Here is a 47,130-nt window from a genome sequence, read left to right as displayed (position 1 = left end):
GTCAGGCACCCGTGTTCCAGCCGGCGCCCCAGCCCGCCCCGTACGAGCCCACGCCCCAGCCCGCGGCACCGCAGCCGGCGCCCATGCCCACGGTCTTCGACACGGGCTCCATGCCCGGGGCGTACGAGGCGGCGCCCCCGACCGGCGAGTACAAGTCGGTCCTCCTGCCCCTCGGGTACGAGCCGCCGCCCCCGCCCTCCGAGTACAAGTCGGTGCTCCTGCCCCTCGCGTACGAGACGGCGACCCGTCCCAGCTCGTACCAGCCGGCTCCGATGCCCCCGGTGAGCGAGCCGGTGCCTCAGCCTCCGGTGTACGAGCCGGCACCGGGTTCCGCCGCGTATCAGCCGGCCCCCGTGCCTCCGGCGAACCAGCCGGCGCCCCCGCCGGCCGACGACGCCTGGCGGCAGTCGCTGCGGGCGGCCGGCAAGCAGCAGGCCTGGTCCGCCGCTCCCGGAGCCGTCGACACGAACCCCGGCTTCAGTATCGACAGTCTCGTCGCGCCCGCCGCTCCGCCGGTCGTCGGGCCCGACAGCAGAGCCGCGGAGGCGGTCGCCTTCGCCCGCGCACAGGTGGGCAGGCCGTGTGTGTGGGGAGCGTCGGGACCCGGTTCCTACGACCCCTCCGGCCTCACCCAGGCGGCCTGGAAGAGTGCCGGGGTCATGCTCCCGCGCGCGACGCACGACCAGGCGCGGGTCGGCCCGGCGGTCGCCCTCACCGGCATCCAGCCGGGTGACCTGGTCTTCTTCCACGCCAACGTGAGCCACGTCGGTCTCTATGTCGGTGACGGCATGATGATCCATGCCCCGAGTCCCGGAGCGCGGATCGCCGAGGAATCGATCAATTACGTCGGACAGGCGGCCATCCACAGCGTCGTACGACCGGTCTGAGACCCGGCCCGGCCGTTCAAGGGCGCGCTTGTCCGAGCCGGGGCCGCGGTCGTCCGGGGAGTGCGGGTGTCCCCGGGGACGCCGTGGCGGCGCGCCGTCAGAACTCCCGGTCGATCCCCGTGACGGCGGCCGGTCCCAGCGGGGCGTCGTCCTCGGAGAGGCCGCTGTCGCGCAGCGCGCCGGAGACGAGCCGCACGGCCTCGGCTTCGGCGCTTCTCCGGTCCGCCGCCTCGACTTCGAGCCGGACGGAGAACGTCTTGTTCTCGTCGACGGTCAGCAGGCTCAGTTCCTCGCTCTCGCCCAGGTCCGTGTTCTGCGGGTCCTGAGGGCGAAGCCTGCGTTCAACGTCGGCACGGGAGACGTCCGAGAGGCCGTGGACGAACGTCCCGGGAACGGTGATGACGAAGGTGGTCACAGGAACTCCTAGTGCGGGTGCCCGGCGGGCCTGAAGTGCGGTCGGCTGTGTGATCGCCCGTATACCCCGCATTGTGCCGGGCACCCCGATCTTCTTCGCGTCGGGCGGAGCCTGCCGTGCGGTGACCGGGTCCGACCGTGCCTGCCGCCCGGTGATCGCGTGGCGATACGGTCGCCCCATGGCTGACGCTCGGTTGACCACCGCCTCGTACCTCGTCCTCGGCATCATCGACAAGCTGGGCGAGGCCAGCGCGTACGACGTCAAAGGGGAGGCGGCGCGTACGGTCGCGCCCTTCTGGTCGGTTCCGCACGCGCAGGTGTACGCGCAGTGCGACCGTCTCCTCGACGCCGGGCTGCTGGCGCAGGTGCGGCAGGAGAGCGGCCGTAACCGCAGGGTGCTGACGCTGACGGACCAGGGCAGAGCGGCCCTGCGGGGCTGGCTCGAGGACCCCGGGTTCGTCCCGGTGGAGGCGCGGGAACGCGGCATCCTCAAGCTGTGGTTCGGTGGCCGGCCCGAACTGCTCGGTCCCGTGCAGCTCGACGAGCACCGCCGGACCCTGGGCGACTACGAGGAACTCGACGAGAGCGTCGGGGAGTTGCTGACACGCGGACAGCGGGACGCACTGGAGTTCGGCATCCGGTACGAGCGGATGATGATCGATTTCTGGCAGTGGGTGCAGCGCCGGGACGAGGACACGACAGACCGTTGACCCAGGCGGTGGACGGCCTCTACCGTCTCGATAGTCCAAACCAGACTATCGATGGTCGGGTCGCGACCACGAGCGGGGAGTCGTCGTGCGTCGTCCGACGGGGAACACCTGGCGCCGCGTCGCCGTCATCGCCGTATCGGCTGTATGCGTGGGCTACGCGCCGATCGCGATGACCGAGCTGTGGCCGTACGCGCGTCCCGGCGCGCCGGCGTTCGGGGAGTGGATCCTGGCGCACGTGGTCTCGCCGCGCTATGTGGCCGACGCGCTGGCCACCCGGATCGGGCCGTACCGCCACAGCCTCGTGCCGATGATCGTGCACTCCGTGCTCGGCGGTGTGCTGATGCTGCTGGGCCCCGCGCAGGTGCTCACCGCCGTACGGCGCCGCACGCGGCTGCACCGGGTCCTCGGGGTGGTCTTCGCGGTCACCGTGTACGCCTCGATGGCGGGCGCCGCGCTGTACCTCGCGCGCACGGCTCCCGAGGACGCCTTCAGCGGCGCCGCCTTCTGGATCGTGCTCGCGACCATCCTGGTGGGCACCGTGATGAGCGTGACGTTCGGTGTGCTCGCCGCCGTCGGTGGGCTCCCCGACCTTCACCAGCGCTGGATGCTGCTGTGCTACGGGTTCCTGCTGACCGCCCCGCTGCTCAGGTTCGAGTGGGGCGGCCTGCCGCTGGTCCTGCCCGGCCTGTCCATGGCCGAGATCAACCAGGTGGCCACCATGCACCTGGGCTCGGTCGTCGCGTTCGGAGCGCTGATCGCCTCGCGTTCCCTCGACCGGCGTACGACGGTCACCGGGGTGTCGCGGTCGTGGGCCCCGGTGCCCGTCCTGGCCGTCGCGCACCTGGCCGGAGCCGCCGCGCTGACCTGGATCGTGCGCGCCTCGCTGGACTACGGCACGCGCGGGCGACGGCTCCTGCTCGCCTATCTCCTGCCGTACGCCGTCACCTACGCCGTGATGGCCCTGTGCGCTCGGCGTGCCGGGCGGGAAGGCCGCCTCTGGGCGCGGGAGGAGTGGCGTCTGCACTGGGCGGCCCTGTGCCTGGCGCCGGTGCTGTCGGCCGGGGCCGCTCCGGTCTTCGAACGATCGCTGGGGCTCGACGGGCTCACGGCGCTGGCCGCCGGGGCGGCGATCGGCTGCGGCGCCCTGGCGGTCACGGCGACCCTGATGGTGAGCGTGCGCGTCATGTACGCACGGGAGGTCCTCAAGAGGGCCGTACCCGCTCCAGGTTCGGCTCCCCGCCTCTCGACGCCGGTCTCTTGACCGCCTCGTCCCTCACGTCCCTCACGTCTCCCTCATTTCCCTCAACCACCTCGTCGTGGTCCCCGTCCGGAAACGGAGTCCCCATGCCGAACGCATCAGACCTGCCCCGGCACGACGACCCCACGGGACACCCGCAACAGCCTCCGCCGAGCGCCGCCGGACGCGCCGCGGCGCCCCTCGCCGTCGGCGGGCGGCCGCTGACTCCGGGGGTGGCGATGCTGGCCACCGCCGTCGCCGTGGTCAGCGTTCTCGTCGGCGGCCTGCTGGCGGCCGTGGCCCTCACGGGGCACGTCTTCGGCGCGTGGCGCTCCCCCGAGCCGCTGACTCCGGGGCTGATCGGGGCGGCCATGCTCGGCACCGCGCCGGGCCTGTTCGCGGTGAGCCGGACCCGCGCGTGGCACGAGGCCCGCACGCTCGTCCTCCCGCTGGCCGTCGTCCTGGTCGGCCTCTTCACGGTGAGCCTGCTCAACGCCGGGCACCTGTACATCGCTCGGGGCGGCCCCGTCGTCCCGGTGCTGTTCAGCCTCGGCTGGCTGTTCACGCTCGGTGTGCTGTGCGTGTGCGCCCTGATCTCGCTGGCCTGGCAGTACCGCACCCCCGCCGAGGGGCTCGGCCCGCGCGGCGCGCCTCTTCCCGGCTGGTCGAAACCGGCGCTGGCCGTGCTCGGTTCCGCGTGGCTCGGTATCGGCACGGGGCTGCTGGCCCGGCCCGGCTTCTGGGACGACTTCGTGCCGTGGAGCGTCAACCGTCCGGACGCGCAGGGGCTCGGCGTGTGGGCACTCGCCCTCGGCGTCGGGGTCCTCGGCGCGCTCGCCGAGGACGACCTCGGCCGCACCGGCCCGGCCCTGATCGCCCTGCCCGGTACCGCCGTCACCGTGACCGTCGTGCTGGCCTGTCGCGCCTCGGCCGTCAACTGGTCCTCGGGCCCCGCCCTCTGCCTCGTCTCCATGGTGGCCGGGCTCCTGAGCGCCGGCGCGAGCGGACGCCTGCTGCTGGCGAAGTCCTTGGCGCCACAACCTGGGAAATGAGGCGCGCGACGCCAACACCGTTCTCAGTCAAGACATTTGACGTACCGGCATCCCGATGTGCCGGTGGTGACCGGCTCTCGGAGGGTGCGGACGTGAGGCCTCGCTGCCGACTCCCGGAAACGTTGCCCACGCCTTCTGTTCCGGACGGAGGCAGTGCCGCGGTCCGCGCGCGAGCGGCAGGATACGAGGCGCTGACCGACGGGGAACGACGCTGGGGGTGGGACAGGTATGCGCGGGTGGCTTCGTCCTCCGCTCGCCCCGGAGCCGGACCTGACGGCGTACCTGCGGAGCACGGTGTGGGGGCCCGCCGAGTTCGTCGGGTGGCCGCCCCGGTGTCTGGTGGGGGAGGGGGTCCTCGCCGGGGTTCTGGGGGCCGGGTCGATCGTCGGTGTCGGGGTCGTCGGCGACCGGACCGGGGTGCCCGTACTGGCCAGTGGTGAGGCGGGGCTCGTGTGCGCCGGGGCTCTGGTCCTCCACCTCGTTCGCGTGCGGGCGGGGCGGGCACTGGTCGGCGTCGTCGCGGTGCTCGGCGTGTGTCTCGCCCTCCAGGCTCCACAGGCCGCGGCGGGCCTGGTGTCGGCGGACGGGGAACGAGTGGCGCCCATGGTGGTCACCTCCGTCGAGGGCGGCGGACAGGCGGGCGGGGGCAGCACGCGCTATCTGTGCTCGGTGGTCGCCCGGGACGGCGTACCGCTCAAGGTCCGCGTCCGGCGGGGCTGCGGGCGGACCACTCGCCCGGGTGACGTGCTCGCCGTCGTCTACGACCCCGAGGGGCGCGTGCCCCCACGCGCCCTGGCCGCCGGACCGGCGGCGACCGTGCCGCCGCGTGGTCTGGCCGCACTGGCAGCCGCGCTCCTCGCCGGGTGCGTGCTCGCGGTGGTCCGCTCCCACCGCCTCACCCGTGCGGCCCCCGCCACGTGAGGCCGTTCGACCGCCACCGACCACCGACAGCCACCGACCTGCTGCCAACGACCGCGGTCCGTCGGCAGCCACCGCCGTTCGCCGCCGGTCCCGCTCAGAGCGGGAGGATCACCAGGGCCGTGTCGTCGGTGGCGCCACCGGGCGGGGCCAGCTCCGACAGGAGAGCGTCGGCGAGCGCCTCGGGTTCGGCCTCCCGGTGATGGGTCAGGGCGGCGGCGAGGCGGCCGAGGCCGACGTCGATGTCCTCGACGCGGCGTTCGACCAGACCGTCGGTGTACAGGACCAGGGTGTCGCCCGCCGCGAAGTCCGTGGTGGCCTCGGGGCGCGCCACGTGCTCCGGCCGGGCTCCGAGCGGCGGGTCGGTCGCCCGGTCCAGGAAATCCACCCTCCCGTCGCCGCGCAGGAGGGCCGGCGGGAGGTGCCCGGCACTGCTGTACGTGATGGCGTGGGCCTCCCAGTCGATCCAGGCCGTCACCGCCGTGGTGGACTCGGCACCGTCGACGGAACGCGCGTACAACCCGAGCACCTCAAGTGCTCGGGCGGGGCCGCTGGATGCGCGGGACGCGGCGCTGAGGGCACTGCGCAACTGGCCCATGACACAGGCGGCGGACAGCCCGTGGCCCACGACATCGCCCACCGCGACCGCCATACGGTCACCGGTCAGCGCCACCAGGTCGTACCAGTCGCCGCACACGTTCAGCGCACTCGTGGCCGGCCGGTAGCGCACGGCCGCATGGTGGGGCCCCACCTGGTGCGGTGAGGGCAGCAGCGCGTCCTGGAGGGCGACGGCGACCTCCCGTTCTCGGGCGTGGGCCCGGCGCAGGCGGTCGTTCACCTCTTGGAGCTCCCGGGCCCTGGTGTACAACTCGGCCTGCATGACGGGTGTCCGGTCGCCGGTCCCCGGCCCGCCGCGGGCACGGATGAGTTCGGTGACCTCCTCCACCCGGTGGACCACCAGCACCACGGTGCCGTCCTCGTCGAGAACGGGAGCGTTGACCGGGCTCCAGTACCGCTCGTGCCAGACTCCCGGCCGGTCCAGGGACTCCACGTCATAGCGCTGCAGGGCCATGGCGTCGCGCTCCCCGGATTCCACCACCCGGCGCAGGGACGCCTCCAGGTTGCGCATTCCGGTGGCGGCCCGATCGTCGGGACGGTCGGGGAAGACGTCGAACAGATACCGGCCGACCAACTGCTCCCGGGACCGCCCGGAGTTGCTCAGGTAGTCCTCGTTCGCGTCCACGAAGACCAGCCGCGGGGTGAGCAGCGCGACCATCCCGGGCAGGGCCTGGAAGACGCCGCTGTAGTCGATCCCTGCTCCCGCCACCTGTTCACCCGTCTCGCGCCGCGGCCCTGGCCGTGCCCACGGTGGAAGCGGCGGAGCACCTGACCCCGCCCCACCTGCCCGGGTCATGGCCGGGGCCGACGTCCAGGGCGTACGTGTGGTGCAGTGTTCTCCATCAGGCCACCGCTCCGCGTCCGGTGCAACCGCGGAGGGTGCCGCGGGCCGCCCTCGCCGTGCCTGGTCCGCCCGTGACGGCCCGGCCTCCCGACACCCGCCGAACTGTCCTCGGGCCGCTGCTCCATACGGGGTTGATGTGAATTCGAGAGACGGTTGAACACAACGAAATCCGCGCGCGTATAAGGCTGGGGGATTTCCATGCCGAGCCGACCACGACGCGTAGGAGCACCACCTTGGGACGCAACACGCGCAGACGCCCCACGGGCGCAAGACGCGCGACCTCTGCAGCTTTCGCACTGATACTGGGCGGAGGCGGACTGGTAGCAGTCAACGTCTACGCATCGGCGACCGAGACCGGGGCGGGCGGCGACCCGTTGGGCGTGCACGTCCTGGCCGCCGGATCCGCCACCATCGACTGCCCTGACGTCGGCGACCAGTTGAAGATGGTCCCGGACGCCGCGAAGGGGGATGTCGACAAGGAACTCGCGGTCATGGACCAGCAGATCGCCGAGGCCTACCAGCAACTCCAGGCAAAAGCGGATCAGATGCAGCAGAACGGCGACAGTGGCGCCGATGCCATCATGAATCCGCTCAAGGAGAAGCGGGCCGAGGCGATCGGCCGCATCGTGGCGGCCATCGACGCCGCGGGGGATCCGCCGAGCGGACTCGACGGGCTCGCGGCCTGCATACTGCGTCCTTCCGGCATTCAGCCCGGCAGCGGGGAGAGCGCCGCCGCGAGCAGTGCGCCGCCGGACCAGAGCGGCGCGCCGCAGGGCCAGAGCAGCCCGCCCCAGAACCAGGGCGGCGGTGCGGCTCCGGTGGGCAACGGCCCCGTGGTCGCCGACTTCGCGGACATCAAGTCCGTCCAGCCCGACGCGGGGGCCCCGCAGCCCCAGGGCGACGCCTCCCAGGGCGAGTTCGTCACCAGTTGCGGAGTGAACGCCAATGGGCTGTTCAACTCCGACAACGTGATCGTCGCTCCCGGTGTCTCCAACGGCGCCCACCACTTCCACGATTACGTCGGCAACCAGTCGAACACCGCCTTCGCCAGTGACGACGACCTGGCCAAGGCCGACACGTCCTGCCAGGACAAGGGCGACAAGTCCTCGTACTACTGGCCCGTGGTGCGTCTCCAGAACGGGACCGCGGAACGGGACGCGGGCGCGCCCGGAGGCGGGACCGAGGGCAACGCCGGTAAGATCGTCACGCCCAAGCAGGTCACGCTGACCTTCGTCGGCAACCCGCGCAGCAAGGTCACGGCCATGCCGCGTCTGCTGCGCATCATCACCGGCGACGCCAAGGCGTTCGTCAACGGCACCAAGAACGCCAACGCCTCCTGGAGCTGCACAGGTTTCGAGGACCGGCAGTTGAAGGACAAGTACCCGGTCTGCCCGCAGGGCAGCGACGTGGTCCGCACCTTCAAGTTCCAGAGCTGCTGGGACGGCGCGAACATCGACAGCGCCAACCACCGCACCCATGTGGCCTTCGCGGACGCCGAGGGCAACTGCCCCGGCGGTTTCAAGGCCATTCCGCAGCTGGTCCAGCGCATCGTCTACGCCATCGGCGCGCCGAGTCTGCAGGACGGTGGCCGTACGTCACCGCTGTTCGCGGTGGACTCCTTCCCCGAGCAGCTGCACAAGCCGGTCACGGACCACGGCGACTTCATCAACGTCTTCGACGAAGGCCTCATGAAGGACATGGTCGACTGCATCAACAGCGGCCGGAAGTGCGGCGCGGGTGCGGGAGCCGAGCAGCCGCAGGACCCCCCGGGCACCGGAAAGCCGCAGCCGTCACAGAGCGCCGAGCCGAACCCTTCGGAGGCGGCTCCGAACCCGTCCGAGCCCGATCCGAACCCCTCACAGGCGGCTCCGAACCCCTCGGAGGCGGCTCCGAACCCGTCCGAGCCCGATCCGAACCCCTCCCGGACCTCGGCGCAGCCGGCGCCCACGGCGTACAACCCGCCTAATACGGGAGGATCGGCCCCCAGTGGCAACGGCGGCGGGCAGACCGAGGAGCCCACGGCCGGAGCGCCGGGCACCGAGCCGGCTGGCGACAACGCGCCTCCCGTCAACGTGGAGCCCAAGTCCGATGTGACGACCCCGGGCAACGATCAGGGCGCCGAGGTGGGTACGCCCGCGCAGACCGCGCCCGCGGTCGGATCGTATCCGTCGGCCGTCTCGGGGGCCGAGCCGCAGGCGGTCGGTAGCGGCGGGCTCGCCGAAACCGGGGCGAACCTGTGGCCGGCCGCGATCGGCGGGATCTGCGTGATCGGGGGCCTCGTGGTGCTCCTCCGTATCCGCCGCATCTATGGGTGACACGGACCGGCCGGGACGGACGAGTCCCGACGGATGAGTTCTGAGGGGGCTCGTGGCCTGTGCTGACAGGGCACGAGCCCCCTCGGCCGCGTCCGGGGCGGCAATCTCGACCGGCGGTGTGCGCCGATTCACAGCATGCTGGTGGGAGACGCGATCATGTCGTCCACATTGGGGAAGGCGAAGCTCCATGGACGCATCAGAGCAGGCACCGGATGACCGGCCCCTCGACCTGTACCTCGAAATGCTCCGCCTGCGTATGGATCCGGCGGACTACGCGCTCTTGCTGCGCATGGTCGAGCCCGTACTCGAGGCGATCAGGGAACAGCGGGCGGGAGCGATCGAACTGTGTTTGGACGGCGCGGAACCCGACAGTGTCCCGCAGGAGGTCCGTGACGAGGCGTCCCTCGTGGTCGCCGTAGCCGTCACGGGACGGCTGGACAACCGGATCGTCGAGCTGGAGACCGAGGAGATCGGTGTCGTCCGGGTCGTCACGGATTCGGGTACCGCCGATGATCCGGAGCGGTGCAGGGAGATCGCCGACTTCATCGGGGAGCGCCACCGTCAGGACGAGGAACTGCGCGGAATCGCCGAGGCCAGCGGTCTGCCCACCGACGTGTGACACCCCTCGGAGTGCTCCGCCCCGTTCCGCGCAACAGTAAGTCAGCCGGCCGGGGCGGACGCGAGCTGCCGTGGGCCGGCGCGGTCCGACGCGGGCCGCCCGCACCAGGTGGGCCTGGTCCCGCGATGTCTTGTCGGCCCCGCGCGGGGCCGACCGGCCCTGTCGGGGGCCAGGGCCGGCCGGTCGCCGTGCGCCGCAGACGCCCTCCGCCGCCCGTGCGCGGGCGATCATGGTCTTCGGACCCGAAAAGATGACGTAGAGTTGAGTTCAACGACGCGGGGTGGAGCAGCTCGGTAGCTCGCTGGGCTCATAACCCAGAGGTCGCAGGTTCAAATCCTGTCCCCGCTACTCGAAGATCGAGGGGCCGACATCACGATGTCGGCCCCTCGGTCGTTTTGCGCGGTACACGGCTTCGGACCTCAGGCCAGAGCCGAGCCCGGCCGGTGGGGTGACCAGGCGCTGCCGGGACGGGCCCGCCCGCCCGTGGCGCGTATGTGGGGGAGCCGGAGCCTGGGGAGCAGGCCGGTGCGCAGCGGGTCGGTGTCGGCGAGGCCGAGCCGGTCGGCGATGGTCAGAGCCCGTGCCCACGCGCCGTGGGCGGCGCGGGGGGCGGAGCAGGCGTGGTGGATGTCGCCGAGGCAGACGAGACTCGCGGCCTCGCTGTGGAACTCGCCGGTCCGGTGGAACAGGGCGACGGCCTGTTGGTAGCAGGCGACGGCCTGGGCGTACTGGGCGAGACGGTGGTGGATGTAGCCGAGGCTGTCCCAGGTGTGCGCCTGGCCGTTCAGGTCGCCCGTTTCCTCGGCCAGGGTCAGTGCCTGCCGGCAGTGGACAAGTGCCTTCTCCTGGTAGCCGAGTTGGGCGTGCAGCCACCCGATGTGGTTGAGGGCGGCGGACTGGCCGGCCCGGTCGTCGGCCGCCCGGTAGTGCGTGAGGCTGTGATGGGCGTGCGAGAGGGCCTCCTGGTGGAGTTGCTGCGCGGCGCTCATCCGGGCGAGGTGCTGATGGGTACGGGCCTGTCCGGCGTGGTGGCCGAGCGCGCCGAACAGCTGGAGGGCGAGCAGGTAGTGGGTGCGCGCCTCGTCGCGCCGGGTCAGCCGGTCGTGCGCCAGGCCGAGTCCGCGGTGCGCGTCCGCCTGGCCCGCCGTGTCCCCCCGCCGGCGCGCGGCGTCCAGGGCGGCGGTCTGCGCGGCGGCCAGCGCCCGCCAGTGTCCGTGCCGGTCGAGGAAGGTCGTGAGGGCCGAGGCGAGTCTGCAGGTGTGCGCGTCGAACCCCTCGGCCGCGGCCCGGTGCACCGCGGCGAGGAGTACCGGAAGCTCGCTGCCGAACCATTCCTGGGCCTGCTGATGATCCGTCAACTCCAGAGGTCCGGCTCCTGGTTGAGGTGCCGGGAGCGGCACCGGACGGGGCTGGGGGGTCAGCAGTACGTCCGCTCTGTGCGCCGTGTGCGTGTAGTGGTCCAGCATCCGGAGCGTGGCGTCGTGCCGGACGTCCGCGCTGTCGTGCGTGGCGACCAGCTCGGCGGCGTAGGCGCGCAGCAGGTCGTGCGAGGAGTACCGGCCTGCGGAGGTCTCCGTCAGAAGGTGCCCGCGCACCAGTTCCGTGAGCAGCGGACGTGTCTCCGCCGGTCGCGCCCCGGCCAGCGCGGCGGCCACGGGGAGTGCCGTGTCGGGCCCGGGATGCAGCCCGATGAGCCGGAACACCCGGGCGGCCTCGGGGCTCAGGGCGTGATACGACCAGGAGAACACGGCCCGTATCTGACTGGCCGGCTCCCCGCCGTCGAGGGCGTCGAGCCGGCTGTCGGCCAGGCGCAGTTCCTGGGCGAGCCGGGCGAGCGGCAGCCGGGGATCAGCGGCGGCCCGCGCGGCCACGACGGCGAGGGCGAGAGGAAGTCCGGCACACCGGTCGACGATCTGCCGCACGGCTGACGGTTCGGCCTCGGTGCGGTCGGCGCCGAGCCGGGTGGCCAACAGGTCCAGTGCCTCGTCCGGGGTGAGCAGTCCCAGGGCGAGGAGGTGGGCGCCCTCGGCGGCGGCCAGTCCGGTGAGCAGGTTGCGGCTGGTCACGAGTGCCATGCAGCCGGGTGAGCCGGGCAGCAGGGGGCGGATCTGCTCGGCGTCGCGGGCGTTGTCGAGCACGACGAGGACACGCCGCCCGGTGAGCAGGCTGCGGTAGAGGCCGGCCTGCGCGTCGAGGCCGACCGGAATGCGGCTCGGCGGCACACCGAACGCGTCGAGGAAACCCCGCACGGCCTCCGCCGGGCCCATGACCGGCCCGCCCGGGGCGAATCCGCGCAGGTTCACGTACAACTGCCCGTCGGGGAAGGCCCCTTGCGCGGTGCGCGCCCAGTGCACGGCCAGAGCCGTCTTCCCCACGCCCGCGGTGCCGGACACGGCGCAGATGACCACGGCCCGTGGCCGGCCGGCCGTCGCCGCGAGGAGTCCGTCGAGTTGCGCGAGTTCGGACTGGCGGCCGGTGAAGCCTCGTACGCCCATGGGCAGTTGTGTCGGCAACTCGCCCAACCGCCCTGTCGCGGCGGGCGGCGGTGGGAGCGCCGGAGGTTTCGGTGGTTCGGGGGGCGTCGCGAGGGCGGTGTCGTCCGCGGGGCCGGTGGCTGTCGGCCAGGCCGGGGGCGGGGACAGAGTGCCGCGCAGGATGGCCTGGTGGACGTCCCTGAGGCCGGGCGAGGGGTCGGAACCGAGCTCCTCGGTGAGCCGTCGGCGCAGAGCGGCGTAGCAGTCGAGGGCCTCCGCGCCGCGTCCCGCCGCGTGCAGTGCCCGCATCAGGGCCTCGCTGAGCGGTTCCACCAGCGGGTACTCGCCGAGCAGGTCGCCGAGAGGGCCGATCACGGTGACCGGGTCACCGGCCCGCAGCGTCAGCCGGGCCCATCCGACGGCGGCGTCCACATGCTGCCGTCGCCATGCCTCGCGCACCCGTGCCGCCCACTGGCCGCTCAGCCCGGCGAGCGGTTCACCGCGCCAGAGTCCGAGGGCCGCCCGCAGCAGGGATGCCCGGGACTCGTCGGACCGCCTCGCCTCCCGGGCCCGGCCGACGAGCTGCCTGAAGCGCAGGATGTCCACCTGGTCGGGGCCCGCCTCCAGGACGTATCCGCCGGAGCGCCGCACCAGCCGGAACCCTACGTCGTCCCCCTCCCCGAGCTGCTCGCAGAGCCGGCGGATCCGGGCGATGTGCGCGTGCAGGGCACGCCGCGCGCCGTCGGGGGGTTCCGTGCCCCAGACCCTTGTGATCAGTACGTCGGTCGCCACGGGCAGCGCGGTGTCGACGGCCAGCGCCGCCAGCACGGCACGTCGTTGCGGTGGACCCACTTCCCTCGCGTGGCCGTGCTCCGCGAATTCCACCGGGCCCAGCAGCCGTAATTCCAACACGATGTCCGCACCCCCGTGCAGATCGCCTTTCACCGTCGGGCATCCGCAAGTGCTGGGCGACAAGCTATCGACAACGTCGCGACCAACGCTCGCAGGCCACGCTGTTGGCGCGGCGGAATCGCATATGCCCGCGCCCGCCGTGGTGCGAAGAGGCGCGATCGGGAGTGAAGCGCCGCGCGGGACGGGAGAGTCGGTCGAGTGTCCACGAGCCCGGTCATGCCCGGACCGTCGGACGGGCCGCTCCGGGCATGACCGGCCCGGGGCGGCCGGGTGCGCGTGTCGCACGGACGGCCGGCCTCCGGACCGCACACGGGGAAGTGATCGGGGGAGTGTGACGAGGCGATGGACACGCATGAGAGGCGACGCACGGAGACCGCCGGCACGAGGGGTACGGAGACCGCCGGCACGAGGGGTTCGGACAGGTACCCGCCACGGCCCGCGGACCGGGTGGCCGTACCGGTCGCCGTGCCCGCCGCGGACACCGGCGGACGGAGCGTGCTGGAGGGCGCCTTCGCTTTGCTGGGAGCCCTGGAGCGGGCTCGGGTCGCGGGTCTGACCCGGCTGGCGGCGGACTGCGGCCTGCCCAAGACCACCGCCTACCGGCTGCTGGAACAGCTGGTGGACCTGGGAGCGGTGGAGCGGTGTGCCGGCGGCTACCGGATGGGGCCGAGGCTGTTCCGGCTCGGCCAGGGGTGGCAGCCGCATCCCGGACTGAGGGCGGCCACCTGGGAATCGGCCCGCCGTCTGGCGCAGACGACCGGTGCGATGGTCGGGGTCAACGTGCTGCGGGAGGGACAGACGCTGGTCCTGGACTGGACCGCCGGCGCCCCTGACGCCGTACGTGATCAGCTGCGCCTCGACGTGGTGTGGCCGTGGTTCACCGCGGCGGGCAAGGTTCTGGTCGCCGGGGCCCCTCCCCGGCTGCCGCTGGGACCGCAGCCCGCCTCCTGGCAGCGGGAGGCGGCCGTCATCCGGGAGGAGGGCGTCGCCTTCGACCGCGAGGAGTTGGTGACGGGCGTGTGCTGTGTGGCCGTGCCGCTGAAGGGTCCGGGCGGTGCCACGGTGGCGGCGTTGTCCGTCGTCACCGACGCCGGGCACCGGCTGGACCGCCTCGCCGATGTCGTTCAGCGCGCGGGACGGACGATCAGCGCCGGGTTGCGGGGCCGCTGACGGTGAACTCCCGGCTTTCGGTCCACACAGCCCACACAAAAAAGCACCGCCTCCGGTATGACCGGAGGCGGTGCGTGTGGAGCGCCGGGCAGGCCTTGCACCTGCATTTCTCCGCAGGAAGCGGAGCGTCTTTCCTTGGACCACCAACGCCGGGCTCGGCACCGAGTGATCGGTGCGGGCTCAAGAAGAAGCTTATCAGCTCCTCTGAGGGTCCTACGCCGGCCCCGCCGGGCCGAAACGCGCGTGGTGAAGCGGAGTGATTGATTGCTGTTTGCGGAGACATGGCGTGCATTGTCGGCCAATAACCGCGGCGGATCGTGCCCTCCTGCGCGTGGCGTCCTCGTGTTCCCGGTGGCCGGAAGGTGACGGTCGCGGGGTCGTCCTCGGGTGTCCTGGCGGGGCGCCGGGTTACTTGGTGCAATCGACACCGGTGGTTCGTCACGCCGGACGACGCCGACCCGTGGTGCGGATGTGTGCGCAGGTGACGTGCGTCGAAGGAGGTGTGCTGCGAGGACTCCGCCCCTGCCGGTGGCTGCGCGGCAGTGAACGAGGACGGGGGCCGGTCGCCCCCGCGAGGGACCCGTGGGGCGTCGGCCGGGCCCGGCGCGGCCCGGGTGGGCCCGGCCCGTCGCCCTCCGGCCAAAACGTCCGGCACCGGCTCGGGCTCCCGGTCCGTAGGGCCCTTGTCGCTGTCGGTGGCCGGTGATTAGGCTCCGGCTCACTTTCGCAGTTCGTACACATTTTCCGCACTTGCGGATCGGCCGGACGGGCCGTTCCGGCGGTTCCTGGCGCGTTGCGCGACCTTCCGGCCCGGGAGTGTCGCCGGTCGGCACGGGGAGCACGGGGGAGGTGGAGATGGCCGACGAGTGTGCGGCAGCGCAGCCGTCCGCGGGGTCCGCGGGCTCCCACGGCCGGCGCGGGAGGCGCACCACCGCCGGGGCCCGGAGACCCACTGGCCGGGGCCGACGCGATGTACGGCTGCTGTGGCTGACCAACGCGGTCGACGGTCTCGGTACTCAGACCTCCGGAGTCGTGTTCCCTCTGCTGCTCCTTCACCTGGGTCACAGTCCCGCCGTGGCCGGTGCGTTCGCCAGCGCCGCCGCGCTCACGGGCGTGGCCCTCGGACCGCTCGTCGCGGTGCCCGCCGACCGGGGCCACCGGCGGCGGATCATGATCGCCTCGGCGCTGCTGGCCGCCGCGGCCATGGCGGGCCTCGCGGTCGCCGCCGCCCAGGGGCGCACCTCGTTACGGATCCTCGTGTCGCTCGCCCTCGCCGAACGGCTCTGCGCGGTGGCCTACGAGGCGGCCGGGCGCGGCGCGCTCGCCCATCTCGCCGCCACCCCGGACGAGTTGCCGCGCGTCGCGGCCGGGATCCAGACGGGCGATCAGGTCGCCCTGGTGGCAGGCCCCGCCCTCGGCGGTGTGCTCTTCCAACTGGCCAGGCCCCTGCCCTTCCTGGCCGACACCCTCTCGTACGCGGCCACGGCGCTGGGCGTCCGCGCGATCCGTACCCCTGTCGACACGCCGCACGAGAGGCGGGGTCCGCGTCCCGGCGTGCTGCGGACACTGCGCGAGTTGCCGGGCGACGCCGGAGCCGGGCTCGCCCTCGTGGCCCGCTCCGCCGTACTGAGACTCGTCGTGACCTGGACCTCGGTGGCGAGCGGTGTGGTGACACTGCTGTCCTTCACCGTGCTGTTCGTGCTCGGCGCGCACGGCGGTACGGCCGCGACCGGGCTGGTCCTGGCGGTCGCGGGAGCGGCGGGGCTGCTCGGCTCGCTGCTGTCGGTGCGGATCGTGCGGCGGTTCGGACCGCGCCGGGCGCTCGTGACGGCGACCTGGCTGCTGATCGTCCCGCCGGCCGCGCTCACCGCGGCCCACGGTCCCTGGGCCTTCGGAGCGGCCTTCGCCGGGCTGTGTGTGCTCGTGCCGGTGATCACCGTCGTGCTCTCCAGCGCCGCCGTCGCCGCCACGCCCCGGGAGGCGCAGTCGCGGGCCGGCGCCGTCATCGGGTCGGCGGCCGCGCTCGCCGCAGCCGGCGCTCCGGCCGCCGCCGCGGCCCTGGTGACCGAAGTGGGCCCGCGGGCACCGGCGTTGCTGTGTGCCGCGGCCGTGGCCGTGCTCGCCGGATACACCCACAGTGCCGCCCGCAGGACACTCGCCCCGGTCACGGCCGACGTGGACGGGCGACCCGATCGCGTGACCGGGCCCTCGGCCGGGACGGAGCGGCGGCCATGACCGAGCCGTACCAGGTGTTTCGCGGCGCACTGCCGGACGTCTGCTCGAACGACCCGAGCCGCATGGTGTTCGCCGGCGACGCCGAGGGGCGCTGCGAGGTGTTCACCTGGGACGCGGACACCCGTACGGCCCGTCAGGTCACCGACCGCGTCGGCGGGACGGCGCACTGCGCGATCGACGCCGACGCCCACGTGTGGTGGTTCGAGGACGACGCGGAGGGCGACGGCCGCTGGTGGTTCCGGGCGTTCGACGGCGGACCGCGGCTGCCCGGCCTGCCCGGAGCGCCCGCCGGCCAGCCGCGCGGCCTGGCCGTCGCGCCGGACGGAACGGTCGCGGCGGCGGTCGCCGACGCGGACACCACGACCCTCCTGGTCGGACGACGTGGGCGCGCCCCGCGCACCCTGCTGCGTACGCCCGCCCCGTTCCGGCTCGCCGGGATCAGCGCGGACGGCGACCTGCTGGTCCTCGCGGCAGCACCCGGGGACGACGCGGCGGTCACGGTCCTGACCACGCGGGGCGAGACGGTGGCCGTGCTCCCGGGGAGGGGAGAGGCGCCCGGACCCTCCCGGCTGTGGTGCCTGGGCTTCTCCCCGAGGCCCGGAGACCGCGACCTGCTGCTCGTACGCGAGAGCGGGCACCGCTACGTCCTGGCCACCTGGACGCCCACGACCGGAACGACCACCCACCCGTGGTGCTCCTTCGACACCGAGGTCACCGCCCGCTGGTACCCCGACGGCCGTGCGGTCCTGGTCCGTCAGGAACGGCACGGACGCTCGCTGCTGCACCGCGTCGAGCCGCGAACGCGTCGCCGCACCATCGTCCCCACACCCGTGGGCAGCCTGCTGGACGCGGCACCCCGACCCTGCGGGGCCGTGCACTACGTATGGACCGACACCGGGCATCCGCCCGAGGCACGCGCCACCGACGCGACCCCGCTGCCACCGGCCGGCCCCCAGGCCGTCGTGCCCGGCCACCACACCGACCTGTGGACACCGGTTCCGGGCGGCCGGGCGCATGCCCTGCTCAGCCTGCCGGAGCGGTACGCGGTCGTACCGCCACCGGCCGTCTTCCTCGTCCACGGCGGACCCGCCGACCACGACCGGGACGCCTACGACGCCACCGTGCACTCCCTGGTCGCCTCCGGCTACGCCGTGGTGCGCGTCAACTACCGCGGCTCCACCGGGTACGGACCGAACTGGCGGCGGGCGTTCACCGACGGCGTCGGGCACACCCAGGTCCGCGACCTGGCCGCCGTCCGTGCCGAGCTCGTCAGGCGCCGGCTCGTCGCCGGGGACGCGACCGCGCTGTGGGGCGTGTCCTGGGGTGCCTATCTGGTCCTGCTCGCCCTCGGCACCCGCCCCGGGCTCTGGCGGGCCGGCGTCGCCGTCAAGCCTGTCGCGGACTGGGTCGCCGCCCACCACGCGACCACGCCCGCGCTCCGCGCCCTGGACGTGCGGCTGTTCGGCGGCACCCCCGACGAGATGCCCGAACGCTACGCGCGGAGCTCCCCGCTCACCTACGCGGCCGACGTCGCCGCGCCCCTGCTCGTGGTGGGCGCGACGAAGGACACCAAGTGTCCGCCCGGACAGATCCGCAGCTACCTCGAAGCCCTCGAACGGGCGGGGGTTCCGCACGAGGAGATGTGGCTGGACACCGGCCACGACGGCTACGACGGCGCCGCCCACGTCTCCGTGCTGCGCCGGTCCCTGCGCTTCCTGCACACCCACCTGCCCGCCGCGCACCGGCCGGCCGGTCCACAGCGTCCCCCGGCACGACTCGGGGGATCCCGGTCCCACTGAAGCACCAGTGGGACCGGGCCATGCACAGCACCACCCACCGAAGGAGGAACCACCGTGCAGAAGGACATCATCCACAACGACCCGCTCGCGGGCGACGAGGAGAACCGCAAGCCGGGCATCGGCATCACGATCACCATCCCGTTCCGCAACGCCGACGAGGGCGGCGACGACGAAGAGTGACCCACCGCCCGGCCGGCCCGTGGTCCGCCACGGGCCGGCCGGGCTCCCCTCCCGTCTCCCGCGCCCTCACAAGGAGTCGTCCGTGCGCGTCCTTCTGGTCAACATGCCCTGGTCGCCCATCGACCTGCCCTCCCTGGCCCTCGGCATCCTCAAACGCAGCGTCGACGAACGGGTACCCGGCGCCACCTGTGAAGTGCTGCACGCCAACCTGGAGTTCACCGACTGGATCACCAGCCGCACCGAATTCTCCGCCGAGGACTACGAGTACTACGCGCTGTCCTCCTACTTCCTCGGCTGCGGCGACTGGGTCTTCTCCTCGGCGCTGTACGACGATCCAGGCTGGCGGGACGCGGAGTTCACCCGCGTCATGCAGGGCAAGCTGCGCAAGTCCCGGATGCGGATGACCCGTCAACTGCACGAGCGCGTACCCGAGTTCGTCAACGAGATCGCCCGCCGTATCGTCGAGGCCGAGCCCGACGTGGTCGGCTTCACCTCCACGTTCCAGCAGAACACCGCCGCACTGGCGGCGGCCCGCCAGGTCAAGAAGCTCGCCCCGCACATCGTCACGGTCATGGGCGGAGCCAACTGCGACGCGGAACAGGGCGCTTCGGTCCACCGCAACTTCCCGTTCGTCGACTACGTCGTGCGCGGCGAGGGCGAGCAGGCGTTCCCCGAGCTGCTGACTGCACTCCAGGGCGAGAAGCCCGAACCGGCAGCCGTCGCGGGACTGTGCCACCGGGCCGCCGACGGCACCTCCGCCGCCAATCCGATGCCGAGCGGCCCGCTGCCGCCCGCCGCGATCCTTCCCCCGGACTACAGCGGCTACTTCGAACGCCTCGCGGCCTCCGTGGCACGCAACTGGGTCGAGCCCAAACTCGTCGTCGAGGGCGCCCGCGGCTGCTGGTGGGGGGAGAAGCACCACTGCACGTTCTGCGGACTCAACGGCTCCTTCATGCAGTTCCGCAGCAAGAGCCCGGACGTCTTCTACGAGGAGATCATGGACCTCGCGCGCCGGCACCGCGTCCTGGACATGTACGTCGTCGACAACATCCTCGACATGGGCTATCTGAAGACCGTCCTGCCCCGCATCATCGACAGCGGCCACGACCTGCGCATGCACATCGAGATCAAGGCCAACATGCGCCGCTCGCAGCTCCAGGTCCTCGCCGACGCCGGTCTCATCTACGTCCAGCCGGGCATCGAGAGCCTCAACAGCCGGGTGCTCGACCTGATGGACAAGGGCGTCAGCGGCTGCCAGAACATCCGGATGCTCCGCGACGCGGCCGAGACGGGCCTGTCCGTCTCATGGAACTACCTGCACGGATTCCCGGGCGAGACCGCCGAGGACTACGAGCCCGTCATACGTCAGCTCCCGGCCCTGGAACACCTCAACCCGCCCGTCGACCTGTCGGCCCGCATCGCCATCGAACGCTTCAGCCCCTACTTCAAACAGCCCGAACTCGGCTTCACCGGCCTGCGCCCCGAGGAGCACTACCGCTTCACCTACGACCTGCCCGAGGCCGAACTGTACGACCTGGCCTATGTCTTCGAGGCACCCGAACGCGGGATCACCGAGGAGACGGTCGACAAGCTCAACGCCGGGATCGCGGAGTGGAAGAAGCGCCATGTCGACGCGCGCCTGACCCATACCGATCTCGGCGACCGGATCGTGCTGGTGAGCCGGCGGGAGGCCTTCGACTGGCGGACCCTGTGCCTGTCCGACCCGTTCGAGACCGCCGCGTTCCGGCTGCTGGACCAGCCCCACACCGCCTCGGCCCTCCTGCGCAAGCTGAACGACGATCCCACCGGTTTCCCGGACACCGCCCAGGCGGACGTCCAGCGGCTGCTGGACTCCTGGGTCGAGCGGGGCCTGGTGTTCACGGACGCCGGGCAGTACGTCCACCTCGCGCCGGCCTCCGTCAACCAGGACCTGCTCCGTCTGGACCACATGGCGCACAGGCACCGGCGCCCGCGCTCCGAACAGCCCGACACCACCACCCCGGCACAGCCGGAACCCGCGACGCCGGCCCCCGCTCTTTCCTGAGGACCGGCGACGGACCCGGAACAGCACCGCCGACCGGCCCACCACGACCCCGACGGAGACCGCACACGATGACAACGCAGACCGCACCGAACCCGGCCGTGCGGGCATGGCGCGACCACGACGCCGAGGCCCGCCTCCTGCCCGGCATGTCGCTCGGACGCATCCCGGTCCCGGCCGGCTCCGCTGTCGCCGGCCGCCTCTGGGAAATGGGCGTACGGCTCGTCGAACTGGAGGAGCCGGTCGATCTGGCAGCCGAGGGCGCCGCCGCGCACCGGCGGGCCGTGGACCTGCTCTGCCTGATCCGCGACCTGACCGCGCGGGCCGTCCAGGTCGACTGGGACCTACGGCTGTCCCCGGAAGGCGATGCCGAACGGTGGAAGCTGCTCTCCCATCTGCACCCGCCCCGCGGGATCACCGGTCTCGCCGACGCCGACGAAGCGCTCCATGCCTGGCGGATCCGTCACTACCTGTGCAAGCTGGTGTGGCGTCAGGGCCCCGGGTTCGTGCAGATCCGCGACCGCCGCTGGGGCGACCTGCGCCGCTTCACCGCCGACGAGCCGCACTACAGGGACGCCATCGCCCTGCTGGACCGTGGCATCGCCAGGACCGCGGTGCCCGCGGACGTCCTCGCCGACTTCACCGCGGAACACCTGGTCCTGCACGTGGGTGAGCTGGCGTGGTGGCTCCCGTACCACGTCACCCGCTGGCTGCAGGAGGCCATGGCCGTCTGAGGAGGAGCCGGGCTCGGGAGAGCCGTCGGCTCGTCGGGGCGGTGCTTGCGGTGGCACCGGGCGGCGCGGCAGGGTGCGGGGTGTGCCTACTCTGCTGATCGTGCATCACACGCCCTCGCCCAACTGTCAGGCCCTGTTCGAAGCCGTGCTCTCCGGCGCGACGGCGCCCGAGATCGAGGGCGTCCGGGTGGTGAGGCGGGCCGCGCTGGAGGCGACGGCTTCGGATGTGCTGGCCGCCGACGGCTATGTGCTCGGCACCCCGGCGAACCTCGGCTACATGTCGGGCGCGCTGAAGCACTTCTTCGACCAGGTCTACTACCCGTGCCTGGACACGACGGCCACGCGCCCCTTCGGCTACTACGTGCACGGCGGGAACGACGTCACCGGGGCGGTGCGCGGCATCGAGTCGATCACGACGGGCCTCGGCTGGCGTGGTGCCGCCGAGGCGGTGAAGGTGACCGGCGAGCCGGGCAAGGCCGACATCGAGGCGTGCTGGGAACTCGGCGCGACCCTCGCCGCCCAGCTGATGGACTGACCGATCCTGTCGAGTCCGGGCAGCCCCGTCCTGGCAGCCCCGTCCCGGCCGCCGCGAGGCAGCGCCGCTAGGTCCCCGCGTTCGGGGCGAACGTGCGGGCGAGGTGGGCCGTCAGCTGGGCCGCCGTCGGTGGCGAGAGTCGGGCGCCGATGTATCCGTCCGGGCGGACCAGGAAGGCCGTCACGCCGTCGGGGACCGTGTAGAGACGGGCGAACTCGCCGAGTGCGTCGACGTAGGCCGGAGGGCCGGAGCTCTCGGTGGAGGCACCGGCGGGCCGGATCACGCACGTGTCGACGCGCCCCTCGGAGAACTCGGCCGCCGCGTGGGCGAGTTGCCCGCCCCGCTCGCCGTCTCCGTACAGCAGCAGGACGTGTTCTCGGCCGCGCAGGAGGTCGTACAGGCGCAGGGGGAAGGCGGCGATGTGCGCCGAGAGCCCACCGCAGTCCGGTGCCCGGTCGCCCGGCTGGGGGCCCGGCGCCTCGGACGCCGGGTCCACGAGCGGGCTGCCGCGGTAGCCGACGAGGAGTTGGGCCTCGCGCAGCATCATGGTCCGGGGGTCGATCCGGTCGGCCTGAACACCCTGAGTGGCGTGCCGGACCGTTCGCTCGACGACTTCCTCACCGACGGGCCGCCGCTCGGCGTCGTAACTCGCCGCCAGGTCGCGGTGCGTGCCGCCCCCGATGGCGAGTGCGAGCTTCCAGGCCAGGTTCCAGGCGTCCTGGATACCGGTGTTCATGCCCTGGGCGCCGGTCGGGGGGTGGATGTGCGCCGCGTCCCCGGCGACGAAGACGCGGCCCTCGCCGTAGCGGTCCACGATCCGGTGGCTGATGCGGAACACGGAGGACCAGCGCAGGTGCGAGGCGGTCGTGGGCTGTGGCGACAGCCGGTCCAGCACGGCCTGGATGTCGGAGAGCGCGGGTGTGTGTCCGCCCTCCAGACCATGGACGACGCCGTCGGCCGGCGCGTCCGGCCCGTTTCGCCGCCTCGCCGCGGAGAGTTCGGGCGGGACCGTCATCGACATCCGGTACCGTCCACGGCCCGGCAGCGGGATGCACACCAGCAGGTCGTCCACCTCGCCGTCGGTGTCCCGGTGCATGGCGCGGACGCCGTAGCCCGGCGGCAGGTCCCAGTCCACCTCGACGTCGCCCAGCATGTACTCCTCCGGGAACGCGCTGCCCTCGAAGGTGAGACCCAACTGCTTGCGCACCGCGCTGTGCGCGCCGTCGCAGCCCACCAGATAGCGTGCCCTGACCTCTTCCTCGGCCCCGGAAGCCGACCGCAGTGCGACCGTCACGCCCTCGGCGTCCTGGCCGAACGAGAACAGTTCGGTGCCCCGTTCGATCCCGGTGCCGAACCGCGCGAGGAACCCGTCGAGGATGCGTTCGGTCTCGTACTGCGGCAACGCGGCGAAGCCGTACGGCACTTCGGGCGGCAGGACGAGATCGATCCGGGGCTGTTCGACGCCGTCGACGTAGGCGAGCTGCCCGTACATCGGTACCGCCGCCTCCAGGGCCGTGCGGGCGATCCCCATGTGGTCCCAGATCTCCAGCGTGCGCGGCTGGATTCCCACCGCCTTGGCGTAGGGGAGCCGTGCCGCGAGCCGGTCGACGATACGGCAGCGCACCCCGCGCCTGCGCAGTTCCACGGCGGCGGTGAGGCCCACCGGGCCCGCGCCCGCGACCACCACGTCGGTTCCGAAGGTGTGCGCCACGGGAGCCTCCCTGCGTACGCCCCCTGCGTCGAGTCGACCTCCTCCATCGTGGCCCCGGGGCGACCGGCCTCGCGAGTCGAGCACGAGCGCGGGAAGCCCGTGCGCCTGTGGGCGCGCGGCGCATCGGATGCGAACGGAGAGGTGGAAGCCACGGCTCCTCGGACTGGCTGAACCGGGTCGTCCCGGTGGCACTCCCGGTCCTCGCCGTCCGGTTCACCGAGCGCTACCCGGACCAGTGCACAGCACGGCGCGTCCGCGATCGCGCCGCTTCCCGACCACCTGTTTCAGCGCTGCGCGGGGGGCGGGGATCCCTCGGCGCGGAGGCGGTGGTGGCCGTCCAGGGGGCGGTGGGGGAGGTGCAGGTGGTGGGAAGCGGTGCGCTCGATGACCAGGAAGGCGGCGTCGTCACCGGGCTGGTCGCCGATGTGACGCACGAGGTCGTCGTGGATCAGGCGCAGCAGGGTGTCGGGGCCGGCGGCGGGAAAGGTGGCGACCCGCTCGGCCAGGGGGTAGAAGGTGCCTTCCGGGGAGCGGGCCTCGATCACGCCGTCGGTGTACAGGAGCAGGAAGTCGCCCGACTCGAAGGCGAACGGGTCGGTGCGGTGGCTGGCCGCGGGCAGTTCGCACATGCCCAGCGGGGGCACGGGGTGCCGTGCGTGCAGGACGGTGACCTGGCGATCACGCAGAAGCAGGGGCGGCGGGTGGCCGCAGTTGATCATTTCGCCGCCCTGTGTGCCGTCGTCGGGGATGTCGAGAACGAGCGCGGTGATGAAGTGCTCGCCCGGGTCGTGCTCGGTGTCGGCCACCTCGTCCAGGTCCCGGCACACGCTCACCTCCAGGGCCGCGGTCAGCTCCGGCAGCGTGGCATACCGGTGGGCGCCCTCGCGGAAAGCGCCGAGCAGCACCGAAGCCTCCCCGATTGCTGCCAGCCCCTTGCCCCGGACGTCGCCGATGATCACGCGGGTGGACGAACCGCCGGCGCGGGTGACCGCGAACAGGTCGCCGCCGATCTGGGTGTCGTCCTCGGCGGCCAGATACAGCCAGGCCACGCGCAGCGGGCCGATCCGGCGTGGCGGGGGCCGCAGCAGAACCCGCTGCGCGGTCTCGGCGACGGAACGCGCCCGCACCAGCTCCCGGGCGCGCCGCTCCCTCACATGGCACACGAACACCACCAGCGCGGAGAGCACGACCAGGGCGATGAGCTGGGCGATGTGATTGGTGGTGCCGAGTCCGCCGTGCAGGATGCCGATGACCACCTGGGCGGCCACGGCCAGCGCCCCGACCAGAGCCGTCAGGACGGGGCCCGCGAGTGAGGCTGTGAGGGTCGGCGCGATGACGAGCAGCGGGCCCAGGTGGACGTCGGTGGGGGAGCGGATGTCCACCACGGTGATCACGACGATCAGCGCGAGCGGGATCGCCACCAGACCGCGGCCCGACGGTTGCTCCACGAGACGGTCCACTGACATGCGCCGGTTACCCACATGCCCCATTTTGTACCTGTTTCTGCGGCTGTGGGTCTCCGTGTGACGTCCGCCGTCCACGAGTCCGGCGCGAGCGCCGTACGGCGGTGGCCCCGGAGTGCCCGTCGGCGCACGATGCCGGGTCCGCTGCGGGCGGGCCTCAGTTCCACAGCGGGTAACTGACCGTGTGCGCGTACCCTTCCGGCCGGTCGTGGGTGTACACCAGCGTCATCTGCGAGTAGTGCTGCAGTTGCGGCTTCTTCTTCCACTGCTGCGGGTGGTCCAGCAGGACGACGACCGGGTACGAGTGGAACTTGCCCGCCGCGCAGTACGGCTTGCAGTCGTTCACCATGTTGACGCCCCTGGCGACCGCGGAGTTCTGGTTCCAGTGCGACCAGTGGAGCGAGACGAGGCGGCTGTTGCCGTCGCCGCAGGCCAGGACGAAGTCGGCGGGGCGCACATCCGGGTGCCAGAAGCAGTCCACGAGCACCGGGGGCGCCTGCCGCCGCTCGGCGGTGTGCGAGGCCCCGGGGGCGGCGGACGCGGTCCCCATCACTGCTGCGAGCGACGCGGCCGCGCCGACGGTGATCGCGGTCCGGATTGAGTTTCTGCGCATATCAGCTCCGTGCGGGACGCTCTGTCATGTGGCCGTCAGCGTTGCGGCTCTGCCTCGACGCTACGGCTTTGATGTGTGATGTACCACTCGTACGGATTAACGACACCATTTCGTGAGAAGTGCCCGTCACCGGAATGAACCGTAATGAGACGGAATGTGCCCGGACCGGAACGTGCGCGTCCACCCCGGTCCCCCCGGCCTCCCTCGTTCGGCGCCGCCCTAGAATTCGTCCGTGATGAATAAATCCGGACCGCAGCGCGGGCGCCGGCCAGGAGGCCCGGACACCCGGGCCGCCATCCTGGACGTCGCACGGCGCCGTTTCCTCGAGGACGGCTATCACGCGGTGACCCTGCGGTCCGTCGCCGGAGAGGCCGAGGTCGATCTCGCTCTGGTCAGCTACTACTTCGGGTCCAAGAAGGGGTTGTTCGGCGCCGCTCTGGCGCTGGGCGCGAACCCGGCCGAACTCCTCGCGCGAGTCGTGGAGGAAGGGGATCTCCATACGTTCCCCGAGCGCGTCATCCGGCAGGTCGTCGCCGTCTGGGACGATCCCGTGACGGGCCCGCCCCTGCTCGCGATGCTGAAGAGCGCGATCGACGACGACTCTCTGGGCGGGCTGGTCAAGGAGGCGGTCGAGCGCGAGATCGTGGACCGGATCGCGAGCCTGGTGCGGGGACGGGAGGCCAGGCAGCGCGCCGCCTCGTTCACCACCGTGGTCGCCGGGCTGATCGCCACCCGCTATCTGCTGCGCCTGGAGCCGGTCGTTTCCATGACGACCGATGAATTGGTCCGCTTCGTGAGCCCGCAGCTGCGGCAGGCACTGCGCGGCCCCGGACGCCCGGCGCAGGCCGTCCGACCGGCGGGGGCACGTGCGCCGCGCCGTTGACCGGTGGGGCGGGTTGAGGTGCGCTCGTGACGGGTGGGGCGGGTTGCGGTGCGCTCGTGAGGGGTGGGGCGCGTTACGGCGCGCTCCTGATCGGCGGCACGACTCGCGGCGGGCGCCGGCCGCCGGGGGCGGCCGGCGCCGTACTCCTCACCGGTGGTGCGATCTGCGTCCTGGGTCTGACCAGCAGGGCGATCGGCACCGCATGCCCAGGTCCGGAGCCCCGGGTTCCGTCGTGCGCGGCGCTGCGCGGCCCGCGACGCGCCGAAGGCCGGTGCCTCGCACCGCGCGAGGCACCGGCCCGGAGTTCTCAGAGGTACGAGGGCTGCTCCTTCGCCTCGACGGCCCGCGGCGCCTCGTGGTCGTCGGCGGACACCTCTTGCCGCGGAGCCGAACGCAGCAGCAGCGCGACGGCGACGGCGGCGAGCACGGCGGCCGCGGCGGCGCCCAGGAGCGCGAGGTGCATACCTTCGACGAAGGCCGTGGTCGCCCGGCCGGAGACAGGGCCGCCGACGGCGTGGGCGGCGGCCAGCGAGGAGCGCGCCGCGTCCGCCATCCGGTGCGGCACACCGGGAAGGCTCAGGTGATCGCGGTAGGCGGCGCTGAGGAGGCTGCCGAGGACGGCGATCCCCAGGGCGCCGCCGAGCTCCCGCGCCAGGTCGTTCATGGCGGAACCGACGTTCTGCAGCGAGCGCGGCAGGGCGTCCGTGATGGACGTCGTGGCCGGTGTCATGGCCAGGCCCATCCCCGCGCCCAGCGGCACGAGACCGGTGGCGATGAGCCAGTACGGGCTGGACGCGTCGAGCCGTGAGAGGACCCCCATGCCCGCCGCGACACCGGCCAGGCCGACCACCCACGGCCCCCGGAAGCCGAACCGGGCCACCAGTAGGGGAGCGGCGCGGGAGACCGGCACCATGGTCACGGCCATGGGCAGCATGGCGGTGGCCGCCATCAGAGCGCTGTCGCCCCGCACCAGTTGCAGGTACTGCATCATCACGAAGACGAACCCGAAGAACACGAAGAACTGCAGCATGATCGACAACGAACCCGCGGCGAAGTGGCGGTTGCGGAACAGCCGGGGGTCAAGAAGCGGGTTCTCGCGGCGCAGCTCGAAGAGGACGAACCCCGTCAGTACGGCCAGGCCCAGCGCGATCCCGGCGAGCGTGACCGGGTCGGCCCATCCGCGGGTCGGCGCCTCGATGACCGAGTAGACCAGCGCGACCAGGCCCACGACGGCGATCAGGGCGCCCCCGATGTCGAGTCGCGGCTGCTGCGGTTCCGCGGACTCGGGCACGAACAGCAGCGTCCCGACCAGGGCGACCAGGGCCAGGGCGACGTTCAGGAGGAACACCGAGCGCCACGACCAGCCCTCCAGCAGTGCTCCCGTGGCGAACAGACCCACCAGGGCACTGGCTCCGGCGACCGCTGCCCAGACGCTGACCGCCCGCGCCCGCTGAGCGCGCGGGAAGGTGCTGGTGATCGTCGACAAGGTGGCCGGCATGACGAGTGCCGCGCCCAGGCCGAGGACGCCCCGCAGGGCGATGAGTGTCGAGGGTTCGGTCGTCAGCGCGGCGGCGGCCGACCCGGCGCCGAAGATCGCCAGTCCCGCGAGCAGCGCTCGCCTGCGGCCGAAACGGTCACCCAGCGCGCCGGCGGGCAGCAGCAGCGACGCGAAGACGAGGCTGTAGGAGTCGATGATCCAGGACAGCTGCGTCTGGGTCGCGTGCGTCTCGCGGGCGAGATCGGGCAGCGCCACATTGAGCGACGCCATGGCGGCGACCACCGCGCCGAGAGCGACGCAGGTGACCACCAGGATCAGATTGTGACGTGCGGCCGGTGCGGAACCGGCGGCAGGGGCGCGCGTGGAGGCCATGGAGCCTGTCCTTCGTCCGAGCGGTCCGGGGGGATCCCGGTGCCTGGTCCCAGAGTCGGGAGCCCGTCGCACGATTTCCACGTTGATGAATTAGAGGTGCCGTCCGGTGGCCGGTGCCGAGGGGGCGCGTTCGTATCCTGTCCCTCGGTACCCGGTCAGGTAAAAGTGCCGGTCAGTGGACCGGGGAGCCCGATGCGGCGGCCCGCCGGGGACGAGCGCGCCGATGCCCCCGCCCCCGGATCGGTGCAACTGACCGGCCCCTGTTGAATTTCTCGTCTCCCTGCTCGAAGAGTTCGGGGGAGCCCGCTCCGCACCTCGCGTCCTCGGCGCCGTCCGGACGAGTGCCCTAAGCGTCGGTCGGCCGTGCCAGGAGATCTGTCACCTGTCGGCCGACGAGCTCCCATGCCGCGGCCGGAAGACGGCCGAAGGAACCGTTCCGCAGAGTGCGCAGATCCTCTTCGACATCGCCGTGGCACACGGTGCTCTCGCTGAACACCTCGTCATCGTCGCGGACGGCGACCCGAAGGCGGGTCCGTCCGCCCTCCGCGGAGTGCAGGGCGGCGGCGACGACGAGGGGCGACGGCCCACCCGCCTCGCCCGCGGCCTTGTGGTAGCTGCTGGCGATCGGTGCGCGCCAGCGCAGGTTCAGCAGCAGATGACGCTTGGCCAGCACCTCGGCCAGGTCGGTCTCGGAGACACCTTCGGGCTCCAGGATCACCGCTCGGGCGTCGAGCACGAGTGCCGCGGGCAGCAGACAGCGCAGCGTGCTGCCGACGATGTTGCCGCCCACCGTGGCCGTCCGGCGCACCGCTCCGGTCCCCACGGTGGCGGCCGCCCGGCGCAGTACCTCCGGCACGCGCCCGTCGATACGGTTCAGGACCACGGCCGCTCCCAGGGCCTCGCGCCCGATCGCGTTGGCCTCAGGGAGGTCGCGCAGCGACATCGCGTGATCGGGGAAGCCGTCCCGTTGCCAGGTGGCCCACACCAGGGTGGCGCCGCCTATCGGCACCGCCCCTTCGGTCATGCACTCCTGTGCTTCGGACACGGACGTGGGGAGACGCAACAGCACGGCAGCCGACCTGCTTTCCTGGTGACTTGGCGGCGGGGTACTCGGTGTCTGGGTCAACTGACCATCGACAGGCTTATTTTCGGCGTGCGGACGGGGGCGCGTACAGGGCACACTCCATCAACTGGTGCGCCCCGTCGGCGGATGCGCTCACGATGAGGGCCGTTGCCGGGGCCCGCGCCGGTTGCTCGCACTCACTGGGCGACAGCCGCCCGCCACTTCCCTTTCCCGCGCGACGACTTGCTTCGTACCGCTGTCAACTACCCTGGTGGCGGCTGGAGTAGGCAGCGCATCGGCCCTCGTGCCGGACCACGGTGACAGGGCGTCCGAAGCAGCTGGTCATCCAGGAATCGGTCAGAGTGCCGGCGACCGGACCGCCCGCGAGGACGCGGCCCTCGCGCGGGAGCAGGGTGTGGCTGACGGCGGGGGACAGCTCCTCCAGGTGGTGGGTGACCGTCACGGTGGCCAGTTCCGGGCGGCTCCGGGCCAGCCGTTGCATGGCTTCGACGAGGTCCTCGCGGGAGGGCAGGTCCAGGGCGTTGAACGGCTCGTCGAGCCGCAGCAGGGTCGTCTTGCCCGCGCCGTCGGCCCCCAGCAGGACCCGGTGCTCACCGGCCCGGACCGTCCAGTCGATCTTTGAGAGGATCACCTGGCCGCTCGTGTGACGGCGGACGTTCACACCGCGGAGCACGACCACCGCCTCCCGGTCACTCACGTCGTCCCCGGTCCGCGCCTCGGCCATGTCCGGGCTCCCCTCGTCCGGTCGGCACGCCCCGCACGTCAGATGTAGTGAGTATTTTGCTGCCCGTGTGTCCGCTTCGTGGACGGCGGTGCGGGTTCGTGCGCCTCGGGCGGGACGGCCGGTGTCGGCCGCGGGTGTGAGACGGTCACGACGGGAAGAGATTGACGGCGCGCGCCACCACCAGCACCACGGTCACCAGCGAGACCGTGGACTGGAGCATCATCAGCATCTTGGCCCAGCGGGACAGCGGCATCACGTCGGTCGGGCTGAACGCGGTGGAGTTGGTGAAGGAGAGGTAGAGGTAGTCCAGGAACGCCGGTTCCCAGTCCGGCGGCGCGGTTTCGGGGCTCTGCATCTGCACGAAGAGGAAGTCGGCGTACTGGTGATGGCCCATCATCCGGTCGGCCGGTCCACCGCGGTCCCACTCCCAGTACCACAGGGCGAACACGATGACGTTCGTCAGCCAGATGTTGCCGCCGGTGAGCAGCAACGTCGTGGCGTCCAACTCCTTGGCTCCGTGAATCAGGTTCTCCACCAGCCGGGCCGCCGCCCAGCCGTTGGCCAGGCTGATCAGGCAGATCAGAGCCAGGCCCAGCCACCGGAGCCGCTTGTTCCGGGGTTCGACGCGCCGGGGGTTCGCGGCGATCAGGCCTGTCAGCAGGACCAGTTCAAGGACCGGCAGGGCCCAGGTGGGCAACAAGGTCAGCCGCTCCGGCAGTTTCAGCTGGAGGGCGACCGCCACCAGGATCGCGGCGGTCACCGCCCAGCGCGGCTCACCGTGCGTCACCCTCCGCCAGGCGGGAGCCACTTCGCGCTGGCCGGACGTCAGGAGCCGCTCGATCCTGACGAGTGGGCTCTCGGTGTCGTTCGATCTGTCGTTCATGCAGGTGATTGTGGCGCGTCACATGTTGATCCACGGCCACGCGGCCCCGCGGCCTGCCTCGATGAGGCCGACCATCCGGAACGCGGCGTCCGTGAGGCCGCCGAAGGTGTGCCGGTGGGGGCCCGTCGGTCCGTGGGCGGGCTGGTATCCCGCAAGGTTCCAGGTGTAGACCGGGATGCCGGGCGGGACCGGTTCTGCCGGTCCGCCGGGTCTGTGGGCGGCGGCCTGCTCGTCGGTGACGATCAGGACCCGGTCGTGCCCCCGGTAATGGGTCCGCACCGCCTTCGTGGTGTGGGTGCCTCCAAGACTGTGGAACCGTTTCAGCACTTCGAGCACCGGCTCGCCCGCCTCGAACGGCACCTCCGCGCTGCTCCAGCCGAACTCCACCAGATCCGCCTGCTCGGCGCGCATGGCCAGCGCGGTGCCGAACACGGCTGCCGCGTCCGACCGGGTCAGCTTTGACCGCTCGGAGACCGTGTCCCAGAACATGGAGTCGGACCGGTCCACCAGGATCAGGGTCCGGCCGGGCAGCGGCGGTACGTTGGCCAGGGAGTGGCCCAGTGCCTGTTCCAGCGCGGCCGCCCAGCGCGGCGACGGCGCGTGCTGGTGGGCGGCCAGATAGCGGAAGGGGAACTGCCGGGACCGGGCCACCTCGGAGGCGTTCGAGAGACGGGCGGCGACCTGGGCCGCGACGTCGTCCGAGACTCCCGCCTCGTCGAAGTTCCGCAGGTTCCGCAGGAGCGCCATCGGCGCCATCGTGGGGATCACGGCTTCCCAGACAGCGGCGTCCATCGGTCCGTGGAGCCAACCCGCCAGCACCTCCCACGTCATGCCCGCCGCGGCCAGCCGCTCGGAGCCGCCCGGCCCGGTCACCAAGGCGCGCCGCTCGTCCGCAGGCGCTTCCATCAGGGTCCGGTGGGCGGTCAGCAGACGGTCGGAGGACGGCGCCACCGCCCGTTCCGGGTGGTGGCGGCGGTCCAGGGCGTACCGGAAGAGCGCACCCTGCCAGGGCTTGTCCGGGTCGGGGGAGGCGTGCACCAGGTTGAGCACGTCGCCGAATCGCAGGCCCTTGGAGGCGGTGTCGTACTTGAGCAGGGACCGGGAGCTGTACAGGCGGCGTACGCCGTCCGCGATGCCCCGCTTCACCGGTTGCGGCACGTTCCGCCCGTACGCCGAGATCCAGTGGGCGAGCAGTTCGCCGGGCTCGTCGGCGCGCTGGAGCACCGAGTCGATCACGGACCGGTTGGACGGGCCCCCGGATTCACCTGCCCTGAGCCGGGCCCGCACGTAGGCGGCGGCGCCCACCAGGGACGCCGTGCGCATGTTGCCCTCGCCGCGAAGCCAGCGCAGCAGGCCGGCCGTCCACTCGGGGTCCTGGAGAGCGAGTTCACCGACGAGGCGGGCGTACCGGTCGTCCCGCTCCGCACCGCTCTCGTAAAAGGTGCGCTGGGAGACGAAGTTGCCGACCGCGAGCAGGAAGAGCTCCTCGCGGGGTTCCCGGACGAAAGCCTGGCCGCCCTCATGGGTGCGGAAGTCCGGCGTGCACTCGGGACCGAGTCGTGGTGGGGACAGGGAGTGGGCGGCGGCCGAGATGTGCGGGGCCACGAGCATCTCGGACCAGATCTTGGAGACGCGTGGGGTGTGACGAGGCAGCGAATCCCCCCGGATTCAAAGGACTGGACGGCCCCGGCCAAAAGGCCGTCGGGGCGAAGGCGCCCCGACGGGGCGAACGCGCCCGCGCCTGCCGAGATCAAAGGTGGCGGCGGCGTTACTTGGTTTCGGAAGGAAGTAGCCGCAGCCGAGCGCATCGGAGGCGCGGTCGCGGTCCCAATGTACAAGCGCCGTCGGGTCGCACACCAGCGGTTTAAAACGCCGAGCTCAGGGGACCACGGTCGCGCGAGGGTGAGGTGGCGCCGGAGTGGCCAGGGTCCACTACATCGGTGGTCCGCCCTGACGAACGGCAGCACGGGGCCTCGATGTCGACGGGGCGTTGGAACATGGATGTTGAAGATCCCTCGGATCTTGGACAGTCGATGCTTACGCTGCGAGGGCGTGTTCTTCGGCCTACGGCTGCCTGCCAGGACACCTGTCCTGGCAGGCCACCGTCATGCTGACGCTGTTGATCAGACGGTCATGGGTGCACCGTTCAGTACAGGGTCCGGGCTGTTCATGGTGCGGTCGGCCGACGGCGGCGTCGTCGCGGCGCCCGCGGCTGCGGTCTCGCGGGCGAGGAAGGCGCCGAGCTCGCCGATGGTGCTCATCAGCGGGGCGGGGAAGACGACGGTGGTGTTCTTGTCGACGCCGATCTCCACCAGGCTCTGCAGATTGCGCAGTTGGAGGGCCAGGGGGTGGTCCATCATGATGTCCGACGCTTCCCCGAGGGCCGCTGCGGCCAGGGACTCGCCCTGGGCATTGATGATCTTCGCCCGCTTCTCCCGCTCGGCCTCGGCCTGACGGGCCATCGCGCGTTTCATGCTGTCGGGCAGCTGGATGTCCTTGAGCTCGACCAGGGTGACCTCGACGCCCCATTCGACGGTGGCGACGTCGAGGATCTCGCGGATGTCCAGGTTGATGCGGTCGGTCTCCGACAGCGTTTCGTCCAGCGTGTGCTGTCCGACGACCTTGCGCAGCGTGGTCTGCGCGATCTGGTTGATCGCCGCGTTCACGTTCTCGATCGCGATGACCGATTTCACGGCGTCCACGACTCGGAAGTACGCCACCGCCGACACGTCGACGCTGACGTTGTCGCGCGTGATGATCCCCTGCGACTGGATGGGCATCGTGACGATCCGCAGCGAGACCCGGTGCAGGACATCGACGAACGGAATGATGAACCGCAGGCCGGGAGAGCGAGGGCCCACCAGTCGGCCGAACCGGAACAGCACCCCTTTCTCGAACTGCTTGACGACCTTGATGGCCATGGCGATCGCCACGACGGCCAGCAGGGCCACCACGACGATCAGGAAAACGAGTACTCCCATGTGCTGCTCCTCAGATAGGGCACGAGACCGCTGGCCGTTCACGCTCCAGCCGGAGCACGAAGGACAGGGAAGCCGGACCGGGTTCGTGCGCCGGAAGGGGCGAAAAGCCCGCGGTGGCGGCCCCGTTGGGTTCCGCAGTTCGTGCCGTGTTTCGAGGATGGCTCGCCGGCCGAGCCCTAGGCAGGGGCCAACCGGTCCCCAAATTCCGTTCCTTGCCTTCTTGCCGTCGGTGGATAGGCCGGCAGCGCCCTGACGGGCAGGGCCGAACGACCAGGAAGGCGGAACGGGGGCGCGGTGTTGTCGGCGTCGGGCGGGGGTGGCGTGATCGAGCAGTGGATGGTGAAGGAGCCGTTCCGCACTTTCCGCTTGCGGATCGTCAGCTTGGGGGAGCAGAGCCCGCTCTTGCTCGTCGAGGCCGCCGCTCTGGTCCAGGTCGGCGATGAACTGATCGGACACCCTCGGTTCGCGCCCTCGGCTCGGACTTGTCAGGACGATCCGCCTCGCTTCGCCAAGTGCCGTGGGCCCCGCCCGCAGAGAGGGGCCGGATGGCCCCCGGAGGGGCCCAGACAGCCTCTGCCCTGCCGCGGGCCTCGGTGTGACGCTGGTACCGGACGACAGACCGGGCTCTGGAGGTGCCGACATGCTTTCGCCCGTAGTCGCAGGAGTCGACGGATCCGCCGAGAGCCTGGCCGCCGCCGCGTGGGCGGCCCGCGAGGCCGGTCGGCGGGACCGACCGCTGCACCTGGTACACGCCTGGGACTGGCACCCCCGTCGGCAGGATGGCGAGACCGTCGGCGCGGCCCAGCGGCATCTGGCCCGGAGTTCGCTGCGTCGGGCGGAAGAACGCGTCCGCGCCGAGTGCCCCGACATCCGTCTCACCGACGAGCAGACGGAAGGCCCCGCCACCGCCGCCCTGTTGAAGGCGGCGGACCAGGCCGATCTGATGGTCCTGGGCTCACGAGGACTGAGCGGCTTCACCGGATTCCTCGTGGGTTCCGTGGCCCTCGACGTGGTCGCGAAGGCGACGCGCCCCGTCGTCCTCGTCCGGGCGGACGAGCAGGCGGCCGACGAACGAGTGCCGGCAGGCGACAAAAGCCCCTCGACGGACAGCGGCTACCAGGACGTCGTGGTGGCCGTGGACCTCGACGAGGCCTGTGACGAGGTCATCGAGTTCGCCTTCGAGGCCGCCCGGCTCCGGCACGCACGCCTGCGGGCCGTGCACGCCTGGCACGCTTCCCGCCCGATCGGCCTGGGACCCGGCGACATCGGCATGGTCGAGGAGTCCTGGCAGGGGGAGGAATGGCTGGGTTTCCTCAAGGCCGTGCTCCAGGTGTGGCGCGACAAGTACCCCGACGTGGAGGTCCTGGAGACCGTGGTGGAAGACAAGCCTTCGACGGCGCTCGTGAGGGCCGCGACCGGAGCGAGTCTTCTCGTCGTAGGCCACCGCCTCGCCGAACGCCCGCTCGGCCCCCGCACCGGACCCGTCACCCATGCCGCGATTCACCACGTCGGCTGCCCCGTCGCCGTCGTACCCCATTTCTAGAGGACCCCGGAGCGTGCTGAGCGGTCCTGTTCTCGAAGGACTCCCGACAGCGCGAACGGACGAAGGAGGCGACAGCCATGACAAGGCCAGTCGTAGCCGGCCTGGACGGTTCGACGGAGAGCCTCGCCGCAGCCGACTGGGCGGCCAGGGAAGCCCTTCGCCGGGGACTGCCGCTCCGTCTCGTGCACGCCTGGGAGGGCCTGCCCGACGAAGGCACCGCCGCGGACCTGCCCGAGATCCGGGCACCGCAGTACCACGCGCGGCGGGTGCTGCGCGGGGCCGTCGACGTGCTGCACGAGCGTTATCCGGGGCTGTACATCGCCGCCGAGCAGGTGCGCAGGCAGCCGGGTCCCGCGCTCCTCGCCGAGGCGGAGAACGCCGAACTGCTGGTCATCGGAAGCCAGGGAACGAGCGGTGTCGGCGGGTTCCTCTCGGGGTCGGTCGCCATGGCCACCGTGGCTCACGTCGACCGGCCCGTCGTCCTCGTACGGGCGGGCGAGACGGCGACGGACGAACACCTCCCCGACGCTCTTGGAAAGGCGTCCATCGACACCCCCTGCCGTGACGTGGCGGTCGCCGTCGACGTCGGCGCGCCCTGCGACGCCGTCCTCGACCACGCGTTCCGCGCGGCCGAACTCCGTGCGGCGCCGCTGCGTGCCGCGAACGCCTGGCACGTACCGCTCACCAGGGGCGTCCCGGGCGTCGAGGAGCGTGCGCGGATCCGGGGGGCGGCGGAGCGCGCGCTCGCGGAGCTGCTCGAACCCTGGCGCGCGAAGTACCCAGGCGTGGTCGTCCATGCCAACCTCCACGAGGGCCGCGCCGCCCACGTCCTCGTACGCGCGGCAGGCGGGGCCGGACTACTGGTCGTGGGCCGTCGGAGGCGGCGCTCCGCGGTCGGCGCCCACGCAGGTCCGGTGGCTCACGCCTTGCTCCACCACATGCGCCGGCCGGTCGTGCTGGTCCCGCACGACTGACAGTCGTGCCGCTCGGTCGCGGCCCGCCCGTCCCGGCCCCGGGAAGGTATCGCGGCCGGGTCCGCAGACGGGTGCGGCGACGGGCCGGACGGCCCCGGCAGCCGGGGCCGCCCGGTCACGCCCGACCTGGGTGGACTCGCCGGTCAGCACGGACTCGTCGAGTTCCGCCGTACCGGCCAGGACGCTGCCGTCGACGGGAACCACGTCTCCGGGGCCGACCACGAGCACGTCTCCGACGACGACATCGGCGAGCGGGACGACGGAGACCTCCCGGCCGGTGCGGCGGCGGGCCGAGCGGGGTGCGTGCTCCAGCAGGCCCGCAGGTCGTGGGAGGCCCGGCGCTCGGCCGCGGCGTCCAGCGCCCGGCCGGTCGCCGGCATCAACGCGATCATCGCCCCCCGCCAGGTACTCACCCACCGCGAGCGTCCCGACCAGCGCCGGCACGGCGATCAGGTCGACGCCGGCCCGGCCCTTCCGCAACGCGGCCACGACCCAGGCCGCGGCGGGAACGACGGCGAGGACCGTGCCGACCGCCCAGCAGGCGTCGGCTCTGGCTCCCGGCCGCCCAGGCGATCCCTCCGCTGAGCAGGGCGACCGCGGTCGCGACAGCAGCGCCGGTTCGAGCAGCCTGCGGACGTCCCGGGCCTTCGGCTCCTGCCCGTCCCCGGTGTCTCTGCTGTTCGACGCGGCAGCGACCCTTCGGTTCCTTCTCCGGACACGTCATTCCCCCGGGCGCGACAGCGTCTCCGGGTGTCCATGGAACCGCGCCTACCGCGCCGGACGGCAGGGCCGAACGGTCCGCAACCATGGCCTCACCGGCCGATCCGGGCACGGCCGACAAAACCGTACGATGTCGGCGTGTTGGTTCTGGTGGTCGAGGACGACCCGGGTATCGCCGCCTCCCTGGTGCTGGGCCTGGAGCGGGCCGGGTACCAGGCACGCGGCGTGGGCACCGGGCAGGAAGCGCTGGCGGCGGTCCCGGAGCCCGATGTGGTGCTGCTCGACCTGGGGCTGCCCGACCTGGACGGCATCGAGGTCTGCCGGCGGCCACGAAGTCGCCCTCACACCCAAGGAGTTCGACATCCTGGAGTGCCTGGCCGCCGACCCGGGACGGGTGGTCACCCGGCAGGAGGTCCTGGAGCGCGCCTGGGACGCCCACTGGTACGGCCCCACCAAGGTGCTGGATGTGCACATCGCGGCGCTGCGCCGCACGCTCGGCGTACCCGGGCTGGTGGAGACCGTGTACGGCCGCGGATTCCACCTCGGTGTACCCGAGCCGGGCCAGGACCCGGACGCCGGTGCGCCATGACCCGGCGTATCGCGCTGACCTTCATGGCGCTGATCGTCCTGCTGCTGGTGCTGGCGGTGGTGCCGCTGGGGCTGTCCATGACGCAGCGCGAGCACACCTCGTTCCGGGACACGACGGAGGCGGCGAACCGGACGATCGACGGCGCGGCGCGGCTGGCCGCCTCGGCGCTGCGGGTCTTCGCCGACGACGTCCACCGGCATGTGCACACCGGACCGTGCGGCGCGGCGTTCTCCCCCCTCGTCCTTCCGGTGCCCGCCGTGCGGCCCCCGGAGGAAGGGGAATGGCGATGACCCGTACCCAGGCCCACGTCCTCGCCGTCGATTTCGCCGCCTGTGACGGCCACGGACTCTGCGCCGAACTGCTGCCCGAACTGATCGGCTCGGACGAATGGGGCTACCCCGTACTCCGGGACTCCGCGGTCCCGCGCGATCTGCTGTCCCACGCCCGACGCGCGGTCGCCGCGTGCCCGGTGATGGCACTCCGCCTGAACCGCGTGCCCGCTCCCGACCGGCCCCCGGGCCGCGCCTCCTGGCCGACAGGCGCCTGACGACGCCGGCGGTGATCGGGGTCGTCCGGTGGTTCGCCCATGTCACCGCAACCCCTGAGAGGAGGTACGCCCGCCCTACTCAGGTCACCACCCACTGGTTCACCCGGCTCCGCGCCGAGCGCCAGCGCGGGCAGGACGTCCCGGAGAAGTCCCGGAGACGTCACCGGCGCACCCCTTAGCTACGCTGCAGGTCGGAAGGGGTGCGCCGGTATTCACCCGTCACATGTTGATCATGTGGCCGGCCAGCCCGTGAATGGCCTCCTTGACCGCCTCGCCGAGAGTCGGGTGCCCGTGCACATTGCGGGCGACCTCGTGGACCGTCAGGTCCCACTGCTGGGCGAGCGTCAACTCCGGCAGCAGCTCGGTGACTTCGGGGCCGATCAGATGCGCGCCGAGCAGTTCGCCGTGGCGCGCGTCGCTGAGGATCTTGACGAAGCCCGCGGTCTCGCCGAGGCCGTGCGCCTTGCCGTTGGCGGTGAACGGGAACTTCGCCACCTGGACGTCGAAGCCCCTGTCGCGGGCCTGCGCCTCGGTCCAGCCGAAGCTGGCGATCTGCGGCTGGCAGTAGGTCGCCCGCGGGATCATGACGTAGTCGAGTTCCATCGTCTCCGCGTCGGCGATCGTCTCGGCCGCCACGATGCCCATCGACTCGGCCGCGTGGGCCAGCATCAGCTTCGCCGTCACGTCACCGATGGCGAAGATGTGCGGCACGCTCGTACGGCAACGGCCGTCGATGTCGATCGCCCCGCGGTCGGTGAGTTTCACACCGGTGTTCTCCAGGCCGTAGCCCTGCACCCGCGGCTGGAAGCCGATCGCCTGCAGCACCTTGCCGGCCTCCAGCGTCTGCCGCTGGCCGCCCGTGGTCACCATGACCTTGACCCTGTCCCCGGAGTCGTCGATCGCCTCGACGCGGGTCGACGTCAGGACATTGACGCCGAGCCGCTTGTAGCGGCGGGCGAGTTCCGCGGAGACCTCCTCGTCCTCCAACGGGACGATCCGGTCGAGGAATTCGACGAGGGTGACCTCCACGCCGTAGTTGTGGAGCACGTAGGCGAACTCGACGCCGATGGCACCGGCGCCCGCGATGATGATGCTGTCCGGGAGCGTGTCCGACAGGATCTGCTCCTCGTACGTCACCACGCGCTCGCTCAGTGAGGTTCCGGGGAGCAGCTTGGTGGTGGCCCCGGCGGCGATGACGCAGTGGCCGAAGGTGACCGTTTCCGTGCCGCCGTCGGACAGGGCGACCTGGAGGGTGTGGTCGTCGCTGAACGTGCCGCGGCCGGTGTACTGGGTGATCTTGTTCTTCTTCATCAGGTAGTGGACGCCCTTGACCCGTCCGTCCGCCACCTTGCGACTGCGGGTGAAGGCGGCGCCGTAGTCGAAGGTCACCTCACCGTTCACCTGGATGCCGAAGGTCTTGGCCTCCTGGGTGAAGATATGGGCGAGCTCCGCGTTGCGCAGCAGCGCCTTCGACGGGATGCACCCGACGTTCAGGCACACGCCGCCCCAGTACTTCTCCTCGACGATCGCCGTGCTGAGTCCGAGCTGCGCGGCTCGGATCGCTGCGACATATCCTCCCGGGCCGGCGCCCAGGACCACCACGTCAAAGTGAGTGCTCATGGCGGCCAGCCTAGAACGCCCCGCCCATGGATCGCCGATCCTGCGGGTCCGCCGGGCCGTGGCCCCGGGATGCCGTGGCCCCGAGGGCCCGCGCCCGCCGAGGCGTCCGGGCCGGCCCCGATTCGGGGCCGGCCCGGACGACGGATGTCAGACGAGGTCGAACCGGTCCAGGTTCATGACCTTGTCCCAGGCGGCGACGAAGTCCGTCACGAACTTCGCGTGGGCGTCGTCGCTCGCGTAGACCTCGGCGAGCGCGCGCAGCTCGGAGTTCGAGCCGAAGACGAGGTCGGCGCGGGTGCCGGTCCACTTGATCTCGCCGGTGGCGTCGTCGCGGCCCTCGAAGGTGGTCGCGTCCTCGGAGGTCGGCGTCCACGTCGTGCCCAGGTCGAGCAGGTTGACGAAGAAGTCGTTCGTCAGCGTCCCGGGGGTTCCGGTGAGGACGCCGTGCGAGGAACCCTGGTGGGTCGCGCCCAGGGCGCGCAGACCGCCGACGAGGACCGTCAGCTCCGGGGCGCTCAGGGTCAGCAGGTTCGCGCGGTCGAGCAGCAGGTACTCGGCCGGCAGCCGGTTGCCCTTCCCGAGGTAGTTGCGGAAGCCGTCCGCGCGCGGCTCCAGCGCGGCGAAGGACTCCGCGTCGGTGTGCTCGTCCGTCGCGTCGACGCGGCCCGGGGTGAAGGGCACCTGGACGTCGTGACCGGCGTCCTGGGCGGCCTTCTCGACGGCGGCGACGCCGCCGAGGACGATCAGGTCGGCCAGTGAGACGTTCTTGCCGCCGGCGTTGAAGTCACGCTGGATGCCCTCCAGCGTGCGCAGTACCGTCGCCAGCTGGTCGGGGTCGTTGGACTCCCAGCCGCGCTGCGGCTCCAGACGGATGCGCGCGCCGTTGGCACCGCCGCGCTTGTCGCTGCCACGGAACGTCGAGGCCGACGCCCACGCGGTGGAGACCAGCTCCGAGACCGTCAGGTCCGAGCCGAGGATCTTCGCCTTGAGCGCGGTGATGTCCGCGGCGCCGATGACCTCGCCCTCCGCCTGGGGAAGCGGGTCCTGCCACAGCAGGGTCTCCTCGGGGACCTCGGGGCCGAGGTAGAGGGACTTCGGGCCCATGTCGCGGTGGGTCAGCTTGTACCAGGCCCGCGCGAAGGCGTCCGCGAACTCGGCGGGGTTCTCGTGGAAGCGGCGGGAGATCGGCTCGTAGATCGGGTCGAAGCGCAGCGACAGGTCGGTCGTGAGCATCGAGGGAGCGATCTTCTTCGAGGCGTCGTGGGCGGCCGGGACGGTGCCCTCGCCCGCGCCGTCCTTCGGCTTCCACTGGTTGGCGCCCGCGGGGCTCTGGGTCAGCTCCCACTCGTAACCGAAGAGGTGGTCGAAGAAGCCGTTGCTCCACTGGGTCGGCGTGGTGGTCCAGGTGACCTCCAGGCCGGAGGTGATGGCGTCCGCGCCCTTGCCGGTGCCGTACGTGCTCTTCCAGCCCAGGCCCTGTGCCTCGATCGGGGCGGCCTCGGGGTCGTCGCCGACGCTCTCCGCGGGGCCGGCGCCGTGGGTCTTGCCGAAGGTGTGGCCGCCCGCGATCAGGGCGACCGTCTCCTCGTCGTTCATCGCCATCCGGCGGAAGGTCTCACGGATGTCGCGGGCCGCGGCGAGCGGGTCCGGATTGCCGTTCGGGCCCTCGGGGTTGACGTAGATGAGGCCCATCTGGACGGCGCCGAGCGGGTTCTCCAGCTCACGGTCGCCGGTGTAGCGCTGGTCGTCGAGCCAGGTGGTCTCGGGGCCCCAGTACACGTCCTCCTCGGACTCCCACACGTCCTCGCGGCCGCCGGCGAAGCCGAACGTGTCGAAGCCCATCTGCTCCAGGGCGACGTTGCCGGTGAGGATCATGAGGTCGGCCCAGGAGAGGTTCTGGCCGTACTTCTTCTTGACGGGCCACAGCAGACGGCGGGCCTTGTCCAGGTTGCCGTTGTCCGGCCAGCTGTTGAGGGGGGCGAAGCGCTGCTGCCCGGCACCGGCACCGCCGCGGCCGTCGCTGATGCGGTAGGTGCCGGCGCTGTGCCACGCCATGCGGATCATGAAGGGGCCGTAGTTGCCGAAGTCGGCGGGCCACCAGTCCTGCGAGGTCGTGAGCACCTCGGCGATGTCCTGCTTCACGGCGGCGAGGTCGAGGGACTCGAAGGCCGCGGCGTAGTCGAAGTCCTCGCCGAGCGGGTTGGCCACGGCGGGGTTCTTGGCGAGGATCTTCAGGTTGAGCCGCTCCGGCCACCACTGGCGGTTTCCGCCGCCCTGGGTCGGGTGCGCGGCGCGCCCGTGCGCGACGGGGCAGCCGCCTCCAGCCTCCGTTTTCGCGTCGGTGACGATCGCATCGTGGTTCTCAGACATGGGAATCCTTCCGGACGGGGCGGATCTCGGTACTCGGAGACTGCGGGTGGGGGATCAGCCGGGGCGGGGGCCCCGGTGGCCGGCCCCGGAACCATCGACGGAGCCGACGGGGAGGCCGTGGTCTTCGGACGGGAACAGGCGGACGACGAAGCCGCCGGCACGGTCGAGGGCGGGGACACCGCGCACCGCTCGCACCGGACGGGGTGGACCCGTGCGGTGCGGGGTACGAGTCCCGCCACGGCGAGCGGACGGCGGGCCGTGTGCGACGTGAGGGGAGGTTCGGCGCCGGATCGGCACACCACGGCAGCGAGCGCTTCGTCGCCGAGGTGCCCCAGGGCTCCGAGAGGGTCCCGAGCAGCGTGTCACGGGCGGCCGTCACCCGCAGGCCGACGCCGCGCGGCTCCACGGCGGTGGTCCCGACATCTCTGTCTCTCCTGCCCGTACCCAAGTCTTCCTGTCCCTTGGCCAGTGCCAAAACCGATCCTACAATGGACAGAGTCCAAGTCAAGAAGGACGCCAAACCCGTATCCGATCGGACCCCTGGATGCGCACCGATAAACTGCGGATTCCCACTGATCCTGAAAAGGTGAACCGATATGAGTGACCTGCTGGAGCGACTGCGAGAGCGTGGCTGGCGGATGACCTCCCAGCGGCGTGTCGTTGCGGAGGTCCTCGACGGCGAGCATGTGCACCTCACGGCCGACGAGGTGCACGCCCGCGCGGCGGCCAGGCTGCCCGAGATCTCCCGGGCGACGGTCTACAACGCCCTGGGGGAGCTGGTCTCCCTCGGCGAGGTGATCGAGGTCTCCACCGACGGCCGCGCCAAGCGCTACGACCCCAACGCCCACCACCCGCACCAGCACCTGGTGTGCTCCAGCTGCGGCACCGTCCGTGACGTCCACCCGGCCGGCAACCCCCTGGCCGACCTTCCGGCGGCGGAGCGATTCGGGTTCACGGTGGCCGCCGTCGAGGTCACCTACCGGGGGCTGTGCCCTTCGTGTGCCTGAGGGCTGTCCGGTGATCCCCGGCGGGCGACGGGCTCGTCCGTGATCCGCCCGACGGCGCCCGGTTCTGTGGCGGCGTGATCGGCCCGACGGCCACCGGTTCTGTGGCGGAGCGCCCCGTGGTGCCTAAGCTTCCGCCGTGAACGACACCACACAGGGCACAGCACAGGGCATCACCCAGGAGATACGGATCAGACCGGGCGGCCCGGCCGACGCGCAGGCCATTCTGGACATGCTCGACGCGGCCGTGGTCTGGATGAACAACCGCGGCAACACCGAGCAGTGGGGCACGACCCCGTATTCGCGGACAGCGGACGGGGCGGAGCGGGTCCGCCGGTACACGACCGAGTGCGCCCCCTACATCGCCGAGTCGGACGGAACACCCGTCGGAGCCATGGTGCTCGACTCCGGGCCCAGCCCGCAGATGCCGATCGAGCCCGCCGGAGAACCCGAGCGGTACGTCCGGCTGCTGGTGTCCGACCGGCGCCGTGCCGGCCGGGGCATCGGGGCGGCGCTGCTGGCCCACGCCGCCGAGGAGGCCCGGCGGGCTGGCGTCGAGTTGCTGCGGGTCGACTGCTGGGCGGGCGGCGGGGGCCAACTGGTCGCGTTCTACGAGCGCCAGGGATTCACCCCCACCGACCCCTTCCTGTCCGGGACCTGGCCGGGCCAGGTGCTGGCCCGGCGGATCGGCCCACCGCACGGCCGGAGCGATCAGGTGAGGTAGTCGGCGACCAGCGCGGCGAACTCCTCCGGTGCCGCGAGTCTGATCCCGAGGGTCTCGGCCTTGGCGCGCTTGGATCCCGCGCCCTCTCCGGCGACGACCAGGGTGGTCTTCTTCGACACGCTGGAGGAGGAACGCCCGCCGGCCCGCTCGATGAGCTCGTTCATCTGGTTGCGGCTGAGCTGCTCCAGCGCCCCGGTCATCGCCCCGGTGACCACCACCGTCATCCCGGCCAGGGGCCCGGCGGCGCCTTCGTCCCCCTCCGCGTCCGGGGCGTCCGCACCGGCCGGAGCGGGCGGGGTGGCGCCGGGCTCGGTCATGTTGACCCCGGCGGCGACGAGTTTGTCGATGAGCGGGGCGAGTTCGGCCAGCTCGGCGACGATCGACGGGGCCTTCTCGGTGCCGATGCCCTCGACCCGCTGCATCGTTTCCGCATCCGCCGCGCGCACCAGTTCCATGGTGGCGAAGTACCGGGCGATGCGCCGGGACATGGAACGGCCGGTGCCGCGCACACCCAGCGCGCACAGCACCCGCGACAGCGGCTGGCCCTTGGCCGCCTCGATCGCCGCGAGCAGGTTGTCCGTGCTGGTCTCACCCATGCGCTCCAGACCGAGGAGCTGGTCCCGGGTCAGGCTGAACAGATCCGCGAGATCGGCGGCCAGACCGGCCTCGACGAGCTGGACGACCCGCGTGTGACCGAGGCCCTCGATGTCGAGCTGGTCGCGGCCGGCGGCGTACGAGAGAGCGGCGACCAGATGGCAGTTGCGGCCCTGCTCACAGCGCCAGCGCTGCTCGCTCGTGTCGATGGCGGACCCGCAGTTCGGGCACGCCTCGGGGAAGACGATGGGCTGTTCCTCGCCGCTACGCAGATGGGCCACGGGCGCCTCGATCCGGGGGATGACGTCCCCGGCGCGGTGGACCATCACATGGTCGCCCAGCCGCAGATCGCGACGCGTGATGTCCGCCGGGTTGTGAAGGGTGGCGTACGTGATGGTCGAACCGTCGATCTCCACCGGCTCCAGCACCGCGCGCGGGGCGATGATGCCCGTCCGGCCCACGTTCCACTCCACCGCCAGCAGCCGGGTGATCTTCTCGACGGCCGGGAGCTTGTAGGCGATCGCCCAGCGGGGAGCCCGGGTACCGGACCCGGCGGCCCGCTGATCGGCGGCCAGGTCGGCCTTGACGACGATCCCGTCGATCCCGAACGGCAGCTCCGCGCGCAGCGCCCCGATCTCCTGGACGCGGGCGAGCACCTCCTCGGCGGTCGCCGCCGTGATGCCGGGGACGGCGGTGCCCGCCGTGGTGTTCACGCCCAACTCGGCTGCCCGTGCCATGAGTTCGCTGTGCGCGAGCTCGCCCAGCCGGGTGGCCTCCTCGGCCTCGGTGCCGGACACCGGCAGAAGGCCGTACCCGAAGAAGGTCATCGGAACGGTGTAGGCACGATCCTTGGCGCGCAGGGTGCCCGCCGCGGCGTTGCGCGGGTTCGCGAACGGCTGCCCGCCGTGCGCGGTGCGCACCTCGTTGGCGTGCTCGAACTGGGCCGTCGTCATGAGGACTTCGCCGCGCACCTCCAAGGTGAGAGGCTCGGCGAGCTCGCCGGGGAGGCCCTCGATCGTCCCGATCGCGTGCGAGACGTCCTCACCGGCCGTCCCGTCCCCGCGCGTCACCAACTGCGTCAACCGGCCCTGGCTGTAGCGCGCGGCGATGGCCAGACCGTCGAGCTTCGGCTCGACACTGAACTGCTCCAGCTCGTGCCCGATCCGCCGGGCAACCGACACCGTCCAGGCGGTGAACTCCTCGGGCGAGAACACGTTGTCCAGGCTCAGCATCGCCACCGTGTGCGGGACGTCTCCCTCGACGGCGCCGCCCGCGACCTTCCCGGTCGGCGAGTCGGGCAGCACCTGATCGGGATGTCCGGCCTCCCACGCGGCGATGCCGCGCACGAGCCGGTCGTACGCGTCGTCGTCCAGCACGGACGTGCCGCCCTCGTAATAGGCGGCCGACGCCTTCAACGCGTCCTCGACCGCCTGCGCGTAGGCGACGGCATCCACGATCACTGCGACTGGTGTTGTCATACCCGCCATCCTGCCTCCCACCACTGACAATGCCCTCCGGCCGACCCGCCCGCCCCGGCAAGATCCCGCTGGCACATGTGAGACGTGGCGCTTTGGTGCCAGCCGCCGGGCGTTCCCCCCGCCCGGTGCGGCCCGGTAGGACCTAGACCATGATTTCCCTCATACCGCGCCGCCCACGAGGCAGGCGGGCCCTCGCGGCAGCGGCGGCCGTCGCCGCCGTCGTCACCACCCTCACAGGCCAGGCGGGCGCCGCGAACAGCGCGCCCACGGCTCCCGTCGCCCCGTCCCGCACCGGCGCCGACCGCACCGTCACGCTGATCACGGGGGACGTGGTCAAGGTGATGGACCTCGGCGCGGGCAAGCACGCGGTCGACGTACGACGACCGCGCGGCGCCACCGGCGGCGTCCGCACCGAGACGGTCGGCGGCGACCTCTACGTCTACCCGGACGAGGCGCTGCCCTATCTCGCCGCGAACCGTCTCGACCGGCGCCTCTTCGACGTCACCGCGCTCATCGAGCAGGGTTACGACGACCAGCACAGCACCGGCCTCCCGCTGATCCTCGGCTACCGCGGCAAGGTGGCCGCGACGCCCACCGGCACCACCCGGGTACGGTCGCTCAAGAGCGTCAACGGCACCTCCGTCCGGGCGTCCAAGAAGCAGGCCAGGAAACTGTGGCGAGCGGTCGCCACGGACACCCCCGCGCAACGTCCCTCGCTGAAGGGCGGCCTGTCCAAGATCTGGCTGGACGGCCGGGTCAAGGCCCAACTCCACGACAGCACCGCGCAGATCGGCGCGCCGGCCGCCTGGAAGGCCGGCCTCGACGGCAAGGGCGTCAAGGTCGCCGTGCTCGACACCGGTGCCGACAGCCATCACCCGGACCTGGCCGGCCGGATCAGCAGCGCGGTCAGTTTCGTACCCGGCGAATCCGCCGAGGACGGGCACGGACACGGGACCCACACCGCGTCCACCGTGGGCGGCAGCGGAGCCGCCTCCGACGGAGCCGAGAAGGGGGTGGCGCCCGGCGCCGACCTGCTGATCGGCAAGGTCCTCGCCAACGAG

The 47,130-nt window shown here is 71.9% G+C and carries 38 protein-coding genes, 1 tRNA gene and 2 pseudogenes (1 of these 41 cut by a window edge); 25 read left to right on the top strand and 16 right to left on the bottom strand.

Features of this window, described 5'->3' with window-relative positions; genetic code table 11:
- On the top strand, window positions 1–887 hold an 887-nt coding region (locus ACFYW8_RS24345), incomplete at its 5' end, for a C40 family peptidase (protein WP_389079803.1).
- A 97-nt stretch (window positions 888–984) separates the two neighbouring features.
- Here ACFYW8_RS24345 and ACFYW8_RS24340 read toward each other — a convergent pair.
- On the bottom strand, window positions 985–1,302 hold the full coding sequence (locus ACFYW8_RS24340; protein ID WP_365877031.1) for a hypothetical protein: 318 nt from the start codon (window positions 1,300–1,302) through the stop codon (window positions 985–987).
- A 178-nt stretch (window positions 1,303–1,480) separates the two neighbouring features.
- On the opposite strand from ACFYW8_RS24340, the gene ACFYW8_RS24335 reads away from it, so the two are divergent.
- The 4 genes from ACFYW8_RS24335 to ACFYW8_RS24320 all read left to right on the top strand — a co-directional run bounded on the left by ACFYW8_RS24335 (window position 1,481) and on the right by ACFYW8_RS24320 (window position 5,221).
- The gene (locus tag ACFYW8_RS24335; RefSeq protein WP_365877033.1) at window positions 1,481–2,011 is read left to right on the top strand and encodes a PadR family transcriptional regulator; all 531 of its coding nucleotides are present in this window, start codon (window positions 1,481–1,483) and stop codon (window positions 2,009–2,011) included.
- 85 nt (window positions 2,012–2,096) lie between these two features.
- A complete protein-coding gene (locus ACFYW8_RS24330; protein ID WP_389079797.1) occupies window positions 2,097–3,272 on the top strand; it encodes a DUF2306 domain-containing protein in 1,176 nt (391 codons plus the stop codon).
- Between the two features lie 83 nt (window positions 3,273–3,355).
- Window positions 3,356–4,300: a hypothetical protein gene (locus ACFYW8_RS24325; RefSeq protein WP_389079794.1), complete on the top strand. Its 945-nt coding sequence runs from the start codon at window positions 3,356–3,358 to the stop codon at window positions 4,298–4,300.
- 228 nt (window positions 4,301–4,528) lie between these two features.
- A complete protein-coding gene (locus tag ACFYW8_RS24320) occupies window positions 4,529–5,221 on the top strand; it encodes a hypothetical protein (RefSeq protein WP_389079791.1) in 693 nt (230 codons plus the stop codon).
- 94 nt (window positions 5,222–5,315) lie between these two features.
- Here the strand turns inward: ACFYW8_RS24320 and ACFYW8_RS24315 are convergent, their stop codons facing one another.
- Window positions 5,316–6,545, bottom strand: a complete 1,230-nt coding sequence (locus tag ACFYW8_RS24315; protein WP_389079787.1) for a PP2C family protein-serine/threonine phosphatase — start codon at window positions 6,543–6,545, stop codon at window positions 5,316–5,318.
- 368 nt (window positions 6,546–6,913) lie between these two features.
- Here ACFYW8_RS24315 and ACFYW8_RS24310 point away from each other — a divergent pair, with 368 nt between their 5' ends.
- The 3 genes from ACFYW8_RS24310 (at window position 6,914) to ACFYW8_RS24300 (ending at window position 9,962) form a co-directional block, all read left to right on the top strand.
- Complete coding sequence (locus tag ACFYW8_RS24310) at window positions 6,914–8,995, top strand: DUF1996 domain-containing protein (RefSeq protein ID WP_389079784.1); 2,082 nt, start codon at window positions 6,914–6,916, stop codon at window positions 8,993–8,995.
- A gap of 187 nt (window positions 8,996–9,182) precedes the next feature.
- Entirely contained in the window at window positions 9,183–9,614 is a 432-nt protein-coding gene (locus tag ACFYW8_RS24305; protein WP_261705850.1) for a hypothetical protein, read from the top strand.
- A 274-nt stretch (window positions 9,615–9,888) separates the two neighbouring features.
- Window positions 9,889–9,962: transfer RNA gene (locus ACFYW8_RS24300), tRNA-Met, on the top strand.
- 71 nt (window positions 9,963–10,033) lie between these two features.
- Here the strand turns inward: ACFYW8_RS24300 and ACFYW8_RS24295 are convergent.
- Entirely contained in the window at window positions 10,034–13,000 is a 2,967-nt protein-coding gene (locus ACFYW8_RS24295; RefSeq protein ID WP_389079780.1) for a BTAD domain-containing putative transcriptional regulator, read from the bottom strand.
- A gap of 342 nt (window positions 13,001–13,342) precedes the next feature.
- Here ACFYW8_RS24295 and ACFYW8_RS24290 point away from each other — a divergent pair, with 342 nt between their 5' ends.
- From ACFYW8_RS24290 to ACFYW8_RS24260, 7 genes are all read left to right on the top strand, one after another.
- The gene (locus ACFYW8_RS24290) at window positions 13,343–14,170 is read left to right on the top strand and encodes an IclR family transcriptional regulator (protein WP_389079777.1); all 828 of its coding nucleotides are present in this window, start codon (window positions 13,343–13,345) and stop codon (window positions 14,168–14,170) included.
- An 855-nt stretch (window positions 14,171–15,025) separates the two neighbouring features.
- Complete coding sequence (locus ACFYW8_RS24285; RefSeq protein WP_389079774.1) at window positions 15,026–16,405, top strand: MFS transporter; 1,380 nt, start codon at window positions 15,026–15,028, stop codon at window positions 16,403–16,405.
- Window positions 16,402–18,204: an alpha/beta fold hydrolase gene (locus ACFYW8_RS24280; RefSeq protein ID WP_389079771.1), complete on the top strand. Its 1,803-nt coding sequence runs from the start codon at window positions 16,402–16,404 to the stop codon at window positions 18,202–18,204. Before ACFYW8_RS24285 ends, ACFYW8_RS24280 begins: the two co-directional genes overlap by 4 nt.
- A gap of 54 nt (window positions 18,205–18,258) precedes the next feature.
- Window positions 18,259–18,384 carry a hypothetical protein gene (locus ACFYW8_RS24275; protein ID WP_257785090.1) on the top strand — a complete coding sequence of 42 codons (126 nt, stop codon included), beginning with the start codon at window positions 18,259–18,261 and terminating at the stop codon, window positions 18,382–18,384.
- Between the two features lie 82 nt (window positions 18,385–18,466).
- Window positions 18,467–20,428 carry a RiPP maturation radical SAM C-methyltransferase gene (locus tag ACFYW8_RS24270; protein WP_389079767.1) on the top strand — a complete coding sequence of 654 codons (1,962 nt, stop codon included), beginning with the start codon at window positions 18,467–18,469 and terminating at the stop codon, window positions 20,426–20,428.
- A gap of 68 nt (window positions 20,429–20,496) precedes the next feature.
- Complete coding sequence (locus ACFYW8_RS24265; RefSeq protein ID WP_365877056.1) at window positions 20,497–21,159, top strand: DUF5825 family protein; 663 nt, start codon at window positions 20,497–20,499, stop codon at window positions 21,157–21,159.
- Window positions 21,160–21,241: 82 nt separating this feature from the next.
- Entirely contained in the window at window positions 21,242–21,694 is a 453-nt protein-coding gene (locus tag ACFYW8_RS24260) for a flavodoxin family protein (protein ID WP_389079763.1), read from the top strand.
- Window positions 21,695–21,761: 67 nt separating this feature from the next.
- On the opposite strand, the gene ACFYW8_RS24255 is transcribed toward ACFYW8_RS24260, so the two are convergent.
- From ACFYW8_RS24255 to ACFYW8_RS24245, 3 genes are all read right to left on the bottom strand, one after another.
- On the bottom strand, window positions 21,762–23,405 hold the full coding sequence (locus tag ACFYW8_RS24255; RefSeq protein WP_389079760.1) for an FAD-dependent monooxygenase: 1,644 nt from the start codon (window positions 23,403–23,405) through the stop codon (window positions 21,762–21,764).
- A gap of 284 nt (window positions 23,406–23,689) precedes the next feature.
- Window positions 23,690–24,871: a PP2C family protein-serine/threonine phosphatase gene (locus ACFYW8_RS24250; RefSeq protein WP_389079757.1), complete on the bottom strand. Its 1,182-nt coding sequence runs from the start codon at window positions 24,869–24,871 to the stop codon at window positions 23,690–23,692.
- Window positions 24,872–25,025: 154 nt separating this feature from the next.
- Entirely contained in the window at window positions 25,026–25,481 is a 456-nt protein-coding gene (locus ACFYW8_RS24245; RefSeq protein WP_365877064.1) for a hypothetical protein, read from the bottom strand.
- A 235-nt stretch (window positions 25,482–25,716) separates the two neighbouring features.
- On the opposite strand from ACFYW8_RS24245, the gene ACFYW8_RS24240 reads away from it, so the two are divergent.
- Window positions 25,717–26,364: a TetR family transcriptional regulator gene (locus ACFYW8_RS24240; RefSeq protein ID WP_389080079.1), complete on the top strand. Its 648-nt coding sequence runs from the start codon at window positions 25,717–25,719 to the stop codon at window positions 26,362–26,364.
- Between the two features lie 307 nt (window positions 26,365–26,671).
- Here ACFYW8_RS24240 and ACFYW8_RS24235 read toward each other — a convergent pair whose 3' ends face one another.
- From ACFYW8_RS24235 to ACFYW8_RS24210, 6 genes are all read right to left on the bottom strand, one after another.
- Window positions 26,672–28,234, bottom strand: a complete 1,563-nt coding sequence (locus tag ACFYW8_RS24235; protein WP_365877066.1) for an MFS transporter — start codon at window positions 28,232–28,234, stop codon at window positions 26,672–26,674.
- Between the two features lie 346 nt (window positions 28,235–28,580).
- A complete protein-coding gene (locus ACFYW8_RS24230) occupies window positions 28,581–29,303 on the bottom strand; it encodes an FAD binding domain-containing protein (protein ID WP_389079751.1) in 723 nt (240 codons plus the stop codon).
- Window positions 29,304–29,556: 253 nt separating this feature from the next.
- Window positions 29,557–30,042 (bottom strand): hypothetical protein, encoded by a 486-nt coding sequence (locus ACFYW8_RS24225; protein ID WP_389079748.1) that lies wholly within the window; start codon window positions 30,040–30,042, stop codon window positions 29,557–29,559.
- Window positions 30,043–30,187: 145 nt separating this feature from the next.
- Window positions 30,188–30,925 carry a hypothetical protein gene (locus ACFYW8_RS24220; protein ID WP_365877072.1) on the bottom strand — a complete coding sequence of 246 codons (738 nt, stop codon included), beginning with the start codon at window positions 30,923–30,925 and terminating at the stop codon, window positions 30,188–30,190.
- 18 nt (window positions 30,926–30,943) lie between these two features.
- On the bottom strand, window positions 30,944–32,536 hold the full coding sequence (locus ACFYW8_RS24215) for a TROVE domain-containing protein (protein WP_389079743.1): 1,593 nt from the start codon (window positions 32,534–32,536) through the stop codon (window positions 30,944–30,946).
- Between the two features lie 512 nt (window positions 32,537–33,048).
- Window positions 33,049–33,906 (bottom strand): slipin family protein, encoded by an 858-nt coding sequence (locus tag ACFYW8_RS24210; RefSeq protein ID WP_389079740.1) that lies wholly within the window; start codon window positions 33,904–33,906, stop codon window positions 33,049–33,051.
- Between the two features lie 640 nt (window positions 33,907–34,546).
- Here ACFYW8_RS24210 and ACFYW8_RS24205 point away from each other — a divergent pair.
- Window positions 34,547–35,449, top strand: a complete 903-nt coding sequence (locus ACFYW8_RS24205) for a universal stress protein (RefSeq protein ID WP_389079737.1) — start codon at window positions 34,547–34,549, stop codon at window positions 35,447–35,449.
- A 77-nt stretch (window positions 35,450–35,526) separates the two neighbouring features.
- The gene (locus ACFYW8_RS24200; protein ID WP_389079734.1) at window positions 35,527–36,423 is read left to right on the top strand and encodes a universal stress protein; all 897 of its coding nucleotides are present in this window, start codon (window positions 35,527–35,529) and stop codon (window positions 36,421–36,423) included.
- 111 nt (window positions 36,424–36,534) lie between these two features.
- Here the strand turns inward: ACFYW8_RS24200 and ACFYW8_RS24195 are convergent.
- Window positions 36,535–37,032 (bottom strand): annotated as a pseudogene (locus ACFYW8_RS24195) (heavy metal translocating P-type ATPase); the annotation flags it as partial.
- A 147-nt stretch (window positions 37,033–37,179) separates the two neighbouring features.
- Between ACFYW8_RS24195 and ACFYW8_RS24190 the strand changes: the two are divergent.
- The 4 genes and pseudogenes from ACFYW8_RS24190 to ACFYW8_RS24175 form a co-directional block, all read left to right on the top strand.
- Window positions 37,180–37,428, top strand: a pseudogene (locus ACFYW8_RS24190) (hypothetical protein); the annotation flags it as partial.
- The gene (locus tag ACFYW8_RS24185; RefSeq protein ID WP_389079731.1) at window positions 37,412–37,732 is read left to right on the top strand and encodes a helix-turn-helix domain-containing protein; all 321 of its coding nucleotides are present in this window, start codon (window positions 37,412–37,414) and stop codon (window positions 37,730–37,732) included. The pseudogene ACFYW8_RS24190 and the gene ACFYW8_RS24185, both read left to right, overlap by 17 nt.
- Window positions 37,729–38,022 (top strand): hypothetical protein, encoded by a 294-nt coding sequence (locus ACFYW8_RS24180; protein WP_389080093.1) that lies wholly within the window; start codon window positions 37,729–37,731, stop codon window positions 38,020–38,022. Before ACFYW8_RS24185 ends, ACFYW8_RS24180 begins: the two co-directional genes overlap by 4 nt.
- Window positions 38,019–38,279: a ferredoxin gene (locus ACFYW8_RS24175; protein ID WP_389079727.1), complete on the top strand. Its 261-nt coding sequence runs from the start codon at window positions 38,019–38,021 to the stop codon at window positions 38,277–38,279. Before ACFYW8_RS24180 ends, ACFYW8_RS24175 begins: the two co-directional genes overlap by 4 nt.
- A gap of 219 nt (window positions 38,280–38,498) precedes the next feature.
- On the opposite strand, the gene lpdA is transcribed toward ACFYW8_RS24175, so the two are convergent.
- Together lpdA and katG are read right to left on the bottom strand one after the other, a co-directional pair.
- The gene (lpdA, locus tag ACFYW8_RS24170; protein ID WP_389079724.1) at window positions 38,499–39,899 is read right to left on the bottom strand and encodes a dihydrolipoyl dehydrogenase; all 1,401 of its coding nucleotides are present in this window, start codon (window positions 39,897–39,899) and stop codon (window positions 38,499–38,501) included.
- Window positions 39,900–40,046: 147 nt separating this feature from the next.
- Entirely contained in the window at window positions 40,047–42,269 is a 2,223-nt protein-coding gene (gene katG / locus ACFYW8_RS24165; RefSeq protein ID WP_389079721.1) for a catalase/peroxidase HPI, read from the bottom strand.
- A 596-nt stretch (window positions 42,270–42,865) separates the two neighbouring features.
- Between katG and ACFYW8_RS24160 the strand changes: the two genes are divergently transcribed.
- The gene (locus tag ACFYW8_RS24160; RefSeq protein WP_365877100.1) at window positions 42,866–43,276 is read left to right on the top strand and encodes a Fur family transcriptional regulator; all 411 of its coding nucleotides are present in this window, start codon (window positions 42,866–42,868) and stop codon (window positions 43,274–43,276) included.
- A gap of 136 nt (window positions 43,277–43,412) precedes the next feature.
- Window positions 43,413–43,997, top strand: a complete 585-nt coding sequence (locus ACFYW8_RS24155; protein ID WP_389079717.1) for a GNAT family N-acetyltransferase — start codon at window positions 43,413–43,415, stop codon at window positions 43,995–43,997.
- On the opposite strand, the gene ligA is transcribed toward ACFYW8_RS24155, so the two are convergent.
- Window positions 43,985–46,069, bottom strand: a complete 2,085-nt coding sequence (ligA, locus tag ACFYW8_RS24150) for an NAD-dependent DNA ligase LigA (protein ID WP_389079714.1) — start codon at window positions 46,067–46,069, stop codon at window positions 43,985–43,987. The genes ACFYW8_RS24155 and ligA overlap by 13 nt on opposite strands.
- Before the next feature lie 149 nt (window positions 46,070–46,218).
- Here ligA and ACFYW8_RS24145 point away from each other — a divergent pair, with 149 nt between their 5' ends.
- On the top strand, window positions 46,219–47,130 hold the 5' portion of the coding sequence (locus ACFYW8_RS24145) for a S8 family serine peptidase (protein ID WP_389079712.1). It continues 2,844 nt past the right edge of the window; 912 of the gene's 3,756 nt are visible here — the first part of the coding sequence; the start codon lies at window positions 46,219–46,221; its stop codon lies beyond the right edge, outside the window.

This window comes from Streptomyces sp. NPDC002742 (assembly GCF_042888885.1).
Classification (GTDB): domain Bacteria; phylum Actinomycetota; class Actinomycetes; order Streptomycetales; family Streptomycetaceae; genus Streptomyces.
This window is presented reverse-complemented; position numbering and strand designations above follow the sequence as displayed.

Coding starts and splice junctions, on each gene's coding strand:
- lpdA (WP_389079724.1), bottom strand. CDS start 39,899: ATGAGCACTCACTTTGACGTGGTGGTCCTGGGCGCCGGCCCGGGAGGA.
- ACFYW8_RS24285 (WP_389079774.1), top strand. CDS start 15,026: ATGGCCGACGAGTGTGCGGCAGCGCAGCCGTCCGCGGGGTCCGCGGGC.
- ligA (WP_389079714.1), bottom strand. CDS start 46,069: ATGACAACACCAGTCGCAGTGATCGTGGATGCCGTCGCCTACGCGCAG.
- ACFYW8_RS24325 (WP_389079794.1), top strand. CDS start 3,356: ATGCCGAACGCATCAGACCTGCCCCGGCACGACGACCCCACGGGACAC.
- ACFYW8_RS24290 (WP_389079777.1), top strand. CDS start 13,343: ATGGACACGCATGAGAGGCGACGCACGGAGACCGCCGGCACGAGGGGT.
- ACFYW8_RS24335 (WP_365877033.1), top strand. CDS start 1,481: ATGGCTGACGCTCGGTTGACCACCGCCTCGTACCTCGTCCTCGGCATC.
- ACFYW8_RS24205 (WP_389079737.1), top strand. CDS start 34,547: ATGCTTTCGCCCGTAGTCGCAGGAGTCGACGGATCCGCCGAGAGCCTG.
- ACFYW8_RS24265 (WP_365877056.1), top strand. CDS start 20,497: ATGACAACGCAGACCGCACCGAACCCGGCCGTGCGGGCATGGCGCGAC.
- ACFYW8_RS24185 (WP_389079731.1), top strand. CDS start 37,412: ATGTGGTGCTGCTCGACCTGGGGCTGCCCGACCTGGACGGCATCGAGG.
- katG (WP_389079721.1), bottom strand. CDS start 42,269: ATGTCTGAGAACCACGATGCGATCGTCACCGACGCGAAAACGGAGGCT.
- ACFYW8_RS24210 (WP_389079740.1), bottom strand. CDS start 33,906: ATGGGAGTACTCGTTTTCCTGATCGTCGTGGTGGCCCTGCTGGCCGTC.
- ACFYW8_RS24250 (WP_389079757.1), bottom strand. CDS start 24,871: ATGTCAGTGGACCGTCTCGTGGAGCAACCGTCGGGCCGCGGTCTGGTG.
- ACFYW8_RS24240 (WP_389080079.1), top strand. CDS start 25,717: ATGAATAAATCCGGACCGCAGCGCGGGCGCCGGCCAGGAGGCCCGGAC.
- ACFYW8_RS24225 (WP_389079748.1), bottom strand. CDS start 30,042: ATGGCCGAGGCGCGGACCGGGGACGACGTGAGTGACCGGGAGGCGGTG.
- ACFYW8_RS24160 (WP_365877100.1), top strand. CDS start 42,866: ATGAGTGACCTGCTGGAGCGACTGCGAGAGCGTGGCTGGCGGATGACC.
- ACFYW8_RS24305 (WP_261705850.1), top strand. CDS start 9,183: ATGGACGCATCAGAGCAGGCACCGGATGACCGGCCCCTCGACCTGTAC.
- ACFYW8_RS24175 (WP_389079727.1), top strand. CDS start 38,019: ATGACCCGTACCCAGGCCCACGTCCTCGCCGTCGATTTCGCCGCCTGT.
- ACFYW8_RS24200 (WP_389079734.1), top strand. CDS start 35,527: ATGACAAGGCCAGTCGTAGCCGGCCTGGACGGTTCGACGGAGAGCCTC.
- ACFYW8_RS24235 (WP_365877066.1), bottom strand. CDS start 28,234: ATGGCCTCCACGCGCGCCCCTGCCGCCGGTTCCGCACCGGCCGCACGT.
- ACFYW8_RS24320 (WP_389079791.1), top strand. CDS start 4,529: ATGCGCGGGTGGCTTCGTCCTCCGCTCGCCCCGGAGCCGGACCTGACG.
- ACFYW8_RS24220 (WP_365877072.1), bottom strand. CDS start 30,925: ATGAACGACAGATCGAACGACACCGAGAGCCCACTCGTCAGGATCGAG.
- ACFYW8_RS24280 (WP_389079771.1), top strand. CDS start 16,402: ATGACCGAGCCGTACCAGGTGTTTCGCGGCGCACTGCCGGACGTCTGC.
- ACFYW8_RS24245 (WP_365877064.1), bottom strand. CDS start 25,481: ATGCGCAGAAACTCAATCCGGACCGCGATCACCGTCGGCGCGGCCGCG.
- ACFYW8_RS24215 (WP_389079743.1), bottom strand. CDS start 32,536: ATGCTCGTGGCCCCGCACATCTCGGCCGCCGCCCACTCCCTGTCCCCA.
- ACFYW8_RS24180 (WP_389080093.1), top strand. CDS start 37,729: ATGACCCGGCGTATCGCGCTGACCTTCATGGCGCTGATCGTCCTGCTG.